Source organism: Citrobacter sp. RHBSTW-00881, from assembly GCF_013728515.1.
Lineage (GTDB): Bacteria > Pseudomonadota > Gammaproteobacteria > Enterobacterales > Enterobacteriaceae > Citrobacter > Citrobacter braakii.
On sequence record NZ_CP056270.1, the window covers coordinates 57,672 to 114,509 of the forward strand.

Below are 56,838 nucleotides of genomic sequence, written 5' to 3' on the forward strand. Positions count from 1 at the left end.
TGGCACGCTGACGCAGACAAAACTTGCAGAGCCGAGCAATGCGCTCGAGTGCGGCGGGAGCCAAGAGTTGCTCCAGATAGTAATTAGCGTTGATAATAGTCATAGGCTTCGCGCGTGTTGATTTTGTTTGGCGATAAAATCAGATCACAAACGAAGCCTTTTTTATATCTATTTCAATTGGTTGCCGCTAAAGATCCTGTACATGAGTGAGGGTTATGGTGGCTATATGCTGGATATTGCTATTCAGATGACAGCCATATGGGGAAGATTACAGGCGCCTGAAATAACAGCAGAGTATGGAGTGACTACCACGGCTGGAGGTTGGCACGGGCTGATCCCCTCTCCCTTTGGGAGAGGGTTAGGGTGAGGGGAGCTGGCTGACCGGGTGTAGCAACCAGGCGGCATTACACCGCTGAATCTTCAGTTATTGAAATTCCACGCGATCGGCAGTTCGACGTCGAAGATAAGTGCATCCCCGTCGAGGCGAAAGGCCAGGCTGGTCTGGTGCTGGTCGTATTCGTTGATAATCAGGCAGCTCTCGGCGAAGTTGGACTCGTAGTTGATATGGGCCACTCCTTCACGGCCGTCAGCGAGTTCGATGCTGAGCACCCGCAGCGGGTTCTCCTGACTGAGGTTGACCCGGGTGTCCCCCACGTCCACCAGCCGTTCCAGCAGAGGGAAGAAATCTTGTCTGTGGGTCGTTATGGCCTGGGTGATGGCCTGCTCCAGCTCAGCCTGGGTGGCGAAGGGGCCGCCGAGTGGGTAGCGGGTCTGGATCCTTTCCTGAGTCATTGCGTTTCCTCCTGAACTGAGATGTGGCAACAGTTTGGCCGCTGCAGTGACCTGTCATGTACAGGATCTTTAGCTACAACCAATTGAAATAGATAGAAAAAAGGCTTCGTTTGTGATCTGATTTAATCGCAAAAAAAAACCGACACGCCCGAAGCCATGATTATAATCAATGCAACCCAGTACCTCAAGCAACTTCTTAGCTCTTCTGAACTCAACCGGATCGGTAAATTTACCGGTTTTTGTCAGCGACTCCGGGATATCCAGCCTGCGAGACTACTCCCGGCTCTGCTCTCAGGGCTTGGTTGCGACAAGGTGGATGGTATTGCTGGTTTGCATCGCCATTTCAATGCGTTGCAGCTCCATGATACTGACCAAATAGCGTATAAACCCTTTCACAACCAGTTACGCAAGCAGGGTTTTCCCTTGTTCATGCGCGCACTGGTTGAACGAGCCATCGCCTTACGCCTCAAGGAGTGTCTACCGGACGCCCACGGACTGGCAGGCTTTGAGCAGGTACTGCTGCAGGACGGGTCGTCATTCGCGTTACATCCGCAATTGGCAGAACATTTCCCGGGCCGATTCAATAAGCACAGCCCCGCTGCGGTAGAGTGTCATATGACCATGTCCTTGCTGGACCAGTCGCCGATATCGATGAGTATCACGGCGGATACCGAATCGGAGCGCAAGCATCTTCCGGCCGAAAATTCGTTAAATAACAAACTGTTATTGGCGGATGCCGGTTACATCAGCCGCGAGTACTTTGCTGATGTGACCAAAGCCAAAGGAAGCTATCTGGTCAGAGGGAGTCAAAATCTCAATCCCAAAGTACAGGCAGCTTACCGACAGGACGGCAGGGAAATGCCCAAGTTACTCGGAAAAAAGCTCAAGGATATCGATCGGAGAAGCTGCAGAGCCGAGGTTCTGGATCTGGATGTGAGTTCGGGAAAGTATAAATATCGACTCATAAGACGTTGGTTTGCAGAGGAAAAACGGTTCTGTATATGGATGACCAATCTTCCGCGTGAGCGATGGCCAGCCGAGAAGGTGATGGCATTGTATCGTTGCCGTTGGCAGATCGAACTGTTGTTCAAAGAGCTGAAATCACATAACCGGTTGAAGGCGTTCGCGACACGACAAAAAGCGATAGCGGAAGGCTTGATCTGGGCTAGTTTGCTGGCCTTGCTGGTCAAACGTCGGCTGGCGCTGACGCTGATTGGCAGCGCGGAGTTATCGATGCTGAAGATTGCCAAAAACAGCGCGCTTTGGTTAATGCCGATATTGGCGAGCATCATCCATGGTGCGTGGCAGGAAATAACAGAGAAGTTGGAGTGGGCAATGGTGTATTTATCCAAAAACGGCAAAAAGAGTAGGCAGAGAAAATTCAAGCAAAACAACACGTTAGACGGTATTATTAATTCGCTTGCCGCTTAAGGTTCTGTACATGAGGCTTTCTAAGGCCATTCTGATAGCCCTGACTTCCTGAAAAGCCATGGCTAAAATTTGTGCGGCTAAAAGGGATAACCGATGGTAAAGTAAGTTATCCCTGTCGAGATACTGAAAAGCGTTATCCTCGTTTTTCCCAAAACTGTTTTGCCAGTTCGCTCAGAGCGCTAGTTAACTGAGCGACAGATTTCGCACTTTGCAAATTATTCTGCCCGGTCTGTACATTGGTATCAGCAGCATCGCGTATATTGATAATACTGCGGTTTATGTCTTCACTTACTGCTCCCTGCTGCTCGACCGCAGTCGCTATTTGCGCGTTCATGTCGGTAATTTCGTTAACGCGTTGGCCAATTCCATCAAGAGCTGTAGCTGCTTCCTCTGCGTGAGCTACACTCGTGTGCGCTTGCCGCTGTAACAGCGGATTGCGCTCGCTCTTGTAGAGCGCTGATCATGCTTTGAATATCCGTTGTCGATTGCTGTGTGCGAGCAGCAAGACTGCGAACCTCATCGGCGACAACAGCAAAACCACGCCCCTGCTCACCAGCACGCGCGGCCTCAATTGCTGCGTTGAGTGCCAACAAATTCGTTTGCTCGGCGATCCCTCGTATAACGTCAAGAACTTTTGATATCTCGTTACTTTGACCTTCAAGCTCATGAATAACCTGAGCGGCTTGCCTAATTTCACCTTCAAGGGCAGTGATTGACTGGCTTGTGTGGGCTACCAGACGCTGGCCAGATGCCGTCTCAGTGTCTGCTCTTCCGGCCGCATCTGCAGCATGCTGTGCATTGCTCGCAACCTCTTGAATGCTTGCCACCATTTGGTTTACTGCCGTTGCTATTTGATCTGTCTCTGCCTGCTGCTCAACTGTAAGTACATTGCTTGACTCAATATCCTTTAGTAGGCCTCGGGTGTGTTCGCTAAGCCGATTTGATGCATCACCTATGCGACCTACTATGGCGCCTGTTTCAGCTTGCATCATTCGTAAAGCAAACTCTATTTGGCCAAACTCATCGGTGCGCCCAGTGTAGAGGGATTGACTTAATGGGTTATTGGAAATATTCCTGGCTCTTTCAACCAGTCTTCCAAGAGGAGAGAGAATAGCCAAAACACTAACAGAGCTTAAGCTTCCTGACATTAAAGTGGCTAACAATAAGCTGCTTATTGATGTATCAGTAAGCATGCCGGCAGCCATTGCGCTTGATATAATACTACCCCATATGAGCAAGAGTATTTTCACGGAAAAGCTAGCAGCCAATTTCGGCCTCGCGGCCTTCCCGCTTCTCAATTGAGCATATAATTTTTCCGCAGCCAAAACCTGCTCAGGTTCAGGCTTGGTCCTTACAGACTGGTATTCAACAATCGAACCATTCTTAGCTATTGGCGTTACATAAGCACTTACCCAATAGTGGTCGCCATTTTTACAGCGATTTTTTACTAGCCCCATCCATGAGCGGCCAGATTTTAATGTACTCCACATATGCTCAAATGCAGCAGGCGGCATATCTGGGTGTCTTACGATGTTGTGAGGCTGGCCTAATAGTTCTTCCTCAGTGAAACCACTGATTTTAATGAAGTCAGGATTAACGTACGTGATATGGCTTTGAGGGGAGGTAGTCGAAAGAATATTGGCATCTTTTGGGAGTTCTAAGTTTCGACCCGTCACTGGTAAATTCTGGCGCATAAGAACCTCAAGGGTTGGCTGTTTTATTTTATTGTTTTCGGCATTAAGCCCAATTTCTTGAGCGTTACGATAAAGCTAAATAACTGTGCGAAATAGTAGATCACTCAGGTAAGGGAACTCAATGCAGTTTGCGCGATCAGATCAGTCGCCAAACAAACCAAACCCACAAACGCATTGAGTATGAACAAAATAGCATTTTTGTACGGCGCTGAAACGTGTTCGGCGACAATTAGGATGACCGGTTGACGACAATTATCTTGGCCGGTTGGGTGTCACAATAGGTACCTTGTTTTCTGTTCGGAGTTCAAGGTGCCTGGACAACATATCACCCACCGACAAGAGGAGCTGTATATGCAGCATCGCCAACAAGGCATGACTCAAGAAATCGCTGCTGCGAAGTCTGCCATTTCCCCCCGCACTGCCCGACGTATTGAGCAGTCCAACACCTTACCCCGCGCTAAAGCTGATAGAGATTGGCGCACCCGCTAAGATCCACTGGAAGCCGTATGGGAAACCGATCTAGTTGTTCTTTTAAACGCTAAACCAGAGCTTACGCCTATTACTTTGCTGGAGCATTTGCAGGCGCTCTATCCAAACCAATATGACCAGCGAATTCTGAGAACATTGCAGCGTCGGGTTAAGAAATGGAAAGCACTACATGGCCCGGAGAAAGATGTCATCTTCCGCCAGCAAGCTCAACCCGGTTTACAGGGCTTCTCTGATTTTACTCATCCTGATAGCCCGATCACCATTAAGCAGCAACCCTTTGCTCATTTGCTGTATCAGTTCCGCCTCGCTTATAGCGGCTGGCGTTCCATCACTGTGGTTCAGGGTGGTGAGAGCTATTCTGCCTTATCTACCGGTTTACAGCGTGCGCTGACGCAGGCTGGTGGCTGTCCGGTGGAGCATCGCACCGATAGCCTCAGTGCCGCCAGGAACAATACGCAAAATGTCTGGACAGATGCCTATCAGGACTTGTGCGAGCATTACAACATGACGCCAACGCGCAATAACCTGGGGCAATCGCATGAGAACGGCGTAGTGGAGTGCGCTAATGGCTCATTTAAACGCCGTCTGGCGCAGCACCTGCTACTTCGCGGCCACAGTGACTTTGACAGTATCGAAGCCTACCAGGCCTTTATTGATCAAATCGTCGGCAAGCTAAACCAGCGCTCACGCAGCCGCTTTTTAGAAGAACAGCAAACCCTGCAAGCCTTACCGGAATATGATGCTGTTGATTACACCTTGCTGAGCATTAAAGTCACCCGTAGTGCCACCATTGAAGTGCGCCGGGTGGTGTACAGCGTGCCATCACGACTGATTGGCGAACGCCTGCAAGTACGGCTGTATCATAACAAACTGGTGCTCTATGTGGGCCAGCAAGTGGCGCTGACCTTGCCACGAATTTACCCGGCCCTCGGCCAAAGCCGTGCACGTTGTATCAACTACCGGCATATTATCCGCTCACTGGCCGCTAAACCGCAGGCGTTTCGTTACTCGCAACTGCGGGATGATATCTTACCTGACGACAATTACCGGCAGTTGTGGCAGTTAGTGGATGATGCGTTACCAGCACAGGATGCCTGTAAATGGATAGTCACGGTGTTATGGCTGGCGAGCGAATACGATAGCGAACAAGAGCTGGGAGAGACCTTGTTGCAAGAGGCCAGAGCCGGTCTGTTTGAAAGTGCCAAAACCATTCAGGAGCGCTTTTACACCCCGCAAAGCGCACCAGACATTAAGACAAAGCAACATAACCTGCAAAGTTATGATGCACTGCTAACGTCATTAAAGGCACAGGCGAAACACGATGTGGAGGTGCCATTTTGACTTCCTCCGTTGCATTACTGCTCAAAGAATTAAGGCTGCCGGCGTTCGTCAGGCACTATGAAAAACTCTGGCAAACCGCGGTAGAAAAAGGCTGGTCGCACAGTGACTACCTTGCGGCATTATGCGAATACGAGCTCGCAGAGCGCTTTACACGGCGCACACAAAGCTGGGTACGCGAAGGGAGGCTGGCACCGGGAAAAACCTTAAGCACTCTGGATAACAGCGTGCTCAGCCGGACAAATCAAGCGCTCATCGCCAAGTTGCACCAAGACCTGTCCTGGGCACATCACGCCGATAATATCCTGCTGATTGGCCCCAGTGGCACCGGCAAAACACACATAGCCAATGCATTGGGTTACCGGCTGATTGAGCAAGGCATACGCTGCAAACTGTTTCCAGCCATTGGCTTGGTACAACAGTTACAACAAGCCAAGCGCGAACTGGATCTGATGAGCGAGATGAGCAAGCTGGATAAGTATCAGGTGATCATCATTGATGACATTGGTTATGTGAAAAAAACCGATGCAGAAACCCAGGTACTGTTTGAATTTATCGCGCATCGATATGAAAGCGGTAGCCTGATCATCACAGCCAATCACCCGTTTAGTGCATGGGATCAGATCTTCCCAGACAGCATGATGACGGTAGCGGCCATAGATCGGCTGATCCACCACGCGACAATTATAGAATTAGAAGGAGAAAGCTATCGAAAACAACATCAGTTAAAACAAGCTGGAAGTAGGAAAAATGAGAAAACCTAACCGGCCATCATAATTGACGCGAACCGGCCAAGATAGATAATTGGACTCCCCATACCTTAATAGATAAGTTAACTCGTATATAGTTAGTTAATGGAGTCAGTGATGAAAAATACTATTGTGGGCGTTGACCTTGCTAAGCATGTGATCCAGGTTTGTTCATTTTCGAACAAAAAGGTGCAATCTAACATTGATATGACACCTGCTAAATTCACTGAGTGGCTTACTGTAACAAATTCCGTAACCATAGTATTTGAAGCATGTGGCACATCTAATTACTGGAAGCAAAAAGCTATTTCACTTGGGCATGATGCTCGTTTGATTTCGCCGAAGTTAGTTTCTGCTGTTCGGCAGAATCAGAAAACAGATAAGAATGACGCTTTGGCTATAGTTCAAGCGGCCTTATTGCCTGATGTTACTTTTATTTCTGGTAAATCGACTGAACAGCAACAGTTGCAATCAATTGTCAGACTGCGCGAGCTCTGTATTAAGCAGAAAACAGCTGCTGGAAATCAGTTAATAGCTCTTTTATCGGAGTTTAATATCAAAACCTCAAGCCGTAATGGCAGTTTAAATGGGGTGATTACAGCCACACTGGAAGATGCTGAAAATGGATTATCTTTTGAGTTCAGGGAGGCGCTAAGCGCCGCCTGGCAACACTATCTATCAATAGCAAAATCTATTTCTGTTTATGATAGTTGCCTTGAAAAGGCAATTGAAAAACATGCTGATTGTAAAAAACTACTCAAGCTGGAAGGTGTAGGCGTGCTTAACGCAATTAATCTATACATAGCGTTAGGATGCGCAGATTTAGGAACTTTCAGTAAAGGTAAAGATGCAGCTGCATGTATAGGTTTAACGCCGATTCAGCACTCGTCAGGTGGAAAAGCAAAACTTGGTTCAATCGGTAAATATGTCAAAAATGGGATACTCAGGAGCCAGCTTATTACCGGCGCGATGTCAGCAGTTAACCACGCAGTAAATCGGAAAGCTAAAACTAAAAAAGATATTTGGATAGCATCATTGGTTTGCCGTCGAGGTAAAAAATGTGCTGCGGTTGCTTTGGCCAATAAAACCGTAAGAACAGCATTTGCAATGCTTACGCAGGGTACGGAATACAAAGCTGAGTTAGTTGAAGCTTAAAAAAGAGTTCAAACAATAAATTGCACAAACGAAGATAAAAATCAGCTAGCTAAGGCCGCCGTCAACACAGAGTGAAAAACTCGCAAGATAGATTAGCCAGCTAGTTCGCGTAAATATCATAGAGCCTGAGATAGCTTCTCAAATAGAGCTCGTACATAAGTACGCAATTATTTCTTCAAGAGAGTTATTTATTGTTGACACGTGGGGAGTCCACATAAGTTGACGCCGAACAATGATTGACGATCTAACGCTCCAGAACCAAATCAGGGATCTGGCTTTAGCGAGTCGGAGCGAACCGACCGATGGTTGGCGTACCGAAGAGCTTGACCCTAAGTTGTGGAACGGTTGGCGTAAAATGATTCAGGGGGACCGGCTAGAAATCGCTGAATACGATCTGACGGCTAAGGTTAGCCAAGGGGACTCTCCTAGTGACAAGCCCGGAGTGGTTGAAGGTCTAAAACAAAGAATAAGGGCTTACAACTTTAGTAAACAAAGGACGTCATCAATAGCAGTGATATAAAAAGTTATCTTTGCCGCCCCGATAAGGCTTTACGGGGCGACTAAGTCTCACCCAACCGACAATTCCGATAGTTTCAGAATAAGCTTTGAGTTTTCTAAGATTGGAATTACTACACCACAGCACGTACTCGAGATACTACAAATAGCTTTTTGGTAGGACCGATACCGAATAAATATCCATAATACATCAGGAGAAACTTTTTTTAATTTTCTGTAACCGGTCATAAATCAGTGGCGGATAATTTGCATGATATTCACCACACTCTGGGCAATGCTCTTGTTTTCGGTACGCTTGATTGTCGAGATCTTGATAAGGAAAAACGCTGAAGAGAAGTTCGTGCTGCATAAGCGTTTTATAAAAACTCTTATGATAAGGTGCAATCTCGCTGTCTTTGATTTTGTCGAAATATAGGTCAACGCTGTTCAAAATGCTCATAATTTCTTTAACCCCGTCGAACCTTAAAATGTCGTCATCTTTGTGAATATCAACATCTAAGCTCTCTAGATCCTCAATGAAACATTTAATCGCACGTCGAGAATACAGAAGGATCATTTGCGTCTTGCCATCAACGGTCTTTTCTTGATCGTAACTAAAATTTTTGATGTTTCTTTCGACGAACATATAAAGTTCGTGAAGTTGATCTAACTCGTGCCTTAGTTGCTCCTTCGTGTTTTCTTTTTCGATTTGCTGATGAAGGATTCTATTCGCATCAATCTGGGCTTTCAGCGCTAAAAACAGAACTACTGAACCTAGTATCTGTACGAATGGGTTCGAAATACCTCCAAAAGCATCTCCTATTTCGCCATAATCCTTCAAGTAGTGAAGAGGAAGAAGAGGTAAGAATAAAGGGAGAAGAAGACAGAATACACTGCCGACGACGATGACCCAGAAAGCTATTTTGGTAACAGGAGAGTTATAGATATTCATTTTTACACCTTTTCAGAATTTTCTTTTCTGTACGCGCTAGGAGTTTTGCCAATTTTTTTCTTAAACAACTTTTGAAAGTGTTCATGTGCCGGATACCCAATGGCTTCACTCACTTCGGGAACAGACTTACCGGATTCTTTAAGCAGCTGCTTTGCTTTTTCAAGCCGACAATAGGTTAAATAATCAAGAGGTGTCATGCCTGACAGCTCCTTAAATTTGACGCTGTAGTTCGTACGCGACATCCCCGCAATCCCGGCGAGATCGTCAAGACCCCATTTTTTATCGAGACTATGATGAATAGCTTCCAAGGTTTTGCTGAGTTGCGGATTTTCGATCAGTTTGAAGAATCCAGCATTTTTATTGGATTTGTACATGTGGATTCTTAACGCTTGCACGAAGATAATTTCGGTCAGCTTTCTGACTAACGTGTTGCTTCCAGGAAGCCCTGATTTTGCTTCCTGCTCTATAATACTTAAAAGCATGGCAAGCCAAGGCGAGTGGGAGTTATCAGCACTCTTGATATGCACGACATTTGGCAGCGAATTTAAGAATGGATGATCGGGTCCGCCATTAAAACAAAAATGTCCGCAAACGACGTTGGCTTTGAGCTTGCTCTGATCACCGTATTCCAAAACTTGAGCTTCGGTGAGGTTGGCTTTAGCTCTAAATTCGACCGCAGGCTCGGCCTTGATTTTTGGTGCACTGGCCATGGTGTGCTCCATCCCTTTGAAAAAGATCAAAATATCGCCCTGCTCCGCCAATGCTTTAAGTTTAAGTTTTGGCACCTCATACCAAAACTCGCCATGAGTCACGATGTGAAATCTCGCTAGATTCTCTTCCTGCGGGAGGCTGATGCCCCAGTCTCCCGCAAATGAGGTTCTATACCAGTAGCTGCTAGTAAGCTCTACCTTATCTAAAATTTCACTGAGAACATCCATATATAGCTCCTACGTAAACTGTCCAATAGGTCATGTTATACGAACTATTGAACATATTATATCTATTTTACATGCTGTAAAGTCAGTCTAATCAGTAAGTGGATGAAAACTAAGGAGGCTTTATGAAACTAGATTATGTGATCGTTGCCGGAGGGTGTTTTTGGGGTCTCGAAGACCTCCTTAGGAGTCTGGACGGTGTGACGTCAACGAAGGTGGGCTACTCTGGCGGAGATTTTGATGATCCTACCTACGCCGATATTATAACAGGGAAAACGGGGCACGCCGAAGCGGTTCGCGTGGAATACGACCAAGACGAAATATCTCTCGAAGAGATTCTACATTACTTTTTCAAAATCCATGATCCGACTACGAAGAATCGCCAAGGAAATGATGTTGGCACTTCGTATCGCTCGGCAGCGTTCTATCGTGACGATGCACAGAAAGCGATTATCGAAAACGTGATTGATGAGGTCAATGAGATCGGTCGCTTCGAGAATCCCGTGGTCACGACGGTAGCCTTGGAAAAAGAGTTTTATGACGCTGAGGAGTATCACCAAAACTATTTGAAGAAGAATCCCCACGGGTACACGTGCCATTTTGAGAGAGATTAAACCATGAATCAAACGAAAGAGGAAAAAATGAAAGAACTTAAGAACGTTGTCATCTACACAAAAGACCATTGTCCGTTTAGTAAACGCGTGAAGGAGTACTTAACTTCTGAAAAAGTTGATTTTAAACAAATTCGCGTGGATGACGATCCCAAGACTTATGATGAGTTGAAGAAAAAAACCAACCTTCAAACTGTTCCGCAAGTTTTTGTGGATGGAAAATTCATTGGTAGCGCGACTGACTTCTTCGCGTGGATTGATAGCTAAAGAACAAACCCAAAAATAAAGGAGCAAATTTATGTTCAACTGGGAAAGCATTAACAACTATCTCGATAACGGCACTCCCGCTCCTCCTAGAAAAGTAGAAAAGAGCGAGGAAGAGTGGAAAAAAATTCTGACGCCCGCTCAATTTAATGTCATGCGGAAGAAAGGCACCGAGCGCCCTCACACTGGGGAACTCTGTTCATTTTATGAGGCAGGACGGTATGCCTGCGCGGGCTGCGACACTGAACTGTTTGATTCGAACGTTAAGTTTGATTCGGGAACAGGTTGGCCGAGTTTTTCTGAGCCCGTCGCCGACAACGTAATTCAATATGAACTGGACACGACTTACGGACGAAGAATCGAAGTGCTATGCAATGTGTGCGAAGCCCACTTAGGGCACGTTTTTCCAGATGGTCCTGAGCCCTCTGGGGCTCGATTCTGCATCAACTCGGAGTCGTTGAAGTTTGTAGAGTAATTTTAGAAAATGGAGGGGGTCGTGGGGATTAAGCTGTTCGGTCATAAGGACTGCCACAAAACCAAGATTTACCAGTCGTACTTGAAAGAAAAAGGAATCGAGTTTGATTTTTTAGATGTTCACGAAGACGACGCGGCAGCTGATGAACTGCGATCCCTTTATACTACTGGAAAGTTAAATTTCCCGACAATACTGGTTGGGACAAAGAAGCTGAGAAACCCCAAGTTCAAGGATCTCGACAAGTGGTTGGAAGCTTCGATGAAATAACGAGATCTTTTTTTTGAGGATTGTAATTAGCTTAGTAAGGAGTCAGATCAATGATTATAGCAGTTTTCCGCAGTCGTGTTGCCAAGGAGCACGGTGGGGAGTTTGAAAGAAGATACGCCGAGATGTCCGCGCTTGTCGAAGCCATTCCTGGTTACGGAAGCCATGAGCGGTTTTCTTCTCCTAACGGTGAAGATGTTCTAATTGTCGAGTTCCTTACCAGAGAAGCTTTCGATGCTTGGGATAAGCATCCCGAACACAAAAAAGCCAAGATGCTTGGCAAAGACTACATTTTTGAATCGTACGACGTGAAGGTCGGAGAAGTTTTTGAACGGCACACAAAGCCGGAGGTGAAATTATGAAAACGAGAACTACTTATGTCGTAGGTGGCGTCCGTATTCCATTTATGAAATCAATGACTGCCTATCGAGATGTCACCACGCCAGAGCTTATGACCGCTAGCCTGAAAAGTTTAGTCGAAAGATATAACTTAAAGGGCAAAGTCGTGGGTGACGTGGCTCTGGGTGCACTCATGCAAAGTTCGGCCAACTGGAACTTTGCGCGTGAAGTTGTTCAGGCTTCTGGCTTACATCCGAATACGCCAGCATATAACGTGCAGCGGGCTTGCGGTACCAGTTTAGAAACTACGATTCAGATCGCACACAAAATATCCAGCTACCAAATCGAGAGCGGTATTGCGGGCGGCGTGGATAGCAATAGCGACTTGCCAATTATGGTGACTCGTTCGTTCTCGCAGAAGCTCGTTGCATTGAATTCGGCCAGAACACTCGGCGAGAAACTAAGAATCTTTTTGAGCTTTAGGCCGAGCGATTTAAAACCCGTGCCACCCGCCGTCGTTGAACCGCGAACAGGGAAGTCAATGGGTGAACATTGTGAGTTGATGGTCAAAGAATGGAAAATTTCCCGGCAAGAGCAAGACGAGCTGGCTCTGGCAAGCCATCTGAACGCCGCGAAAGCGTACAAAGACGGCTTTTATGCCGATCTCGTTTTTCCATTTTTAGGAAAAAGTACGGATGGAATCATGCGTGGCGATACGACTTTAGAGAAGTTGGCAAAGCTAAAGCCAGCATTTGATCGATCCGAAAAAGGAACTCTGACGGCAGGCAACTCGAGTTCACTCACGGATGGCTCGTCCACCGTTCTTTTGGCTTCCGAAGAAGAGGCTAAAAAGAATAATTGGCCGCTGTTGGCCAAGATTGTGGATTCTCATACTTCTGCCGTGGATTACGTCGCTGGCGAAGGTTTGCTCATGGCTCCAACTGTGGCGGTCAGTGAATTATTGAAGCGAAACGGCTTAAAGCTTCAGGATTTTGATTTTTACGAAATTCACGAGGCGTTCGCTGGACAAGTGCTCTGCACGATGAAGGCGTGGGAGTCTGCTGAATACTGCAAAACACGTTTGGGACGATCAGAGCCTCTCGGAAAAATTGACCGCTCGAAGCTAAATGTCCGTGGAAGTAGCATTGCCCTTGGGCATCCGTTTGCGGCTACTGGCGCTAAGATCGTCGGAGTTTTAGCAAAGATACTGCACTCAGCTGGTCCTGGAAAACGTGGCCTTATCGTCGTTTGCACGGCGGGAGGAATGGGAGTGGCTACAATTCTTGAAAGTTAGGAGAAAAATATGTCGGATCTAAAAATGAATAAAGAAGACGGTGTTGAAAGCTATGAATTTGCAACCCCTGAAGCAATCGAAGAAGCATTGAAAATCGGGAAGCTTAGTCAAACGGTTTTCGGCATGGGTTGCTTTTGGGGACCGGATTCTAATTTTGGAGGGACGCAGGGAGTAGTGCAAACACGTGTTGGCTACGCTGGAGCATCAACTCTGGATCCGAGTTACCGCAACATCAACGGACACGCCGAAGTCGTCAGAGTGATCTACGATAAAGACCAAATCAGCTACAGGGAACTTCTTGGAAGTTTTGAATCATGGTCTGTTCATGGTAGAAAGCAGGGCCAGTATCGCCAGATACTTTTTGTTTTTGATCTGGAGCAAAAACAAGTAGCTGAAGAACTGATTCAAGCGATTGGAAAGGAGAAATCTCCCGAGGTGATTGAGGCCGGAGAACAAAATGGTTATTTTTGGCCCGCCGAAGATTACCATCAAAAGCATCGTCTTCGCAGAAACAAACAGCTTGTAAGTCTTGCAGAAGTAGATTTCGGTCCTCGCTGGGATGAACATCTGTATTTTACTAAATTAAATAGTACCGATAGAAAAGGCTTCAGTCTCTCAAGCTGGCTAAAAAAGTTGTCTCCGGAAATGCAGAAAGCTTACCGAATCGGTTAATCTGAAATTGCAGCTGGCTAAAGAACTCTATTTTCTATATGTAAAGAATGTGACGATCTCCTTCACATGGAGTCCAAGAGAGCATAAAAAATCTGTGTAAGTCGCATTACCCATGTATTTGAAAGGAATAAATAATGCCAATATCAGACCAGCTTATCGACCGAAGCAAGACCTCAGTTTTTATGAGGTCTTGAGATCAGCGCAGCATGAACAGATCTCTTACAGTGTGGCGAACACACTGGTTTGATTGCGGCCTTGGGTTTTAGCTTTGTATAACATCTGATCGGCGACTTCGAGCAACTGCTTTTTGTCGTCAAATAAATCAGCGCTGGCCAAACCTATGCTGACCGTTAATTGTCGTAATAACCACTCATGGTTAGCCACTACCAGCCTTAACTTTTCCAGTGTTTTATTTGCGGACGCTGTGTCTGTGCCTGGCAGGATCAGCACAAACTCTTCACCACCATAACGGGCGAAAAAGTCATAGTTCCTGCTATGGCGCTGAAACAGGGGTCGTCTCAGAAAACGGAATCTATGGTCACTCCCGTTTTTGCAACACCGATTTTGACGATAAGTTGGCTTGCTTGAATCTATCCGGCGTCTGAATGGGATTTTATTCCCGCGCCTCGATGAGTTCCGCGCCTGATGAACCTCCAGAAAATATACGGCTTCAGCGAGCCTTTCCGTTTTACAGGTTCCTCAACAGGCCGGTGGGCCGTTTGTATCATCAATATCAGTATTCGCAAAACCAGATGAATGATTGTTTAAACTGGTGTATTTCTGCCTTTATGCTTCGTAAGTTTGCTGTCGCGCCGTCAGTGCCCAGGCTATTCTGGCCAGCTTGTTTGCCAGAGCACAGGTGACGACAAAGTTGCTTTTCCGACACAACAACTCCCTGACCCAGTCGGCCAACTTGCCAGACTGGTGTTCCAGTTTTTGTATGAATACCCTGGCACACTGAACCAACAAAGTTCGGATCTTTTTGTTGCCCCGCTTGCTAATCCCTAACAATGTCGTCCGACCTCCCGTGCTGTACTGTCGGGGTACCAGCCCTGTTGCCGCCGCAAAGTCACGGCTGCTGGCGTACTGCTTCCCGTCGCCAATCTCAGTTGAAATAGTACTGGCAGTCAGCGTTCCAACGCAGGGAATACTCAGCAAGCGCTGTCCAACCTCATCTTCGTCCAACTTTCGTTTCAACTGAGATTCCAGATCTTTAATCTGCTCAACAAGATAGTGATAATGCTGTTGTAATTTCAGCAGTAACTGGCTGAGATAAAGAGGCAAACTACTGTCCTCAAGAAGGGTACTCAGTCGACTAATAACGGCAGCACCTCGCGGAACGCTGATACCAAATTCCAGCAGAAAAGCATGCATCTGATTAGTTGTTTTCACCTTATCCTGAACCAGGGATTCACGGACACGATGCAGAGCTCGCATTGCCTGCTGAGATTCGGTTCTGGGCTGCACGAAACGCATAGATGGACGTGATGCTGCTTCACAGATAGCTTCAGCATCAACGAAGTCATTTTTGTTGCTTTTAACGAATGGGCGGACAAATTGCGGTGATATCAGCTTTGGAAAATGCCCTAACTCTGCCAGCTTGCGTGCCATAAAGTGAGAACCGCCACAGGCTTCCATCGCGATGGTTGTTGCTGGGCATGTCGCCAGAAATTCGATTAGCTTTGGTCGGGTGAATTTTTTACGGTAAACGGCCTTCCCACGATGATCCTGACAATGAATATGGAAAGAGTTCTTACCCAGATCGATACCAATAAGCGCAATGTTTTCCATGATGGTTCTCCGAATGAAAGCCTGTCCTCAGCATAGTACTGGGAAGGAGGGAGTGACCATCTCATTAAATAAAGCACGCTAAGCGTGCGTGGAGGCTGGCACCCAGCGGTACAGCGTCGGAATGGACACGCCGAGGTTCTTGGCCACGTCCTTGGGCGGCACCCCGCTGGCCAGCAGCTTCTTGGCCGACTCGATCTTGCTGTCGGTCATCTTCGGCTTGCGGCCGCCTTTGCGGCCGAGCTGCTTGGCGACTTCCAGCCCGGCGCGGGTGCGCTCGACGGTCAGCTCGCGCTCCATTTCGGCAAGGCTCGCCATGACGTGGAAGAAGAACCGCCCGGATGGTGTGCCGGTGTCGATGGAGTCGGTGAGGCTCCTGAACTGGACACCGTGCTTGTGCAGATCGCCGACCAGATCGACCAGTTGCTTGACCGACCGGCCCAGCCGGTCGAGCTTCCAGACGACCAAAGTATCGCCTTCGCGCAGCATTTCGAGCGTCTTGGCCAAGCCAGGCCGGTCTGCCCGCGTGCCACTCACCTTGTCCTCGAAGACCTTTTTACATCCGGCCTTGCTCAAGGCTTCGCGTTGCAGCTCCAGGTTCTGATCCTGCGTCGAGACGCGCGCATAGCCAATCAACATGGCTTGTCTCGCGCCCGGTCGATGCGTTCCTGCATCGCCTGCATCACTTCTTCGTGGGTGTACGATCTGGCGTTGGCGTCGGTGGCTTGCCGCAGGGCTTCCTCAACCTCGCGCGTCATCCGCTCGTAATCCTCCGGCCACAGCGCTTGCTCCATGCGCAGCGACGCCTGACCCAGCAGGTGCAGCAGGCTGAACAGCCGCATGTCGTTGGTGGCGACGATGCGCTCCCGAATCTGCTCCTGAATAGCTTCGCTAGCCCGATGCGCTTGTGGTGTGGCAGTCCCCTCGTAGTCAGCGGGGAATTCCGCTTCCTCGGCAATCCTTGCCCAGGCGCTGGCCAGCGCCTCGATGGTTGACGTGCTCATTTCCGCCGCTCCTGTGCTCTTTGGCGAATCAACCGGCCAAGGGGCCTCGACGCGAAAACCAGCAGCATCACGCCTATCGGATACCAGGTCGAGAAGACCACCAAGGCATCGAAGGCTGGCCGTCCGGTGTTGGTAGGCAGTACGGCGGTCACAGCCATCAACCCGCCGACCGTCCAGATGATGCGCCACACGTAGGGCATCACGCGGGGCACGTAGCCGTCATCGAAAGCGGTCTGGTAGTAGCGGCGCAGGCCGCGCTCGGCAAGCGCCTGGCGCTGCCGCTCCGACAGCGCATCCGTCCGGCCATACCAGCGCCGGAATGGTGGACAGCGCAGCAGCAAAGGGGTGAAGAGGATCATCACCGCCACGATCGCGACACCCCACGCCATGACGGCGCCGGCATCGGGCCGCTTGGCGTTCTCGATCACGGGCGCGAAGACGCCCGGAGCACCGATCATCCAGAACAGCGCAATGTGCTGATGGAAGGAGAGCTTCATTTGCTCATCCACTTGCGCAGCAGGCGCTTTTTCAGGGAGGCGCGTTCTTGCGGGTTGCGTCCCTTGTGATTGGCGATGCGATCCGCCGTGGCGGCCTGGCGCTTGACGGGCCAGTAGGAGCGGCCATCCTTGCCCATCGACCAGACGCTGCTGGCCTGGTTTTCCAGCAGGGGCAGATGGGCGCTCAGGGCTTCGGGCGACGCGCTGGTCAGCGCCGTGCGCTCACGGGTGCGCCAGCGCTGATGCCAGAGCTTCTTGTCCTCGCGCTCGCTGCCGCAGGTCGTGTGCCCGACGATGGGTGTTTTGCGGCGGCTGCGGCTCATAACGTAGTGGTCTCCAAGAACATTCAGGACTGATCCCAGGCGTCGATGGTCAAGACCTGATCGGCAGGACAGGCGGCTACGCGGTCGGGAACTGGATGGTGTTCAGTCTCATGCCGACCCCATTCGATTGATCGCGTCGCTTGCGGCACGCTGCGACGCAAGGAGGTTTGCGACCTGGTTTAGCAGCCGTGTCCGCTGCATGTCTGTTACCTATCTCCCCGACCGCTCATTGGACCAACTCCAGAGATTGGGCTCTATCGCTCAGCCAATACGAAACCGGCATTGGCTGATGCCACAACCGAGACGAACACAAATGGCTCGGTACCTGTATTTCGCGCCCCGTGCACTTGGCCCGGTCTTGCCACGGCTATCTCACCTTCCCTGAGGGCACGAACAATCCCATTGCCCTGAAAGTAATCAGCCATTCCCGACAAAACAGTCCACGTGTCTTGGCCGTGAGGATGAATGTGAGCCGCAATTTCCTGCCCGGGATGGACATGCCAAACCACGATAATTGAGTCTCGGGTTTCAAGCACAACGGAACGAATAGGCTCGCCTTCGGACGGCTGAACATACTCGGCTACAGAAAATATTCTCGATTCAACAGTCATCGGAGATCCCTCTTTCACAGTGCCCCCAGACAGGCTGGATATGAGTTCTAACTCGAATTTGAACGGGAGGCTGGTCGTGCGGTCGTGCAGTTGCCGATGAGCGTGTCGGCTGCTGCCTCTTGCCCACCAGCGAACTCACGTCCGTTGCGGCCATCCAGAAGGTCTTGCCCGAGCGCGGCTCATAGGTCGCGGGATCGAACACGCCAGAGGGGCCGAACATCGGCGGCTTGATTGGTCATGGCTCCATGCCTTTGTCGTTACGGTCTTCATCGTCGGCATCCTGACGCACGGCGGGCAATTGCTGGAGCAACGCCGGCAGCCATTCCTGTACCGTCTCCCACACCACATCGAGGTTGATGTCGAAATAGCCGTGAGCCATGCGATTACGCATATTGCGCATGCTGCGCCACGGCACGTCGGCATGCGCCTGGGTGAACTCGACGTAGCCATCCATCACCTTTGTGGCCGCCTCGCCGATGACGATCAGGCTCATGATGACGGCCTGCTGGGTGCGCTTGTCGGCCAAGAAGTCGTCCTTGGCCATCCCTTCCACGAAGCTGCGCGCATCGGTTGCGGCCTGCTGAATGTGGTCGAGGTAATCGGGCAGGCGGTTCTCGCTCATATCGGTTGCGCCTCCGCGAGCACCTTGGCCCGGAACTTCGGCGGCAGGTCGCCGGGAGTCAGCAGATCGACGTCAACGCCGAGCAGCGATTTCAGTTCTTCTTCCAAATCGCCCAAGTCCAACAACGTGGCACCGGGCAGCGCATCGACCAACAGGTCGAGGTCGCTGCCATCCCGGTCGGTGCCATGCAGCACCGAGCCGAAGACGCGCGGGTTCGCGGCGCGAAAGCGGCCTACCGCTTCACGCACTGCGCTTCGCTTCATGTCAAGCACAACAGACGGTCGCATGCGCATCCTTTCTTATCGAAACTCGTTGAGATGATATGCAATCAAGAATAGAATTTCAAGAACTATTTTCGAGAATCGCAATGCCTTGATTCCCGTGCCGCGCCGGTTGCCTTGGCGGGCTTGTCACAAACCTACGTTTTCAAGAAGAAGGAAACCGCATGCCCCGCCGTTCGATCCTCTCCGCCGCCGAGCGCGAAAGCCGGCACTGTTGCAAAGTTAGCGATGAGGCAGCCTTTTGTCTTATTCAAAGGCCTTACATTTCAAAAACTCTGCTTACCAGGCGCATTTCGCCCAGGGGATCACCATAATAAAATGCTGAGGCCTGGCCTTTGCGTAGTGCACGCATCACCTCAATACCTTTGATGGTGGCGTAAGCCGTCTTCATGGATTTAAATCCCAGCGTGGCGCCGATTATCCGTTTCAGTTTGCCATGATCGCATTCAATCACGTTGTTCCGGTACTTAATCTGTCGGTGTTCAACGTCAGACGGGCACCGGCCTTCGCGTTTGAGCAGAGCAAGCGCGCGACCATAGGCGGGCGCTTTATCCGTGTTGATGAATCGCGGGATCTGCCACTTCTTCACGTTGTTGAGGATTTTACCCAGAAACCGGTATGCAGCTTTGCTGTTACGACGGGAGGAGAGATAAAAATCGACAGTGCGGCCCCGGCTGTCGACGGCCCGGTACAGATACGCCCAGCGGCCATTGACCTTCACGTAGGTTTCATCCATGTGCCACGGGCAAAGATCGGAAGGGTTACGCCAGTACCAGCGCAGCCGTTTTTCCATTTCAGGCGCATAACGCTGAACCCAGCGGTAAATCGTGGAGTGATCGACATTCACTCCGCGTTCAGCCAGCATCTCCTGCAGCTCACGGTAACTGATGCCGTATTTGCAGTACCAGCGTACGGCCCACAGAATGATGTCACGCTGAAAATGCCGGCCTTTGAATGGGTTCATGTGCAGCTCCATCAGCAAAAGGGGATGATAAGTTTATCACCACCGACTATTTGCAACAGTGCCGTTTGGTTTACCCTGCCAGAGAGGAAAATACGGCAATTGGGCAAACAGCGTGCCACACCTCACTGATTAGGGTGTGGTTAACACTTCATTAATTAAACAGTCATTACTCTTACTTAACTGTGTGATATACCTATTTAGGGTTTGAAACATTAGAGTTTGAAATAGGTAAGGTCTGAGCAATGACTGAGCAAACGTCCCCCGCACAACTTGATCTCGATAGCGCGGCTCAGCCCCCCAGAGTTTATATCCGGGGGGACTGGGTGTTGGCGCATTACTGCGTTTTGGAGCCGCGCGTTGCGCAATTGCGCGCTAATATGCCCAGTGGGGGGGTATTTGATCTCAACCAACTGGGGGCGTTAGATACCGCCGGTGCAACGTTGTTAGCTCTGCTTCTGGGTGAGGACCGTGTAGCAAATTTACGCGAACTTGCGCCTAAATTGCCAGAAGAGCGGAGGATATTACTTGAAACGGTAAGCCATGTATTGCCTGACTTAACCCCTGAGTTGTCTGAAAAACCCACACGGTTTTGGCTTGAGATGCTGGCTAATACCGGCCGTTCGGTAGATAACTTATGGCAAGATATTAAGTCACTATTGGGCTTTATTGGTCTGGCGCTGGAAACCTTGCTGGGAACACTTTTTCGCCCCTCCCGCTGGCGCATTACCTCATTAATTGCCAATATTCAACAGATTGGCCTCAATGCTGTGCCGATCATTATGTTGCTCACCTTTTTGGTGGGGGCAGTTATCGCCTTTCTCGGTGCAACCGTACTCACTACTTTCGGCGCGGGCATTTTTACCGTCGATTTGGTGGTATTTTCTTTTCTACGTGAATTTGCGGTACTGCTTACCGCGATCCTGATGGCAGGGCGAACAGCCAGTGCTTTTACCGCTGAAATTGGCTTGATGAAAGCCAATGAAGAGATTGATGCTATCCAAACACTGGGCTTGAATCCGGTCGAACTGTTGGTGCTACCGCGCGTCTTGGCACTATTGATCTCTCTGCCGATGCTAACCTTTATTGGCATGGTTTGCGGTATTTTCGGTGGCATGGTGGTGTGTGCCTTAACACTGGATATCTCTCCCACTATGTTTTTGTCGATTATGCAAAACAGTAATGGGTTGCAGCATTTTCTGGTGGGAATAAGTAAAGCCCCTATTTTTGCTTTCCTGATTGCTATTATTGGCTGTCTGGAGGGGTTCAAAGTAACCGGTAGTGCTGAATCAGTCGGGGTTCATACCACCACCAGTGTGGTGCATTCGATCTTTGTGGTGATTTTGCTTGATGCCGTGGCAGCGCTATTTTTCATGGAAATGGGGTGGTGAGCCAAATGACGCAAGATGCAATCATTCAAATTCGCGATCTGGTTAACTGCTTTGGCGTACAGTGCGTGCATCAAGGGTTGAATCTTGATGTTAAGCGCGGCGAAGTTCTTGGCGTGGTTGGTGGCTCGGGTACCGGTAAATCTGTTCTGTTACGCAGTATTGTTGGGTTACGTCGTCCGACTGACGGGAAAATTCATGTTTTTGGCAAGGATTTAATGGCACTGTCAGGTCAATCCCGCGCCATGGTCGAGCGCCGATTCGGCGTATTATTTCAACGAGGCGCACTGTTCAGTTCTCTAACCGTGACCGAGAACGTGGCATTACCATTAATAGAAAACGCCGGATTACCCCGGTCTGAGGCTGAGCGATTGGCTCAGGTTAAACTGGCACTGGCTGGGCTACCGCCGGGCACTGGCAGTAAGTATCCAGCATCTCTGTCGGGTGGTATGGTCAAGCGTGTTGCGCTAGCCCGTGCCTTAGCACTGGACCCGGATATTCTGTTTCTTGATGAACCGACTGCGGGTCTTGATCCCATTGGTGCGGCGGCGTTTGACAGTTTGATCCGCACCCTGCGGGATGCCCTCAATCTAACGGTATTCTTGGTGACCCACGATCTGGATACGCTGTATACACTGTGTGATCGTGTGGCGGTGCTTTCGCAGAAAAAAGTGCTGGTGGTTGATACTCTGGATAAAGTTGCAGCGACTGATGATGGCTGGATTCAGGCGTATTTTCATGGCCCACGTGGCCGGGCTGCTTATCAGGCAGCGGCAATTAACAGTGGAGAGAGGTTGTAATATGGAAACCCGTGCTCATCATGTCGTTATTGGTTTGTTCACTCTTATTGTGGTGAGTGCCGCGCTGCTGTTTTGCCTATGGCTGACAAATTCCGGTTCTGATCGCCAGTTCAGATTGTACGATATCGTTTTCAATGAGCCTGTGAGTGGCCTGTCACAGGGTAGCACCGTTCAGTACAGCGGGATTCGAGTCGGTGAGGTGACGCAATTACGCCTGGACCGAGACAATCCGAATAAGGTTTGGGCACGTATTCGCGTTTCTGCATCTACTCCGATACGCGAAGATACCCAAGCTCGTCTCACCGTCGCGGGTATTACCGGCACCTCAAATATTCAATTCAGCAGTGGCAGCCAGACCAGCCCGTTGCTGGAGGGCAAAGATGACGAGGTTCCTATCATTATTGCTACCCCTTCGCCGATGAGCCAGTTACTGGCTAACGGTGAGAATTTCATGACCAATGCGAATGAAGTGTTGGTGCGTTTGAACCAGTTGCTGGCACCGGATAACCAGCAGCGCCTAGTAACGACACTGGATAATCTCGCGCTGGTCACCCAAACTGTGGCTGATCAACGTGGTGATCTCCGTACCCTGTTGCAGCAGTTGGCGCAGGCCAGTAAACAGGCTAATGAGACACTGACTCAAACCAATCGCCTGCTGCGTAATGCTAACGGCTTAATGGATGGGCAGGGGAAACAACTGGTCAGTGATGCCGCCAAAACCATGGCATCGTTGCAAAATACCAGTACCATCCTCAATAAATTGGTGAGTGAAAATAAAACCTCACTCAATAACGGGATGCAAGGGATGAATGAGCTGGGGCCGGCAGTAGATGAGCTGCGCAGAACATTAGCGACATTACGTGCCGCCGTTTCTCGTTTGGAAGAAAACCCAGCGGCCTTGTTGCGCGGCCGTGAAAGAACACAGGAGTTTACGCCTTAATGCTCTCTTTTAATGTGATGCGCTATGCAGGCCGCCGCGTGTGGCTATTGATGATATCCGGGGGGGCGATACTGCTCTCTGCCTGCACCATTTTACCTTCGGCCCCTGTATCACAAGTTTATCTTCTGCCGGTGCCACCTGCAGTCAGTGTGCCACACGCGCAGACAGTAAACTGGTCATTACGGGTTTCACAACCGGCGACGAACCAGTTTCTTAATAGCTCACGCATAGCGGTGCAGCCTCAGGGCCAGGAGATTGCGGTTTATAAAAACTCCCGTTGGAGTGATTCGGCGCCGATTTTGGTGCGCAATCGTCTTATTCAGGCGTTCCGTAGCGATGGGCGAATCCGTGCAGTCAGTAGCGACGATGATAGCTTGCAGGCTGATGTGGAGTTGAGTGGTGATCTGTCCGCGTTCCAAGGGGTATACCATGTTGGTAGCAGCGAAGTGCTGATCCGTTTTGATGCTCGGCTGGTAAGAATTTCAGATCGTAGGATTATTGCGACTCGCCAGTTTGACATTCGCCAACCGATAAAAGGTAACGAGATGAACGAGGTGGTTCAGGCCTTTGGCCTGGCCAGTGACCAGTTAGCCACTCAAGTGCTCAACTGGACGATGCAGCAATCCCCTGCGCAGGGTTGATATCTAAACCAGCACCGGTTGGTTTTATCTGAGGCGAGTTGGCAGTAGCTAACTCGCCTTTTTTATCGTCTAGTTTAATGATTCAAGGCGAATAATTGCGTCTAAGGGGAAAATATTCTCTTTATTGTTTTGTGATTAGTATCTCATTGAGTAAGGGATTAATGGTGTTTGAGTTATCTATTTCATTGTTTTTAATATGTTTTTATTTAAATTGTTCTGTGGTTATCTTTTTTGTTAAAGAGAACAATATTCTCCAAGCATTAAAAACAACAAGAAAATAGGAAAAGTATTTCTCCCCGTAAAACCCTAAGATAAAAATAATCCAAATCACTGATTAATTACTTCAAATGCAAAAAATAACACATCAACAATTACTCGATTGGTTGAAAAAGGAAGTGAAACTTTCATTAGGTTGTACTGAGCCTATTGCTATTGCGTATGCTGCCGCAGTGGCTGCTAAATATCTCAACGCACCGATATTAAAAATAACGGGGAATATATCGGAGAATCTGTATAAAAATGCGATGGGAGTCACTATTCCGGGAACAAGCTATTGCGGAGTCACTCTTGCGGCGGCAATAGGGGCTATTGGTGGTAACGCGGATGCCGATTTAGAAGTATTAAAAGATATTACTGCGACACAAATTACCGAAGCCTATATATTTAATGAATCAGGTAACGTGTGTCTAAACGCAGTAGATGCTACGGATTTTATTTTTATCGATATTACGCTATATAGTCTTAGTGATCAGTGCCGGGTAGTGATTCAAGGTAGCCATACTAATGTCACTGAAGTTTATATTAATAATATAAAGCAAATATTAGTCCGAGACCTAATTGCCGCCAATGATAGTGGGGTACTACCCGAATTTTCCCTTAACGACGCATTTAAATTTGTAACCGATGTCGCCGCTAAAGACATCATGTTTATGCTGAAAAGTGCTGAGATTAATACCGCGCTTTCTGACGAGGGGCAAAGGAAGAACTATGGTTTGAACGTGAGTGGCGCGTTGTCGCAAGCCAGAAAAAATGGCTTTATCAGCACTGACTTACTGAGTCAAATGTTGATCAACACCACTGCGGCATCAGATGCCCGTATGGGCGGCGCACCCTTACCCGCGATGTCAAATTATGGCTCTGGTAATCAGGGGATTACCGTGACAATGCCGGTAGTGACACTTGCCCGACATCTTAATACAGATGATGAAACACTGGCCCGGGCATTAGCGTTGGCCCATCTAGCCGCAATCTCAATTCATATGCGTTATACCCGATTGTCTGCATTGTGTGCGGCGTCAACGGCAGCAATGGGGGCGGCGGCAGGTATGAGTTGGTTATTGACCCAAGATTTTCAAACTATCTCCTACGCGGTCAGTAATATGATCAGTGATATTAGTGGCATTATTTGCGATGGTGCATCAAATAGTTGTGCCATGAAAGTGTCTACCGCTACCGCCTGTGCATTTAAGTCGGTGTTGATGGCGCAACAAAATAGTGTTGCAGGGGAGCGTGATGGCATTGTTTCCTGCGATGTTGAAGGTTCTATCAATAATTTATGTAAATTAGTGTTATCGCCAATGAGGCAAACAGATAAAGAAATTATCAGTATAATGACACGTAAATAAATATTACGGTTTAACCGCGTGGCCTAACGTCATTATTAATAATGATCGGCGGGCTATCGTTAAAATTTAAAGGGACAAATAATGAGCAAATCAAAATCGATCGCGACTCTGGTTATCCATGCCGGAGATCAAGTTGACCGGGGCAATAATGCTATTTTTCCACCGATTACTACCGCCAGTTCCTTCATTCAGCCAAATTTAGGCGAAGAAGGGGAGTTTTGTTATTCCCGTTGCAGTAACCCGACAAGATATGCATATGAAACCGCCTTGGCTGAGTTGGAAGGAGGTATCTATGCTACGGCAACCGCTTCCGGTATGGCAGCAACTGCACTTATATTGGAATTGCTACCTAAGGATTCCCATGTATTAGTAATGAAAGGGGTCTATGGCGGTACTTATCGGTTGTTTGAACGTCTGCGTAAACAAACTTCAGGTACGACATTCAGTTATGTCGATCTTAATGATCTGGCGTCAGTAGAGCGCCATATTCAAGAGAATACAGGTCTAATCTGGATCGAAACGCCCACTAACCCACTGTTGGAATTAGTTGATATTGAAGCAGTATGCCAGGTTGCCAAAAGCAGGGGCATAATGAGCTGCGGGTGATGCTGCCAACTTACTGATTTAGTGTATGATGGTGTTTTTGAGGTGCTCCAGTGGCTTCTGTTTCTATCAGCTGTCCCTCCTGTTCAGCTACTGACGGGGTGGTGCGTAACGGCAAAAGCACCGCCGGACATCAGCGCTATCTCTGCTCTCACTGCCGTAAAACATGGCAACTGCAGTTCACTTACACCGCTTCTCAACCCGGTACGCACCAGAAAATCATTGATATGGCCATGAATGGCGTTGGATGCCGGGCAACCGCCCGCATTATGGGCGTTGGCCTCAACACGATTTTCCGCCATTTAAAAAACTCAGGCCGCAGTCGGTAACCTCGCGCATACAGCCGGGCAGTGACGTCATCGTCTGCGCGGAAATGGACGAACAGTGGGGATACGTCGGGGCTAAATCGCGCCAGCGCTGGCTGTTTTACGCGTATGACAGGCTCCGGAAGACGGTTGTGGCGCACGTATTCGGTGAACGCACTCTGGCCACACTGGAGCGTCTTCTGAGCCTGCTGTCGGCCTTTGAGGTCGTGGTATGGATGACGGATGGCTGGCCGCTGTATGAATCCCGCCTGAAGGGAAAGCTGCACGTTATCAGCAAGCGTTACACTCAGCGCATTGAGCGACATAACCTGAATCTGAGACAACATCTGGCAAGGCTGGGACGGAAGTCACTGTCGTTCTCAAAATCGGTGGAGCTGCATGACAAGGTCATCGGGCATTATCTGAACATAAAACACTATCATTAAGTTGGAGTCATTACCCTACGATAGTTGCTTTGACTTTAACCGATGACAAGGTTCATTCCTTTATACACGTTAAACATACAATACACTATAATTCTAAAGAGTTTATTGTCAAATAAAAAGGCAGATTTCTCTGCCTTAATACACAATATACATAGTTCAAGGTACTATATATAACTTAAGGGCGTTTTATTTTTGTGTGCTTATTTACCATCCGTTTCATCATCTACTTTCTGAGTCATGATTGGAGGCGGCGCTTCATTATCAATTTTCCTACGGCCTTCATCGCTGAAGAAGATTTTCCAGATAAAGTGCCCGACAAAAAGGATTCCGCATCCTATAATCAGCGCCCAGTCGAAAGTGTCAAATGGTCTGTTAAAATAATCAAACATATAGTTCTCCAGGGTAGAGTTCGTGACTAAGCCCGTTAAACGTTGTGTGGATAATTGCTCCACCAGACCGGGCAATGCAATTCATTGTTTTTTTCAGACCATCCGGCATCTATGAGTAATCTCTTCACAAAAAATGGCTGGTTTCTGAAGATATCTGTAGAAATTGATGTAGCTTTAATGACACTTCCTTTTTCACCAGGTTTTGTTGGTTTCTCGTAACGCGTTATACCGATATGCTGTAGACGTGACCTAATCGCGCCATCTGTCCTATTCATTTTCTTGGCAATCACTTCTATTGAACGATGCTCAGATAGAAGTGTAATTAAAAACTTATAGTTTCCACATACCCATTTGGCTGGTTTTTGTGGTTCTCTTTGGTTCCGTTCAGGCACTGATCTTTCCTTAATTTGTTGTGGTTTTTCACTATCACAATCAATGTCAGTTCTGGCCGGGTAATTTGAAATGGTTTTATCTGGTACGGTTTCATAGATAATTTCATTAAGCACTATATGCTTGCTCCACCAATCTGGGGCGGTAAGGTCGAATCCATCAATGTGCCAGCCGAATTCGATTAGTGGCAGGACATCAAGAAAACGTTTTTTTGATAATTTCGCAGAACTTATTTTTTTATTTAACCATATAACCGTACTAGATGAATCGTCTTCAGCGCCCACGGTAATCATTCCAAGCTCTATAAGTTGCTGAAGAGTGGATTGATGGCTTCTTAAGGTAAGCTCGGCAAGTGCCGTTTTACTGATACCATGTTGTATCGCCTTAAGTAAGACCCGAGTATCGTCAGGAGTCCACGGTTTACCGGTAATGAGGTGTGAAGATGTTTTCTTATGTAGCTGATCAGTATCCTCATCTTCGGGTACTAACAGGCTTGTGTTTCTTGTTCGCCACCATTCTGGAGAGTACAGAACATTTTCACCATTTATGCAGTGTGCTACCCATCCATTATCTAGCAGGGTTTTAAGAGTTATACCTGAAGCTGGTTCAGCCGGTGGCACTCTGATTGAAGAGTTAGGCTTGAGGGTAATTTCGTTAGGCTCGGAGAGATTTTCTCTTATGAGAAGGTATAAATCCAACTCGATACATCTTAACTGGATTATCCTTTCATTGTATCCAAGAATGGACGTAAGCGCTGCAAATGAGTAACCATCCTTAAGCCCTTTTATAAGCTTCAGATCTTCAGCTGGTGACCATGACGGTAATTTCTTCTTCATTCACTTGCCTTAGAGTGAACTAAATATTTCTGATATTACTTGTAAATCAATAATTCTTGAATCGAGAATGGGGGCGTTTTGAGGTGTATAAATCGCACTTAGACTCGACCATTTAGTATCCGTGGTTGAAGAGCTCCTCAACTCCAGCATTTACGACATCCTGGTTTCCAGGGATGTAACGTGGCCAGCCTTCTACCTCTTTGATGTTCTTAACGATAACTCCTTCGAAGCCAAATTGATCTGCCGATATATCAACAATATGGAATTCATCGTTGTTGGAGATCTCACACCAGTAATGACCGAACCCGCCATACATAGTGAATAACCCGCCGTCAGATTTCCCATCGCCACCTCTAATCACAGCTGATAACCCTTTGCTATGTGCCAGACGAGCTAATAGCAGACTGGCAAATAGGCATGTGCCCGTTGTGTCATCGGTATCACAGTCAGCGAGGATACCGTTCAGTAATGCCCGTGCTTCAGTCGCAACATCATTAATGAGGTTTTTCATCAGGGTTACTTATCGCAAATCGGTTTCAGGGGATTCTGCCAGACAGGCCGTAGCGTGACAATTTTTTATGACCCCAATAGGGGGCGAAATTAACGGGTCTTAGAATTTCGTCACCGATGAATGTTGCGTTAATCTTTTTTTATATAAAGAGGAGCTAACCATGAATAAAATGAAGTACAGTGCAGTATTGAATGAATGGAATTTTAAGTATGATTCTGCTGAAAGATTCGGTGACTCACACTTTCTTTATATCCATAATTTCATGAACGATCAGAGCCAGTTACTTGGTATTATCATAGCTGATTTTTTGAAGGTTCCTCAGATAGAACTTCTTCCTATTCAGACCGCCATAGATAACCTTGTAAGGTTATTAAAGGTTCAGACATCCAGGTCGTTAACGTCTGATGAGGGTGTTGATCTTGCTCAATTCCTCACTCAGTACCTCAGACAGACACAATCTTATGCTGCGGTTTCAAGTATGTGTCCGGTTGGTCAAAAGTTGAATTTTTTCCTGAACATCTACCCAAGAAAAGGTAATAAAGAGTTTTCTTTTCGATTATTCGCAATCACCACACTCAATGAAATTACAAGCGTGTCTGAATTTGTTGAAATGGCACATAGTACTCAACAAAGTGATCTGATTAATAATCCTGGTTATTTTGTTTGATTACTAAATAATTCCATATTGAAATCATTAACCATCACTTAACAGTGATGGTTTTTTGTTTTATTTCAATTATCTTTTTGTTCGATATGACTATCTGCTTTTTATAATCTGATTTCACTTACTATCATGCTGATACTACTAGGTAAAATGGTCGTGATGACTTTAATTCATGCTATTCCATTGAGATTTGTGTTTACAATCAATAAAAATATTGTTAATAAAATGTAATCCTTAACATAAATCAACATGGATATGGAACCTACACTACAATGGCAAAGAAAAACATACATCAGGAAGAGATTGTATTCGCGAAGAAACAGCTTGTTCTCCTTGCAACATTAAAAGGGAAGGTAAGTGAATTGATTCTAAAGTGGGAAGGGAACATTGGAGCTGAGACTCCTGACTTGAATCGCCACGGGTTTAACAGACACCTCAGAGTCATTTAAGATGGCTTAAAGAGAGGTGCCCATGAGCAGTAAGCGTTATCCCGAAGAGTTTAAAATTGAAGCAGTCAAACAGGTTGTTGATCGCGGTTATTCTGTTGCCAGCGTTGCAACACGTCTCGATATCACCACCCACAGCCTTTACGCCTGGATAAAGAAGTACGGTCCGGATTCTTCCACTAATAAAGAACAGTCAGATGTTCAGGCCGAGATCCGCCGTCTCCAGAAAGAGCTGAAACGGGTTACCGACGAACGGGACATATTAAAAAAAGCCGCTGTAGATTCAATTGGTCAACGCAACAGTTATGTGAAAACATGGGGTTGCGGAGGTTTTTTGAATGAGACGAACATTTACAGCAGAGGAAAAAGCCTCTGTTTTTGAACTATGGAAGAACGGAACAGGCTTCAGTGAAATAGCGAATATCCTGGGTTCAAAACCCGGAACGATCTTCACTATGTTAAGGGATACTGGCGGCATAAAACCCCATGAGCGTAAGCGGGCTGTAGCTCACCTGACACTGTCTGAGCGCGAGGAGATACGAGCTGGTTTGTCAGCCAAAATGAGCATTCGTGCGATAGCTACTGCGCTGAATCGCAGTCCTTCGACGATCTCACGTGAAGTTCAGCGTAATCGGGGCAGACGCTATTACAAAGCTGTTGATGCTAATAACCGAGCCAACAGAATGGCGAAAAGGCCAAAACCGTGCTTACTGGATCAAAATTTACCATTGCGAAAGCTTGTTCTGGAAAAGCTGGAGATGAAATGGTCTCCAGAGCAAATATCAGGATGGTTAAGGCGAACAAAACCACGTCAAAAAACGCTGCGAATATCACCTGAGACAATTTATAAAACGCTGTACTTTCGTAGCCGTGAAGCGCTACACCACCTGAATATACAGCATCTGCGACGGTCGCATAGCCTTCGCCATGGCAGGCGTCATACCCGCAAAGGCGAAAGAGGTACGATTAACATAGTGAACGGAACACCAATTCACGAACGTTCCCGAAATATCGATAACAGACGCTCTCTGGGGCATTGGGAGGGCGATTTAGTCTCAGGTACAAAAAACTCTCATATAGCCACACTTGTAGACCGAAAATCACGTTATACGATCATCCTTAGACTCAGGGGCAAAGATTCTGTCTCAGTAAATCAGGCTCTTACCGACAAATTCCTGAGTTTACCGTCAGAACTCAGAAAATCACTGACATGGGACAGAGGAATGGAACTGGCCAGACATCTAGAATTTACTGTCAGCACCGGCGTTAAAGTTTACTTCTGCGATCCTCAGAGTCCTTGGCAGCGGGGAACAAATGAGAACACAAATGGGCTAATTCGGCAGTACTTTCCTAAAAAGACATGTCTTGCCCAATATACTCAACATGAACTAGATCTGGTTGCTGCTCAGCTAAACAACAGACCGAGAAAGACACTGAAGTTCAAAACACCGAAAGAGATAATTGAAAGGGGTGTTGCATTGACAGATTGAATCTACAGCGGCGTACTTCGCAAAGCTGTCCGACTGAGGTACGCCTTTATCCGTGACAACACCTGTTGCTGGCCTGTTCGCCTGCTCTGTCGGGTGCTGGATGTTCATCCCAGTGGTTTTTACGCCTGGCTTCAGCAGCCGCATTCACAACGCCATCAGGCAGACCTGAGACTGACAGGACAGATTAAACAGTTCTGGCTGGAATCGGGATGCGTCTATGGTTATCGTAAAATCCATCTGGATCTGCGGGACAGCGGGCAACAGTGCGGAGTGAACAGAGTCTGGCGACTGATGAAACGTGTCGGGATAAAGGCTCAGGTCGGATACCGGAGCCCGCGGGCACGTAAAGGCGAGGCCAGTATCGTGTCGCCCAACAGGCTCCAGCGACAGTTCAATCCGGATGCTCCGAATGAGCGTTGGGTAACGGATATAACCTACAGTGTGCCCGGAGTTCAGGGCGGGCATGGATGCTTAAATGAACCGCGAGTCTGTCTGGAATATTGAACCGGTAACTCACGATGAGAAACCCAACAATCCCACCGGGTGTGACGGTGGAGAACCTGAGCGGCAGTGACCTGCGGCATGCCCGCAGGGTGATGTAACCCGCTGACAACGGGGATTGAGGCGAGATCACTAAGCCGAGATGATCCTCAAGGTTAAGTACTGAAAGGCTGAAGAACATGAACCCGTTAATCCGCCTCTGTGGGTTGAAAACGTCACCACGGCCTACGTGATCTGACAGGCCGTGCAGGAGGAACTGGCAGTGATACGTAAGCACTGCCGGTCGAAGGTGTTTTGACATGTATGCGAAACACCGGGGCAGCAGCGTCTATCACGCTTGCGTTGCTGACTTCTGCCAACTTGCGGCAAGCAAGGATAAAGAGTGCGACGGGCAGCCTCCTCAGTATGCCTGAGTCCAGGCAGGTAAACCGGGGAAGGTCAGCGACGGATGTTAAGGGGGCATGGCTCCGATGACGCGCTGGCTGGCGGAGCTTCCGTAGTAGTCCGCGATGGGGAAAGCCCATTACATGGCGAAGGGAAGCAGTTTGAATGTGTTTGCGACGTGAATTAACTGACCTAACGAGGTGAAGACCTTTGATAATCAGCGAAATGCAACGCAAGCTTGCCACATGGGCAGCCACCGATCCGTCCCTACGGATTCAACGGCTGCTGCGTCTGATAACACAACCAGAATGGCTGGCTGAAGCGGCGCGGATCACGCTTTCATCAAAGGGGGCCCATACCCCCGGCGTTGATGGCGTGAACAAAACAATGCTACAGGCCAGACTGGCTGTTGAGCTGCAAATCCTCAGGGATGAATTACTCTCAGGCCACTACCAGCCCTTGCCCGCCAGACGGGTTTACATCCCTAAAAGCAACGGCAAACTGCGACCACTGGGTATCCCCGCGTTGCGGGATCGTATTGTTCAGCGGGCCATGCTGATGGCGATGGAGCCGATATGGGAGAGTGATTTTCATACGCTCTCATATGGCTTCCGGCCTGAGCGCAGTGTCCACCACGCGATCCGCACGGTGAAATTACAGCTCACAGACTGTGGTGAAACCCGGGGACGCTGGGTGATTGAAGGCGACCTGTCCAGTTACTTCGACACCGTACATCATCGACTGCTGATGAAGGCTGTACGCCGCAGGATCAGTGACGCACGTTTCATGACTCTGCTGTGGAAAACCATCAAGGCGGGACATATCGATGTCGGTCTCTTTCGGGCGGCCAGTGAAGGTGTACCACAGGGCGGTGTTATATCGCCGCTATTATCGAACATCATGCTGAATGAGTTCGATCAATACCTGCATGAGCGCTACCTGAGCGGGAAAGCCAGAAAAGATCGGTGGTACTGGAATAACAGTATCCAACGGGGCCGAAGTACGGCGGTCAGAGAAAACTGGCAGTGGAAACCCGCGGTGGCGTACTGCCGCTATGCCGATGATTTTGTCCTCATCGTCAAAGGCACCAAAGCACAGGCGGAAGCCATCAGGGAGGAGTGTCGGGGTGTGCTCGAAGGCAGTCTGAAACTCAGGCTGAACATGGATAAGACTAAAATCACCCATGTTAATGACGGCTTTATCTTTCTGGGGCACAGGATCATTCGCAAACGCAGTCGTTATGGCGAGATGCGAGTGGTCTCAACGATCCCGCAGGAGAAAGCCAGAAACTTCGCCGCATCGCTGACAGCACTGTTATCAGGCAACTACAGTGAAAGCAAAGTCGATATGGCTGAACAACTCAACCGAAAACTGAAAGGCTGGGCCATGTTCTATCAGTTCGTTGATTTTAAGGCCAAAGTCTTCAGTTATATCGACCGTGTCGTGTTCTGGAAGCTGGCTCACTGGCTGGCCCGCAAATACCGTACAGGTATCGCTTCCCTGATGAGGTGGTGGTGTAAATCACCGAAACCGGGTCAGAGCAAAACGTGGGTTTTATTTGGTAAAACCAATCACGGCAAGCTCAGCGGCGAAATACTGTACCGGTTGGTGGGGCAAGGCAAGAAGCTGTTCCGCTGGCGGCTACCCGAAGGTAATCCCTATCTGAGGACGGAGACCAGAAACACGTATACATCGCGCTTTACAGAAGTGGCAATGGCGTTCGCCAGCATTTAAATGGAGAGCCGGATGCGCTGAAAGGTGCACGTCCGGTTCGGGGAGGAGAGGCAGGGAAATAGTCCGACTACGCCCTGCCTCTTACTCTACTCAGAACCCACGAAGGCTGGCTGTATCTTGCCGTGGTTGTTGATCTGTTCTCACGCAAAATTATCGGCTGGTCCATGCAATCCCGGATGGCAAAGGACATTGTCCTGAACGCACTGCTGATGGCTGTATGGCGGCGTAATCCCCAAAAACAGGTGCTGGTTCATTCGGATCAGGGCAGTCAGTACACAAGCCATGAGTGGCAGTCGTTCCTGAAATCACACGGCCTGGAGGGCAGCATGAGCCGTCGCGGTAACTGCCATGATAATGCGGTTGCAGAAAGCTTTTTCCAATTGTTGAAACGCGAACGGATAAAGAAAAAGATCTACGGAACGCGGGAAGAAGCCCGCAGCGATATTTTTGATTACATCGAAATGTTTTATAACAGTAAGCGTCGGCATGGTTCTAGCGATCAGATTTCACCGACAGAATATGAAAACCAGTATTATCAACGGCTCGGAAGTGTCTAGATTATCCGTGGCGATTCAACTATCATCTTTTAATGAACCAACTTGAGTCAGTAGAAAAGCAAATATTTTCTAAGATTGGTGCTTGGAAAAAGACATCTTTGCTTTGAGTGTCAGTGAAGAAAAACTTTATGAACAAACTTAATCCTCCTGCTTTATGTAATTCTTTTTTTACCAGGGATTTCTAGGAGAATCTTAGTCCATAACCCATCTGTCATAAAATCAATTATCGAGTCTGATATCATGGCTTTATTTGCAATTCTTTGAGCAGTGTAAATTGCCTGACTTTTATCTTCGATAAAGATGCCATGAGGCACTAGACTAACATTATCTTCGGTTTTCCTTGCCCACATGCGGAGGCGGTAATCTATTATGTATTCGTCATACTCTATCCACAGATGAGGTCGAATTATCTGGCCAGTTCCAGCCAACGTTACTTCTCCAACGATGCGCTGGTGCGGTATACAGAATCTATCTAGCAGGCAACTTACAACCATAGTATGACCATCACATTCGAGTGGAAGTACATCATATTTATGTAACAGCTCGCAGACATAAGCAACTTCAGGGGTTATGAACATTTACGGCCTCATATTAGACGGGGAGGGTGCTTAATTGGTCATTAAGCCTAAGTGATGATGGAGCCCAGTAGCCGGAACCGCACATCCACCGTTCACCAGGAAATGAAAAACCCTCTCTGATAAGAAACTCCCTAAGTTCGGTGCTGATGACATTCTCAACCTTTAAGATGTAGTTATTTGTCTCAGCTGCTTCTTTTAATTTCGAGAGTAACTGTCTGAAAAATCCTTTGCCTGGGTCTTCACTGAAATGGTTGCGACTACCAGTACCGACGAACCGAGGTATGACATTTTTCCCGTCCGGGCACGGATGTATAACTCATCTACTAACTGAAGACCTTGAACCTTCATTGATTTTGAATGAAAGATGCTTTTTTTTGCTTCAACCATTAAGTGAGTGAATGATTGAAGGATCTTATTGATGTCTCTGTCATGACAACTCATATAATCACCAAATTAAATCAGCATAATAAATTGCACAGTGTATAGCGTAACTTTTCAATAAAGTTGATGCTTTGAAATAAAAGCAACAATACATAATCTTTGTGTCTTATTGACTAAGGTTGTTATGTAATTATCAGAGGTTTTTAATCCTTTCTAAAGATGCTAGATATGCTTCATAGTTATCTCCAAATTTTTTCTTTGCCCGTCTTACTCTCATCTTTTCTGCCAGTTCACTCTTATGCTCGGTCTGGTATTTTTTATTGTTTTGGAGTTTTACACCTGCACCGGAACCGGCAGCATAATTTCTGTTTTTATCGCTAATGCACAACTTGCATTTACTTTTAAGGCCAAACTTACCCTTAAGTTCCTTACCGAATTCTTCGAAGGGTTTAACCTGATTGCATCCTTTACAGCGTTTGCACCCAGAGGGGAGATCTTCATTAGCCATGTCTAGTTCCAGTGGTTAAAGGTAATGAACTGCATTTTACTGCAAACAGGCACTTCCAACCATAAAATCGACTACTTAACCATAATTCAACATAAGGTTCATTATGCGCACTTAGATTGTAATGGCTCAATAGTAATGTCCGCCTGTGGCTCAATTCAGATGTCCGCGCTATGGTAAGCTTCACTGGTCCGTTTAAACTACCGGGAGGCATATCATGAGCGCAGAAAGCTCAGGAGTGTTTACTTTGAAAGAGATCAACCGGATCAAGATTATACAGGACGTCATTGAACGTCGCATCACAACGCGCCGTGCGGCCGAGCACCTCGGTATCAGCGACAGGCAATGCCGCAGACTTCTTGCCCGTTACCGTGAAGGCGGACCGCTTGGTATGGCCAGCAGACGATGTGGCATGCGTGGTAACCGCCAGTTGCCACCCGGGCTCGCAGATCAGGCTCTGGAACTGATCAAGACGCGTTATGCTGATTTCGGTCCGACTCTGGCGCGTGAAAAGCTCGAAGAACTCCACGGACTGTTTCTTGGCAAAGAAACTGTCCGGCGCATCATGGTGCGGGCTGGCTTATGGGTTCCCCGTAAACAACGTGCCGCAAGGATCCCTCAACCACGGTACCGGCGTCCGTGTACTGGTGAGCTGATACAAATAGATGGCTGTGATCACGACTGGTTTGAAGGCCGTGGCCCGGCCTGCACCGCGCTGGTCTATGTTGATGATGCAACCAGCAAACTGATGGAACTGTTGTTTGTTAAATCGGAGTCCACGTTTTCTTACTTCGAAGCCACGCGGCGCTATATCGATAAGCATGGTAAACCGCTGGCACTGTACAGCGATAAAGCCGGTGTTTTTCGTGTTAACAATAAACACGCCACAGGCGGAGACGGGCATACTCAGTTTGGGCGAGCCATGCATGAACTGAACATCCAGACTATCTGTGCAGAAACCAGTCCCGCCAAAGGGCGTGTAGAACGAGCTCACCTCACTTTACAGGATCGTCTGGTCAAAGAGCTGCGGTTACAGGGCATTTGTTCAATGGAGGCTGCAAATGACTTCGCTGAGGCCTATATGGCTGACTATAACCGCCGTTTTGGCAAAGTACCGCGACATGATTTTGACGTACACCGTGCTGTAGAACATGATGAGGACCTGGGGCTTATTTTCACTGTTCGTGAAAAACGTAAAGTCTCAAAATCGTTGACGATACAATATGATAAAATGTTGTACCTGATTGAAGACAGCGAACTGAGTCGCCGTGCAATAGGTAAATATATCGATGTGTATCACTATCCTGATGGCAGAAAAGAGCTGCGCCTGAACGGTACGCTACTTCCCTACTCTACCTACGACCGACTGTCAGAAATCGACCAGGGCGCGATTGTCGATAACAAGCGTCTTGGCCGAACCCTGGAGTTTATCAGTCTGGTGCAGAGCAAGCGGGATAACACGCGCTCTCAGTCAATTCCCGCTGGAGATGGCCCTTCCCGACGACGGCCAAAGCAGGAAGGGAAGAAATCCCAGCGCTCACTGGATAATGATGACATGCTCGAAGCACTCAAACAGCTTCAGTCACGTTCAGAGGACATTTTTGGTAAAAGAGCCCGCTGATGGTACTCACTGGCCGGACAGTGGTTGCTCACCAGTTGATATTGTCCGGCCAGACCCATGATGTATTATTCATTTCGTTCAGCATCTTTATGTCCTGCTTTTCACGGGCATACTTACCCCATAATGAATGAAAAGAACGAACAATACTGATTAACTGCTTTTTTCTTTGCTCCGGAGATAGGCTGATAAAATAGCAGCACCTGCTGTCAATATTATCCTCAATGAAATTAAAATCAGAGTCTGATGCATATTTTACTGTTAGCATAATATCATTCGACGTTGTTCTCTCAGACTCTGTTAATGCTGATTCTATCAGGTATTCAAAGGCATACATGACAGACAGCTGGTTTTTGTCTGTCTGAATATAACCCATTGAGTTTCTGAGTATTGAGGACTGTACCAGGACCAGAGGCCATAAAAGCTCAACACCATAAAGCTTATATGTATCATGTTGATCATACTGATGTTGCTCAACACGACGATTACCTTCCCGTGCTTTACGAATATCATAGGCAAGGGATAACATAAATCCGTCTTTAACTTTAATCAGTGGGCTTTCATCCACGATGTAATGAATGAGTTCATGTAATTCATTCAGGGCTTCTGAATCTCCCCACAGTATAAAACCTGCATTGTTCGGCGTTAACTCGTATCGAAGCATGGGCTCAATCATCCTGTTGTTTCAGTCGGAGGAAAGTCTATCAGTAAAGAGAATGAGAGATCAAAGTGGTCATTTTAATTGAGCTGGATAACGGACATTTCAATTGAGCCTTGACATAGATTGTAATGGCTCAATAGTAATGTCCGCCTGTGGCTCAATTCAGATGTCCGCGCTATGGTAAGCTTCACTGGTCCGTTTAAACTACCGGGAGGCATATCATGAGCGCAGAAAGCTCAGGAGTGTTTACTTTGAAAGAGATCAACCGGATCAAGATTATACAGGACGTCATTGAACGTCGCATCACAACGCGCCGTGCGGCCGAGCACCTCGGTATCAGCGACAGGCAATGCCGCAGACTTCTTGCCCGTTACCGTGAAGGCGGACCGCTTGGTATGGCCAGCAGACGATGTGGCATGCGTGGTAACCGCCAGTTGCCACCCGGGCTCGCAGATCAGGCTCTGGAACTGATCAAGACGCGTTATGCTGATTTCGGTCCGACTCTGGCGCGTGAAAAGCTCGAAGAACTCCACGGACTGTTTCTTGGCAAAGAAACTGTCCGGCGCATCATGGTGCGGGCTGGCTTATGGGTTCCCCGTAAACAACGTGCCGCAAGGATCCCTCAACCACGGTACCGGCGTCCGTGTACTGGTGAGCTGATACAAATAGATGGCTGTGATCACGACTGGTTTGAAGGCCGTGGCCCGGCCTGCACCGCGCTGGTCTATGTTGATGATGCAACCAGCAAACTGATGGAACTGTTGTTTGTTAAATCGGAGTCCACGTTTTCTTACTTCGAAGCCACGCGGCGCTATATCGATAAGCATGGTAAACCGCTGGCACTGTACAGCGATAAAGCCGGTGTTTTTCGTGTTAACAATAAACACGCCACAGGCGGAGACGGGCATACTCAGTTTGGGCGAGCCATGCATGAACTGAACATCCAGACTATCTGTGCAGAAACCAGTCCCGCCAAAGGGCGTGTAGAACGAGCTCACCTCACTTTACAGGATCGTCTGGTCAAAGAGCTGCGGTTACAGGGCATTTGTTCAATGGAGGCTGCAAATGACTTCGCTGAGGCCTATATGGCTGACTATAACCGCCGTTTTGGCAAAGTACCGCGACATGATTTTGACGTACACCGTGCTGTAGAACATGATGAGGACCTGGGGCTTATTTTCACTGTTCGTGAAAAACGTAAAGTCTCAAAATCGTTGACGATACAATATGATAAAATGTTGTACCTGATTGAAGACAGCGAACTGAGTCGCCGTGCAATAGGTAAATATATCGATGTGTATCACTATCCTGATGGCAGAAAAGAGCTGCGCCTGAACGGTACGCTACTTCCCTACTCTACCTACGACCGACTGTCAGAAATCGACCAGGGCGCGATTGTCGATAACAAGCGTCTTGGCCGAACCCTGGAGTTTATCAGTCTGGTGCAGAGCAAGCGGGATAACACGCGCTCTCAGTCAATTCCCGCTGGAGATGGCCCTTCCCGACGACGGCCAAAGCAGGAAGGGAAGAAATCCCAGCGCTCACTGGATAATGATGACATGCTCGAAGCACTCAAACAGCTTCAGTCACGTTCAGAGGACATTTTTGGTAAAAGAGCCCGCTGATGGTACTCACTGGCCGGACAGTGGTTGCTCACCAGTTGATATTGTCCGGCCAGACCCATGATGTATTATTCATTTCGTTCAGCATCTTTATGTCCTGCTTTTCACGGGCATACTTACCCCATAATGAATGAAAAGAACGAACAATACTGATTAACTGCTTTTTTCTTTGCTCCGGAGATAGGCTGATAAAATAGCAGCACCTGCTGTCAATATTATCCTCAATGAAATTAAAATCAGAGTCTGATGCATATTTTACTGTTAGCATAATATCATTCGACGTTGTTCTCTCAGACTCTGTTAATGCTGATTCTATCAGGTATTCAAAGGCATACATGACAGACAGCTGGTTTTTGTCTGTCTGAATATAACCCATTGAGTTTCTGAGTATTGAGGACTGTACCAGGACCAGAGGCCATAAAAGCTCAACACCATAAAGCTTATATGTATCATGTTGATCATACTGATGTTGCTCAACACGACGATTACCTTCCCGTGCTTTACGAATATCATAGGCAAGGGATAACATAAATCCGTCTTTAACTTTAATCAGTGGGCTTTCATCCACGATGTAATGAATGAGTTCATGTAATTCATTCAGGGCTTCTGAATCTCCCCACAGTATAAAACCTGCATTGTTCGGCGTTAACTCGTATCGAAGCATGGGCTCAATCATCCTGTTGTTTCAGTCGGAGGAAAGTCTATCAGTAAAGAGAATGAGAGATCAAAGTGGTCATTTTAATTGAGCTGGATAACGGACATTTCAATTGAGCCTTGACATAGATTGTAATGGCTCAATAGTAATGTCCGCCTGTGGCTCAATTCAGATGTCCGCGCTATGGTAAGCTTCACTGGTCCGTTTAAACTACCGGGAGGCATATCATGAGCGCAGAAAGCTCAGGAGTGTTTACTTTGAAAGAGATCAACCGGATCAAGATTATACAGGACGTCATTGAACGTCGCATCACAACGCGCCGTGCGGCCGAGCACCTCGGTATCAGCGACAGGCAATGCCGCAGACTTCTTGCCCGTTACCGTGAAGGCGGACCGCTTGGTATGGCCAGCAGACGATGTGGCATGCGTGGTAACCGCCAGTTGCCACCCGGGCTCGCAGATCAGGCTCTGGAACTGATCAAGACGCGTTATGCTGATTTCGGTCCGACTCTGGCGCGTGAAAAGCTCGAAGAACTCCACGGACTGTTTCTTGGCAAAGAAACTGTCCGGCGCATCATGGTGCGGGCTGGCTTATGGGTTCCCCGTAAACAACGTGCCGCAAGGATCCCTCAACCACGGTACCGGCGTCCGTGTACTGGTGAGCTGATACAAATAGATGGCTGTGATCACGACTGGTTTGAAGGCCGTGGCCCGGCCTGCACCGCGCTGGTCTATGTTGATGATGCAACCAGCAAACTGATGGAACTGTTGTTTGTTAAATCGGAGTCCACGTTTTCTTACTTCGAAGCCACGCGGCGCTATATCGATAAGCATGGTAAACCGCTGGCACTGTACAGCGATAAAGCCGGTGTTTTTCGTGTTAACAATAAACACGCCACAGGCGGAGACGGGCATACTCAGTTTGGGCGAGCCATGCATGAACTGAACATCCAGACTATCTGTGCAGAAACCAGTCCCGCCAAAGGGCGTGTAGAACGAGCTCACCTCACTTTACAGGATCGTCTGGTCAAAGAGCTGCGGTTACAGGGCATTTGTTCAATGGAGGCTGCAAATGACTTCGCTGAGGCCTATATGGCTGACTATAACCGCCGTTTTGGCAAAGTACCGCGACATGATTTTGACGTACACCGTGCTGTAGAACATGATGAGGACCTGGGGCTTATTTTCACTGTTCGTGAAAAACGTAAAGTCTCAAAATCGTTGACGATACAATATGATAAAATGTTGTACCTGATTGAAGACAGCGAACTGAGTCGCCGTGCAATAGGTAAATATATCGATGTGTATCACTATCCTGATGGCAGAAAAGAGCTGCGCCTGAACGGTACGCTACTTCCCTACTCTACCTACGACCGACTGTCAGAAATCGACCAGGGCGCGATTGTCGATAACAAGCGTCTTGGCCGAACCCTGGAGTTTATCAGTCTGGTGCAGAGCAAGCGGGATAACACGCGCTCTCAGTCAATTCCCGCTGGAGATGGCCCTTCCCGACGACGGCCAAAGCAGGAAGGGAAGAAATCCCAGCGCTCACTGGATAATGATGACATGCTCGAAGCACTCAAACAGCTTCAGTCACGTTCAGAGGACATTTTTGGTAAAAGAGCCCGCTGATGGTACTCACTGGCCGGACAGTGGTTGCTCACCAGTTGATATTGTCCGGCCAGACCCATGATGTATTATTCATTTCGTTCAGCATCTTTATGTCCTGCTTTTCACGGGCATACTTACCCCATAATGAATGAAAAGAACGAACAATACTGATTAACTGCTTTTTTCTTTGCTCCGGAGATAGGCTGATAAAATAGCAGCACCTGCTGTCAATATTATCCTCAATGAAATTAAAATCAGAGTCTGATGCATATTTTACTGTTAGCATAATATCATTCGACGTTGTTCTCTCAGACTCTGTTAATGCTGATTCTATCAGGTATTCAAAGGCATACATGACAGACAGCTGGTTTTTGTCTGTCTGAATATAACCCATTGAGTTTCTGAGTATTGAGGACTGTACCAGGACCAGAGGCCATAAAAGCTCAACACCATAAAGCTTATATGTATCATGTTGATCATACTGATGTTGCTCAACACGACGATTACCTTCCCGTGCTTTACGAATATCATAGGCAAGGGATAACATAAATCCGTCTTTAACTTTAATCAGTGGGCTTTCATCCACGATGTAATGAATGAGTTCATGTAATTCATTCAGGGCTTCTGAATCTCCCCACAGTATAAAACCTGCATTGTTCGGCGTTAACTCGTATCGAAGCATGGGCTCAATCATCCTGTTGTTTCAGTCGGAGGAAAGTCTATCAGTAAAGAGAATGAGAGATCAAAGTGGTCATTTTAATTGAGCTGGATAACGGACATTTCAATTGAGCCTTGACATAGATTGTTAGAACCATTTAGTAATGTCACTTTTTATCCAGATAGAAACGTCACCTTAGAGTAAGCTAAACTGAATGCAATTCTAAGGGGCTCAACGCATGTTGGTGACCATGTCAGATAAAGAGATCCACCGCCTACCGGTGATACAGGCAGTTTGTGAAAAGCGTCTACGCCGTCGTGATGCAGCATCACAGCTTGGCATTTCAGAACGTCAGGCGCAACGACTTATCAATCGTTACCGAGTTTCTGGTGCTGAAGGACTTGTCAGCCGCAAACGCGGCCAGCCCAGCAACCGCCGGTTGACCGAATCTCTCAAACTACGAGTACTCACGCTGATACGTGAAAACTACAGTGACTTTGGGCCCACACTGGCCGCAGAAAAACTCAGAGAGCGCCATAATATCCGGCTTTCAATCGAGACCGTCCGCAACTGGATGACGTCTGACGGACTCTGGGTCCCGCATGCTCGCCGTAAGTCACGGGTTTATCAACCCCGACATCGGCGTGATTGTCTGGGTGAACTTATCCAGATCGACGGCTCCCACCATGACTGGTTTGAAGGCCGTGCGCCAAAATGCTGCCTGCTGGTCTTTATCGATGATGCCACCGGGCGTCTGATGCATTTGCGGTTCAGCGAGTCAGAAACAGCCTTTGACTACATGCTGGCAACCCGGGAATACATCGAGCAGCATGGGAAGCCGGTATCGCTGTACAGTGACAAACACGCAATATTTCGCGTCAGTGGTCCGGAGAAACGCAATACCACCGTTACCCAGTTCGGACGTGTGCTTTATGACCTGGCAATCGAGCTTATTTGTGCCAACAGCTCTGAAGCTAAAGGCCGCGTGGAACGTGCGAATCAGACACTTCAGGATCGGCTGATCAAAGAAATGCGTCTGGAAGGTATAACCGGCATTGAGGCCGCAAATGCCTGGCTTGCCACTTTCATCGCTGACTTTAACAGCCGGTTTTCACGACCGGCTAAGTTCCCCAAAGATTTGCATCGTCCGGTGCAGGAAAGCCCCGATGAATTAAGAGACATCTTTGCCTGGCATGATGTTCGTACCGTGTCGAAATCACTGACCTTCCAGTACGATAAGATCCTTTATCTCATGGACACCACAGAAGAAAATAGCCGTCTTGCCGGTGAAAAAATTAAAGTACTGGATTATCCCGATGGCACCCTCGCCTTCCTCTATGGGCACCGGAGCCTTAAGTGCCAGGCATTTGATAAGCTGGCCTGTGTCGACCAGGGGCAGATTGTTGATAACAAACGTCTCGGGACTGTACTCCGACTGGCTCAGGTAAAACAGGATGAGCGGGAAAGCGAAGGCAAACGGGAACGAAGCAAAAAATCGCCCAGCCGTAAGGCTCAGGTGCGCATCCAGGAACAGCTCCGGGCTATCAATCCCGTTCTGGCAGACCCGAGCTTGTTTGTGGCAAGTTCAAAGCGATAGAATCGACCATCAGTGCTGCAAAGTACCGGAACAGTGAGTCCCCAAAAGGATACTTGAGATGATTAAATTCCCGACTACAAAGCGCGTTGATTTGTATAAAACTGCTGTCAGCTCTGAGCAATTACATCTAGATCTGGTTGCGGCTCAGGAGTTCATGTTCGATGCCTGGGAAAATGATGACCTGGAAGTTGTGCTGAAACTCATCAGAAAAGCTATCAAGAAATCCCCGCTCTGTGCTGACGCATACTCATTCTACTGCGAGATATCTCAAGAACCTCCTGAGTCAAAAATCGGGAAGCTGGAGACTGCTTTGTACGCAGCCAGCATTGCACTTGGCGAGGATTTTCAGGAGTTCGCAGGACGTTTCTGGGGATTTGTCGAAACACGTCCATATATGAGAGCAAAAGCAGCTTTGGCTGAGGCCTTATGGGAGTCTGGTAATTTTTATCCGGCTATGGCTCATAGCCGCGAAATGCTGAAGCTCAACCCGAACGATAACCAGGGGATTCGTCATTTATTAGCGAACTATTACCTTGAGCTTGAAATGGTGGATGATCTGGCCTTGCTACTGGACGATTATCCTGGGGATATGCGTTCGTTTTTTCAGTATACACGCGCCCTACTCGCCTACCGACAGTCATCCCCGGATGCCGATGATATCGCTAAAGCTGCGATTGATTCTAATAGACACATCCCCGGCTTGTTATCGAAGTGCAGATTACAGATCAAGTCTAACAGTGGATATATCACGTTAGGTGGAATGGATGAAGCCATTTATTATGTGAATCATAATATAAAGCCTTGGATTCGCACCTCTGGCGCAATTGATTGGATTGTAAATAATTCATTAAGTAAAATATAAGGATTTAGTTTTAATGTTTAATCTAATTATGGGCGGAGAACCTGACTATTTTGAACATTGGCCCATGTATGAACGGGTTAGTGGGAGTTGTGATTTTCCTATATCACGTATGTTAGAAGGCACCTCTGATGACATCCGGTTGAAGTTAACGCCTTTGAATGATAAAGCATTATCTTATATTGAGAAATTACCTACGCTTTTTATGTCAGAACTTTATTCCCGAGACAATGTTGAATACATTACTTTGCGACTTGGTGTAATTTCAAATCTACGAACAGTTAACAAAAATGTTGAGTTTGATTTCAGAATCACTCACTCACAAGATGATGTCGTAGTGATAAACAAAGAGTTATATCAAACAGCTTTAGAATTAGGTGCATATGGGCTGAAACGGACTCACTGGGGAATAAAAGCACGTGATTTAAATCAAACATTAGCACTTCTAAATATAACGACAAGAAGTACACCACTTCCTCCTACTGAAGCACTTCCTGATGAAGTTGATAACTACCCAATAATAGATAATGTTCAAAGTTTCATGGCGCGTGTTTTAGAACAAGATCATGAAGAAGATGCAGAAATATTTTATCGTGGACATTCTGATGTATCTTACGAGTTGGCTCCATCAGTTTTCAGGAAAAACAAAAAAGGTAACTTCAAGCATTTGCACAGTGAATCAAATTTAGTCCGTGAAGCCCTAACAGCAAGGCCAACTGAGTTTGTTGATGATAAAACAATGCTAGACAAGTTAGTAAGGATGCAACACTACGGACTACCAACTCGTTTGTTGGATATAACATCAAATCCACTAATCGCTCTGTATTTCGCTTGTTGCGACATTAGTAATAATGAAAATACAAATGAGGTTGATGGACATGTTATTATTTTCAAAACAAAAAGGGATCGTATAAAATTCTTTGACTCTGATACAGTAAGTTGCATATCAAATATATCAATGCTAAGTCAAACACTGAAAGATCAGCTGGATTGTAAAATGGACAAGGAGGCTTTCAATAAAACTGAAGCTTGTCAAAAACTCATACATTACATTAAAGATGAAAAACCTTATTTTAAAGATGTAATTATACCATCAGATTTGGAAAGGTTAATTTTCGTTAAAGGAAGAAATAATAATGAAAGGATGTCATCACAGTCAGGTGCATTCTTATTATTTGGGAATAATGCTGTTTATCCCGATTTAGTTTCAAACCCTGATGATGCTATGCAAGAGTTTAAAGTAGAAAAAATAGTGATCAGAAACAAAGCTAGAATACTTAAGGAACTCGCAAGGTTAAACATTACAGATGCGACAGTTTATCAAGGCATGGAAAGGACAATGAAACTAATTGCGGCCAAATTTTCCGCAGGAGATTGATCTTCATGTGGTTTTTTGACACACTAGCCTGTCGCTACTGGCATTGGTCCCTTGTATGCTAAGCATATGAACTCTGGTGTGTGTTGGACAGGAGCAATTAACCAGTCGTATAGTAAAATTTGAATGTAAAAATATAAAACAAGGAGTTGAGAATGAACCCCATTACTTTGAGTGAAATGAGTGATGAAGATGAAGAGGTAAAAATCATTTCTTCATATGAACCTCAAGATGATGAGATTGCGATCGTTTTTGATAGTTCAAAAATTACTGGAGGTAATGCACTGGATTTTTTCCAGTTCACCAAGCAATCACATTCTAATGTTAAAGTGTACGGAGATTCTAATGGTGTTTCGTACCTGCAATTAAACAGTATAACGTTAGCGTTAGGCACTTTCTTTGCCACATCAGTAATGATACCTTTTTTAGTAAATCTTGTTTCAAATTATATTCAGAAAAAAATTGATAACTTTGGAACTAGAGATATAGACGTTAAAGTCTCTATAATTAAAAAAAATAAATCAGGAAAACATGTGAAATACACTGTTTCTGGAAAAGTAGACGATGTTTTAAAAGTAATTAACAAAATCAAATAAAAATCTATATAGATATTATGAATATTCACGAAAAGTTAAAGCGTTGGATGTGTATTACTCAAGAAGATAGTGCTATTCTTGATTATCTTAATGCTGAGTTAAAAAAAGCTCAATCCTTGAGCTTGAATAATGAATCAAACAGATTGTTTTTATACAAAACAATTTTACTAGCCCATTTAAAATATATTCAAGTCATTAATTTACTTACAAGAGGTGATTTTTATGAAGCATGGGTAGAACTTGAAAGGATAGAAATAGATTTAATACATATTAAAGAAAATAATGAGTTTCTGCCTGAGGTTAATTTCTATGGTGTTAACTTCTTAGCGAGAATGGTATGTAATTGGCAGGCGTTATTCCCATATAAAATCTTCGGTAGTTCTCGTGAAATAATAAAAGAAGTGAAATGTTCAGTATGTAATACAACCCGTAGTTTTATTAATGATTGTGGTCATGTTAAAAATAAACTTTATAATGGAGTTCTTTGCTTTGATGAAGTGATCGATTTTGAATTAATTACTTATGACATAGTTAGTAATCCCGTTAACAAATGTAGTGTTTTTTTCTCCAATGATGGTGATCATTATAACTATTCAACTTTAATTAGTGTTGTCAAATACATACAATCCCCACATCAAATTTTCAATATTACGACCTGGAGATTTAAGGCGAAAGAACATGATGGAGTATTATCGCCAGAAAATATTTGTCCATGTGGAGATTCTTTAAAAAAATATGCAGATTGTTGTTTGCCACGTAATGGTATTTATAAAAAACATATAGATATTTGGTTTCCCTTCCCGTTGAATGTAGAACCTATTTAGAACCAGATATTCAATAACTAAAGATCCCGTTGACACAGATATTTCCATATTAAGATGTTTTCGTTATATTTTTATTCCAGTCTTTCATATTTAACTTTTGCTTTATTAATTGGTTGAGTGGGATAACGCAGCAGTCACATTAATATGATTACATAGGCTGAAAGTGCCCTTTCTATCTTGCACAAAGAGGTGACATTTTAAACTTGCTTTGACAAACGTAGATAAAGGCTGAATCTGATGTTTTATGGTCATCCTTGTGCTGGCTGTGTTGCCCGTACTCTCTGTTGCGCATAACGATTGAAATGTCTTGCGGCCTTCACTGAGATTACCGGGCGTCCTGATAATTTTCTTAGGACCTGATTCGAATGAAACGATTGATACCAATCCTTACCTTTGCCGCCAGTATGACCATTCCGGTTACTGCAATGGCAGACAATATTGTTTGTCATGATGGCTGGAGCATTGAGCGACACGTTACCGGTAGTGCCAGTAGTGGATTCATGAGCTACATGAAAGACGCTGGCGTCATAAAGTTACTGCATCACGGCAAGCTCATCTCACAAAAACGTATTCAGGATATTCAGCAATCGGTGTATCAGACCAGTGGCGCTCCACTTGTTAACTACGAGTTTGATGTTGATGAAAACAGTTTCTATATCCTTGCTCTGGATATGAGCACTCAGGGTGCATCAGGTGGTGAACCGGATATCAAGCTTTGGGGTACTGATGCAATGGGAATTGATTGTATTTTACAGGGAGGTGCTGAATGAAAAATTCAACCACCCTTCCCTTATTGATATCAATCGCCGGTTTGTTATTTGCAAATCAGTCACTGGCGATTACGCAATCACAGATGCAGATGAGAGTGACTGCTACATGTGATTCTTACGCAAATTTTTCCAGAATTGCCAACCCGGATGTTATTTATGGCGCATGTATAACCGGAGCCAGGGACGCAATACAGCATCGCAATTCCGTCTGTGAGAAGAAAATAAAGAAATTTAATAAACAGACGGAAAACTTACGAGGAATGGAACGAGCCGAGCATATTGAAGTTACTCAGGCATATCGCGCCGGATGCAACACTGGAAAACAAAACTAAAAAGGAATACAAAAAAATGAACAGTTCATTTTTGACAAAACATCTTTCAAAATTAACGCTCGCTATCAATCTTACAATAACCATACTGATTTGGCTCTATTTTATTGGAACTGACAACCCGTCATGGTATTCGATACTTCAGGGGTATGCTTTCATCAGCTTTGATACGGCAAAAATCATTATCACCGTTGTCTGTGCTGCATGGATAATCAAAAGCATTACATCCTATGAGCTAAAAACAGTTCTGTTTACTCAGGCGGACATTCAGAAGGAAATACTCAAAGAGCTTCAGTTATTAAGAAATGGAAAGCAAATGAATAATGCCGATGCCATGAAAGATGATTTCAGGATAGACTTTGATAAAGTAGATTGCTGATATTTCTCTGATGCTGACATGTAAGGGTCTTCATTTTGGTGGAGATTCTTATTTTTTTATTCTGATTCTTTGTTAACTCAAGCCGTATGGCTCTCCTGCGGAGGGCTTAATATTGGGATAATATTGAGAGGTTCAGAGTAAGTACAGAAAACCGATTAAGAATAAATATATCATAATAAGGGTTTAACCCCGGTTGGCGATTTGGCGATGGTAGCATGGATATTTGAATCTGTAAATTGATTATATTTATTTTTATTTTACCACCCTATCGGGTGATTCCGGCACAGCACATCAGCATAACCAGAAGCATATAACGCGCTACAGGCCATCAGGGGAATGCAGTCGGTGCAAAGCCATACTTCAGCCCTGAAACAGCCCACAATCACGCCAGTGCAACCTCCGGTCACAATCTGCACTAATTTCATTTAACTGTATAAATGAACAGTGGTGCATATGCCGGAATCCTGCCATCAGACAGACTCTGCACACCCTGCCCTGACCCGTATTTACAGTGCCTGTAGCGCATTCTGAGCGCACCAGTGCATGATAAGGCAGGGTGCTGAGCCTGCTTTGTGACAACCTCAGATTACTGCTGACAGAACGACACGATACCTGTCACATTGCATTGTCTGTATTATTTTAAATTTTATTTTTTTGAATGGATTCTTAAATTTAATTCCTGACCTCCACCCGGAGTGCTGGCCTGACAGAAGTTAAAGGGGAAAAACAGGACCCGACCCGATTCTTTTTCTCCCTCCAATTCTTTACTCAGGAAATATTAAATGACGCTTTTTCGAAACAAGAGATACCACCAGAACTACAACCATAACACGTTATTTCCCGGTGCTGTATTTACCACGAAGCATAATGGTGAATGCTCTGTTCTTGGTCGCTCCGAAGATAAATCAAGACGCGGATATTATGTTGTGCAATTTAAAGACAGCGGCATAATCAAAGAGGCCTACGGTACGCATATTAAATCAGGTGCAGTCTCAGGTGACGCGTTCCCGTCCTCAGAAGATGAACGAATAACACTGTTGATGAAGCCCCGTTATTATGATGTGGGATATATTGGAAATGGAAAGCATTCCACAATTGAAAACACCCGAAGCCATCAGAGAACAAGAGCGTTCATTCTCTGGCATAATATGTTGGCAAGGTGCTACATGACAGTTAAAGGGAAACAATATTTTAAAGGATATAAGGGAGTGACGGTTTGCGAAAGATGGCATAACTTCCAGCATTTCTGCGATGACCTTCCAAAACTTAATGGCTATGCCCGCTGGAAAAATAACCCCGGAGAATATGAGTTGGATAAAGATTTTTCACATCGTCGTTTCTATTCCCCGGACACAGTTTCTTTCATCAGTACAATGGAGAATGCAAAGGAAGCAGCATTACGACGCTCAGCAATGAAGATACTGAGCCAGCATTATCACGAAGTGAATAAAATACGAAATGAAATAGTTATGGATACGGAGGGTGAACTTAAGAAAAACAATATTGTTTATGAAATTGCATATAACGGGAATACTAAAATCATTATCTCAGAAACACCCTATGGTACGGTGGCATTCTATCCCCTGACCAGAAAGATTCAGCGAAACAGTTACATGACGGAGGGTGATACACAGATTTATGTATCCTACCTGAACTGGCTCAGGCTTCAGTGGGAAATCAGGAATCCCTTCATTAACTGCATTGCTGTAAAATGATGATAATGCTATAAATAGCTGCACTATATACTTAACAAATAAACATCAGGGCAATCTGTAAAATCTGAGTTTCAGTGATGTTGCTGCATCAGAGACGATATTAACTGTCTGAAAGTTCATCGCTGAAGGCTAAATGTCTGCACTTCATGCAGCCATTTAACATGTTCAATACATTAAGCGCACCAAGGTAAGGTGTTGATTGTTAAGGGTTTATCAGGGGGTTCTCTTGACTTGTTGGTATCCTCGGACTCAGGCTGTTACGTATCCTGTGACTAACTGAGCCCCGTCCGTGGTGACCAGTTAACAGATTCTCCAAGGAACCTTGTTAACGCTGCTTTAGCATACTGAGGCTTTGAGTAGTATCTGGGAAACCAGCCATCATAAGTTTGTGTGCCATTGCGCCGGTATTCTGGCCTGACTGACAGCTTACATCCATTACCATCAGTAGAAATACAAAAAGTGTACCCATCAACAGAATCAGAAGTAAGCAGAATGGATGTCATTGGGGATACCTCATTATTGAACTAACCAGAAACTACAATGGTGATCCGACATGGTTTCCTCGATTTTACCGACTGAGCTGTCATATAGCGATACCTTTTATTCTTAGGTTCTCTTGCAGTATTGGCTATCGATTGTCACAATTTAGTCTGGTGGCACTGGTTCATTTTTCGGGTGGTTTGTTACTTTTTCCGTTGGTGTTCCAGGGCTACCGACCTCTGCATGTACGTATACATCCCTCTTTCTCGTTTACCCCGCCAGATTTCAATCCGATAGAATCGTTCCTGTTTTACTCACTCGTAATTCACTTTTCATAGTCATTTTGTGGACATTAAACGTGCGCTACAGGTGCGCATTCCTTGCTTCAGGATGGCTTACTATCTAAAATGGCAGAGATTTTTGATACTTTTGAACATTTTAATGAGGTATATACCATGATGAACATCGCTTGTGATGACGGCTCAACGAACGTAAAACTTGCCTGGATTGAGAATGGTGAAATCAAAACTCATGTTTCGCAGAACGCCTTCCGCGAAGGCTGGGCTACTCCACTCGCATTTGGTGGTAAAACTATCTACAACTATCTCATTGATGGGCGGAAATTTACTCACGACATTGGTTCAACATCTGCAATTACAACAACGCATACCTCTTTCCAGTTCGACGCTGTAAGTCGCGTAGCAATTCATCATGCCCTTTTGACTTCCGGTCTTGAGCCACAGGATGTTGAACTTACAGTGACACTGCCGGTGGCCATGTTCTTCACGAGCGATGCGCAGTTGAACGAAGCTAATATTGAAAAGAAAAAGGCCAACGTTATGGGCCCAATAACCCTGAATAATGGCGAAACTTTTCATGTTGTAAAAGTTAACGTAATGCCTGAATCAGTACCTGCGGCTGAATATCTGATTGATCCTAAAACAACCACGCAGCTTACACGAACCCTGGTTGTCGATCTGGGGGGAACAACCCTAGACCTGGCCATCATTCAGGGGGCAATGGAGGGCATATCTGATATCTTTGGCAACAGCGATGTTGGCGTTTCACGAGTGACAAAAGCTGTTATGGCTGCGCTCCAGGATGCCCAGTCTCCAAGTAGTTATGCCATTGCGGATATCATCATTAAAAACCGTCATGATAGAGCGTTGATTGCTTCTGCGGTCAATGATCACTCTAAAATTGATGCCATCATTGACGTTATCGATTCTGAGTCGAAAAATCTGGCCGAAGCTGTTGCAGCTGATATACGTCGTCAGAACAGCGTCCACAAAATCATACTGGCCGGGGGCGGTGCTGAGCTCATCCATTCTCATATTGTCGAACTATTCCCTAAGCTGGATGTCATCAAAGCGCCTGACGCGCAGCTCGCGCTCGTCAAAGCAATGGCAAGCGTCTAAACGAGGTTATGTGATGGAAGAAGATAAACGTTTACTCGTCTGGCTCCGCCCCGGCAATAATCCAGAAGACGGTAAAGCTCTTGATATTATGGAGCGCTTACCCCGCCGATCCCGGGGGGAATTTTACCGTAAGGCACTGGTAATTGCGTCTGCCTTGCATGAGCTCGACCCTCGGTTAATAAATTTGCTGGCCGCACAAACCACGACATCGTTTAATGCCGAAACGCTGAGCAACATTCTGTCGCAAACGCTGGGCATTGCCGTTGAACGGAATTCTTCACCAGTGGAAACCCAGGCCACAGGTATCCGAGCAACAACCATCATTGATTCGGATAAGCCTGCTGAGCAGAAAGAACCAATTCCTAAACCCTCCCTGATGATGCAAACCCTCAAACGTTGAATCCGAACCGGCTACTAGTAGCCGGTTTACTCACCTTGCTCGGTTAACAAGCTGAGATAGATCCGCAACCCCTTATCCAGTGACTCTCTAATGGCATCTGCTGCTGCCCCTGCATCCCTGTTTGAAAGAGCGAGTTCAAGCGACGAGAAAAATATTGGCCATTTATCCTCCGAGTCAGATTCGAACGTGTAACTCAGAGTTGGCCACAGGTTAATCCACAGTTGGGTTACAATTTTGAAAAACTCAGGCAGACCGGCGTATATGTAAAGCTTCAGCCGCAGAGTGAGGTTTAGCTGGTGCGCCAGATAAACATCCCTACGTTCATATGCGGAACGCAGCTTTTGGCACAAAGACAGGCATTCTTCAAAGCCATTGGCATCCATTTTCAGTACGGCCTTTTCTGCCAGTTCTGGCTCAATCAATCGCCTCATTCTCATGTACTCGTTGAACTGCTCACTGGTGATGATGGGAACAAAAAAGGCATGTGATGGAGTCAAAGCAAGAGCACTACTGGCAGACAGACGTATCAGGCTTTCACGGACGGGCGTGACGCTCATTTTCATAGCATCGGCGATGTTTTTTGTTACCAACTTATCACCGGGCTTGAGGTAGCCGAGGATAAGGGCGCATTTAAGGCGATCTTCAACTCGTCTCGTTAAGCTAGGTCTGCCTGACGGAGAGTAACTAATTAGTTTCGGTAAATTCCCGGGGTTTTTGAGGAAGCTTTTGTAATCATCAATCATATATCACTCATACTGAACTTTTTGACCACATAGAAAACAGAATATTTTTAATCACACTACATAGTAAGTAGATCCCTCTACCTACATATTTCAAATAGTTCCAGTATGCACATCCATAAACTGGCATCCGCCAGAACAGAGAAGGTAAACGGTTATCATTCGTTTTACTCTACCAGCATGTCTTACATTTTCAATAACGGATCTATTACTACCCATATTTTATGCTTAACAGAATCCATTATAGATGCATGGTTAATTCTTTCTAATGTGTTTGTTTGCTATTTGTGCAAGGTCGAAATATATTCAGCTTGTGCGTCAATGACATTAATCTTTGTGGATGTATAGGTCAGGTTGTCCGGTGTGTGTATACGAAATGTCTGAAATCAACCTTCCCTCAAAATCGTGCCAATCCCATTCCTTTTGAATTTTTTCTCCCATTAAAACACGATCCATCCTTTGAAGTTGCCAATCCATATAAATCAGTAAAAGAGCCATTTCTTCTTTTTCATTATTAGTCATGCCCTGCCCTAATTTATAAGCTTCTTTTGTGAGCTGATAGATCTGAACAGAGTTTTCAACAATGTATTTAAATATTTTTTCTACGCAGCCGGAAATGGCAATTGAATTTTGGCAATTAATGTCATTAACGAGTTCGCGTGTATCTATTTCCCAGTTCCTATATAAATCAATCTCTGCGGTATAATGTTGATTTGTGTTTAAAGGAATACCACCAAAGATTCGACAATAGAGTTCTACTGCATCGGCCTGTTCCAGGCAATTAGCCATGTAGGGAAAATCAGGCAACGTGGAATGAATCAATTGGAGATAAGCTAACCTCTGAACAACCTTTTCATATGGCTGGTTAGTTTCTACGCCATAGAACATGTCTTTATTGATGTCATAACGATGAGTGATCCTGATCTTCGCCATTGCTAGCCTCTTAATTCAGATAATTGATATCAGCATCGTCCGCACGTGCGGCATTACCAGCTACTAGCTGAGCGCATTTTGCAACGCGGACTGAGTGGTCAAGGTTGACCTTGTCGAATTCAGCCTTCAGTTGCTCATCTGGCTTAGCTTCGTTAACAGTTACCAGAATCCGACTAGCATACTCGCTACCCTTGGCTTGATTGCCTACCATCTTACCCAGTACACGGCCAGCTTTTGATTTCGCTTCAGTCAAACGTTCCTCGCCATTTTCGAGGTAGTCTTTACATGCGATAACAGCAGCAATCTCGGAAGCATGAACTTTCATCACGTCATTCAGTTCGTCACGAGATGGAGAGCTTTCCGCTGATATTGCGAAACTTGATGCATTAATTGCAAATAAACAAACAACCGCATTTAATATTATTTTTCTCATCACAGGTTTCCTTTTTATTGGTTACGAGGCAATGCTGCTTCAGACAGCTGGTAATTCAATATTGATAAGTAGGCCAGAGGTATAGTTGCTGCCGGGATTAACCATTCATACCTGAGCGAAAAGTATGACCACGAAAGTAAAACAACACCAGAGATAGCTGAAAATGCGAACAACGGCCCAATATTCATAAAAGTACTTTTACAAATGACTGGTATACTTTTCAGCAGAGAACCTTTACACCGCGTAACTGTTGGTATGAATAAAACGAGCATTGGCGTAGCGATAAATACGCTCAAAGTGGCAAGGGCGTACATATTGAAATACACTATTAGGTTGGAGTAAGCCAGACTAATGCTTGTTAATGTTGGTTGTTTATATTCAACATGGTTGGTTTCACCCGCAACCGCTGAAGCAATCATAAATTTGACCAACCACAATATTACGATCATTAGTACGGTCAGGAATAATGCATAAACTAACACAACGATAAAGTTGCGTAGTTCTTCCCAGATATTCAATCTTAGCTCTGAGCTTTGATATCGGCATAAGATAGCCGTAAGGTAGAGGGTGAGTACAACTGGCTGTAAGATAAAAAATGCAAGCCCCTCCATTGTCACATTTTTCATGATGAGTGTCAGGAGTCCACCACCAGCAATTATCGGCAAGAATATTGCCAAAATACCATGAAGAGATGCCATTGTTTTCATGGAGGACAACATTATTTGTTTGGTATCTTCGAAAGATAATTTATTGATGAGAAATGCTGACATTGTGTTTCCTCTTCATGTAGTTGGCTCAATTGTCGCATGTTGAAAAATTTGAATAGCATTTAACATCGACAAACTGACGGCTTTTTCTCTATCTCATTTTTTCTGTTCAGTTACGGGTGACGAAATTAACTCGACCAGCTCTTCCTTTCCCCACTATTCATGGGCATCAACGGAGAAAAGTTTTATGGATTCTGCGGTTCCTTCAAAGGCGTTGTCATAGCAACCCAGAATATTGATGTCGTAACC

General features: G+C 46.4%; 59 protein-coding genes and 7 pseudogenes (2 of these 66 running past the window's edge). 38 read left to right on the forward strand and 28 right to left on the reverse strand.

The genetic code is table 11. The features are described 5' to 3' along the window. Both HV311_RS25340 and HV311_RS25345 read right to left on the reverse strand, forming a co-directional pair. Nucleotides 1-103: pseudogene (locus HV311_RS25340) on the reverse strand (IS4 family transposase); its annotated part reaches 173 nt to the left of the window's first position; the annotation flags it as partial. A 317-nt stretch (nt 104-420) separates the two neighbouring features. Next, entirely contained in the window at nt 421-792 is a 372-nt protein-coding gene (locus HV311_RS25345; protein WP_004099020.1) for a hypothetical protein, read from the reverse strand. Nucleotides 793-948: 156 nt separating this feature from the next. On the opposite strand from HV311_RS25345, the gene HV311_RS25350 reads away from it, so the two are divergent. Next, nucleotides 949-2,223, forward strand: a complete 1,275-nt coding sequence (locus HV311_RS25350) for an IS4-like element ISApu2 family transposase (RefSeq protein WP_181562182.1) — start codon at nt 949-951, stop codon at nt 2,221-2,223. Between the two features lie 133 nt (nt 2,224-2,356). On the opposite strand, the pseudogene HV311_RS25355 reads toward HV311_RS25350, so the two are convergent. Further along, a pseudogene (locus HV311_RS25355) lies at nt 2,357-3,917 on the reverse strand (methyl-accepting chemotaxis protein). A gap of 309 nt (nt 3,918-4,226) precedes the next feature. Here HV311_RS25355 and istA point away from each other — a divergent pair. The 3 genes and pseudogenes from istA to HV311_RS25370 all read left to right on the forward strand — a co-directional run bounded on the left by istA (nt 4,227) and on the right by HV311_RS25370 (nt 7,648). After that, a pseudogene (gene istA / locus HV311_RS25360) lies at nt 4,227-5,747 on the forward strand (IS21 family transposase). After that, nucleotides 5,744-6,508, forward strand: coding sequence for an IS21-like element helper ATPase IstB (gene istB / locus HV311_RS25365; protein WP_016167552.1), 765 nt, complete (start codon nt 5,744-5,746; stop codon nt 6,506-6,508). Before istA ends, istB begins: the two are co-directional and overlap by 4 nt. A 102-nt stretch (nt 6,509-6,610) precedes the next feature. Then, nucleotides 6,611-7,648 (forward strand): IS110 family transposase, encoded by a 1,038-nt coding sequence (locus HV311_RS25370; protein ID WP_181553836.1) that lies wholly within the window; start codon nt 6,611-6,613, stop codon nt 7,646-7,648. Between the two features lie 706 nt (nt 7,649-8,354). On the opposite strand, the gene HV311_RS25375 is transcribed toward HV311_RS25370, so the two are convergent. Together HV311_RS25375 and HV311_RS25380 are read right to left on the reverse strand one after the other, a co-directional pair. Beyond that, nucleotides 8,355-9,095 carry a hypothetical protein gene (locus HV311_RS25375; protein WP_181553835.1) on the reverse strand — a complete coding sequence of 247 codons (741 nt, stop codon included), beginning with the start codon at nt 9,093-9,095 and terminating at the stop codon, nt 8,355-8,357. A 2-nt stretch (nt 9,096-9,097) separates the two neighbouring features. Beyond that, on the reverse strand, nt 9,098-10,033 hold the full coding sequence (locus HV311_RS25380; protein WP_002123001.1) for an AraC family transcriptional regulator: 936 nt from the start codon (nt 10,031-10,033) through the stop codon (nt 9,098-9,100). A gap of 122 nt (nt 10,034-10,155) precedes the next feature. Here HV311_RS25380 and msrA point away from each other — a divergent pair, with 122 nt between their 5' ends. Genes msrA through HV311_RS25415 form a run of 7 tightly spaced genes read left to right on the forward strand, consistent with a single transcriptional unit; the run spans nt 10,156 to nt 13,949 of the window. Next, the gene (gene msrA, locus HV311_RS25385) at nt 10,156-10,644 is read left to right on the forward strand and encodes a peptide-methionine (S)-S-oxide reductase MsrA (RefSeq protein ID WP_000762837.1); all 489 of its coding nucleotides are present in this window, start codon (nt 10,156-10,158) and stop codon (nt 10,642-10,644) included. A gap of 3 nt (nt 10,645-10,647) precedes the next feature. Continuing rightward, a complete protein-coding gene (locus HV311_RS25390) occupies nt 10,648-10,908 on the forward strand; it encodes a glutaredoxin (RefSeq protein WP_001076938.1) in 261 nt (86 codons plus the stop codon). A gap of 31 nt (nt 10,909-10,939) precedes the next feature. Next, nucleotides 10,940-11,380 (forward strand): peptide-methionine (R)-S-oxide reductase MsrB, encoded by a 441-nt coding sequence (msrB, locus tag HV311_RS25395; RefSeq protein WP_000483554.1) that lies wholly within the window; start codon nt 10,940-10,942, stop codon nt 11,378-11,380. A 21-nt stretch (nt 11,381-11,401) separates the two neighbouring features. Further along, the gene (locus HV311_RS25400) at nt 11,402-11,647 is read left to right on the forward strand and encodes a glutaredoxin family protein (protein WP_025467194.1); all 246 of its coding nucleotides are present in this window, start codon (nt 11,402-11,404) and stop codon (nt 11,645-11,647) included. A 50-nt stretch (nt 11,648-11,697) separates the two neighbouring features. Further along, nucleotides 11,698-12,006, forward strand: a complete 309-nt coding sequence (locus HV311_RS25405) for an antibiotic biosynthesis monooxygenase family protein (RefSeq protein ID WP_002122973.1) — start codon at nt 11,698-11,700, stop codon at nt 12,004-12,006. Continuing rightward, complete coding sequence (locus HV311_RS25410) at nt 12,003-13,277, forward strand: acetyl-CoA C-acetyltransferase (protein ID WP_069453486.1); 1,275 nt, start codon at nt 12,003-12,005, stop codon at nt 13,275-13,277. Before HV311_RS25405 ends, HV311_RS25410 begins: the two co-directional genes overlap by 4 nt. Before the next feature lie 9 nt (nt 13,278-13,286). Next, on the forward strand, nt 13,287-13,949 hold the full coding sequence (locus HV311_RS25415) for a peptide-methionine (S)-S-oxide reductase MsrA (RefSeq protein WP_001281573.1): 663 nt from the start codon (nt 13,287-13,289) through the stop codon (nt 13,947-13,949). Nucleotides 13,950-14,168: 219 nt separating this feature from the next. Here HV311_RS25415 and HV311_RS25420 read toward each other — a convergent pair whose 3' ends face one another. The 10 genes from HV311_RS25420 to HV311_RS25465 form a co-directional block, all read right to left on the reverse strand. Next, nucleotides 14,169-14,399, reverse strand: a complete 231-nt coding sequence (locus HV311_RS25420; protein WP_239605185.1) for a diguanylate cyclase — start codon at nt 14,397-14,399, stop codon at nt 14,169-14,171. A 336-nt stretch (nt 14,400-14,735) separates the two neighbouring features. Next, nucleotides 14,736-15,740 (reverse strand): IS110-like element IS5075 family transposase, encoded by a 1,005-nt coding sequence (locus tag HV311_RS25425; protein ID WP_000427614.1) that lies wholly within the window; start codon nt 15,738-15,740, stop codon nt 14,736-14,738. 78 nt (nt 15,741-15,818) lie between these two features. Further along, complete coding sequence (locus tag HV311_RS25430) at nt 15,819-16,376, reverse strand: recombinase family protein (RefSeq protein WP_003100847.1); 558 nt, start codon at nt 16,374-16,376, stop codon at nt 15,819-15,821. Further along, on the reverse strand, nt 16,370-16,741 hold the full coding sequence (locus tag HV311_RS25435; protein WP_003100853.1) for a hypothetical protein: 372 nt from the start codon (nt 16,739-16,741) through the stop codon (nt 16,370-16,372). The genes HV311_RS25430 and HV311_RS25435 overlap by 7 nt, the downstream gene beginning before the upstream one ends. Next, complete coding sequence (locus HV311_RS25440; protein ID WP_003100856.1) at nt 16,738-17,238, reverse strand: hypothetical protein; 501 nt, start codon at nt 17,236-17,238, stop codon at nt 16,738-16,740. Before HV311_RS25440 ends, HV311_RS25435 begins: the two co-directional genes overlap by 4 nt. Continuing rightward, on the reverse strand, nt 17,235-17,561 hold the full coding sequence (locus HV311_RS25445) for a hypothetical protein (protein WP_003100858.1): 327 nt from the start codon (nt 17,559-17,561) through the stop codon (nt 17,235-17,237). Before HV311_RS25445 ends, HV311_RS25440 begins: the two co-directional genes overlap by 4 nt. A gap of 254 nt (nt 17,562-17,815) precedes the next feature. Then, the gene (locus HV311_RS25450; protein ID WP_003465043.1) at nt 17,816-18,172 is read right to left on the reverse strand and encodes a cupin domain-containing protein; all 357 of its coding nucleotides are present in this window, start codon (nt 18,170-18,172) and stop codon (nt 17,816-17,818) included. A 235-nt stretch (nt 18,173-18,407) separates the two neighbouring features. Then, nucleotides 18,408-18,794 (reverse strand): HepT-like ribonuclease domain-containing protein, encoded by a 387-nt coding sequence (locus HV311_RS25455; protein ID WP_003100872.1) that lies wholly within the window; start codon nt 18,792-18,794, stop codon nt 18,408-18,410. After that, nucleotides 18,791-19,081 carry a nucleotidyltransferase family protein gene (locus HV311_RS25460; protein WP_001247892.1) on the reverse strand — a complete coding sequence of 97 codons (291 nt, stop codon included), beginning with the start codon at nt 19,079-19,081 and terminating at the stop codon, nt 18,791-18,793. Before HV311_RS25460 ends, HV311_RS25455 begins: the two co-directional genes overlap by 4 nt. 253 nt (nt 19,082-19,334) lie before the next feature. Further along, nucleotides 19,335-20,039: an IS6-like element IS26 family transposase gene (locus HV311_RS25465; RefSeq protein ID WP_001067855.1), complete on the reverse strand. Its 705-nt coding sequence runs from the start codon at nt 20,037-20,039 to the stop codon at nt 19,335-19,337. Between the two features lie 242 nt (nt 20,040-20,281). On the opposite strand from HV311_RS25465, the gene HV311_RS25470 reads away from it, so the two are divergent. From HV311_RS25470 to HV311_RS25500, 7 genes and pseudogenes are all read left to right on the forward strand, one after another. Beyond that, nucleotides 20,282-21,427: an MlaE family ABC transporter permease gene (locus HV311_RS25470; RefSeq protein ID WP_001325018.1), complete on the forward strand. Its 1,146-nt coding sequence runs from the start codon at nt 20,282-20,284 to the stop codon at nt 21,425-21,427. A 5-nt stretch (nt 21,428-21,432) separates the two neighbouring features. Continuing rightward, nucleotides 21,433-22,224 (forward strand): ABC transporter ATP-binding protein, encoded by a 792-nt coding sequence (locus HV311_RS25475; protein WP_001325019.1) that lies wholly within the window; start codon nt 21,433-21,435, stop codon nt 22,222-22,224. A gap of 1 nt (nt 22,225) precedes the next feature. Then, nucleotides 22,226-23,164, forward strand: coding sequence for an MlaD family protein (locus HV311_RS25480; RefSeq protein ID WP_000449980.1), 939 nt, complete (start codon nt 22,226-22,228; stop codon nt 23,162-23,164). Then, on the forward strand, nt 23,164-23,805 hold the full coding sequence (locus tag HV311_RS25485) for an ABC-type transport auxiliary lipoprotein family protein (RefSeq protein ID WP_000948259.1): 642 nt from the start codon (nt 23,164-23,166) through the stop codon (nt 23,803-23,805). Before HV311_RS25480 ends, HV311_RS25485 begins: the two co-directional genes overlap by 1 nt. Nucleotides 23,806-24,152: 347 nt before the next feature. Next, on the forward strand, nt 24,153-25,430 hold the full coding sequence (locus tag HV311_RS25490; protein ID WP_001515737.1) for an L-cysteine desulfidase family protein: 1,278 nt from the start codon (nt 24,153-24,155) through the stop codon (nt 25,428-25,430). Nucleotides 25,431-25,511: 81 nt separating this feature from the next. Next, nucleotides 25,512-26,030 (forward strand): annotated as a pseudogene (locus tag HV311_RS25495) (PLP-dependent transferase); the annotation flags it as partial. 56 nt (nt 26,031-26,086) lie between these two features. Continuing rightward, a protein-coding gene (locus tag HV311_RS25500; RefSeq protein WP_223335778.1) for an IS1 family transposase occupies nt 26,087-26,784 on the forward strand; the annotation gives its coding sequence in 2 pieces (ribosomal slippage) (nt 26,087-26,336 and nt 26,336-26,784; 699 coding nt in all). Nucleotides 26,785-26,984: 200 nt separating this feature from the next. Here HV311_RS25500 and HV311_RS25505 read toward each other — a convergent pair. The 3 genes from HV311_RS25505 to HV311_RS25515 all read right to left on the reverse strand — a co-directional run bounded on the left by HV311_RS25505 (nt 26,985) and on the right by HV311_RS25515 (nt 28,910). Further along, nucleotides 26,985-27,173 (reverse strand): hypothetical protein, encoded by a 189-nt coding sequence (locus HV311_RS25505; protein ID WP_007372207.1) that lies wholly within the window; start codon nt 27,171-27,173, stop codon nt 26,985-26,987. A gap of 35 nt (nt 27,174-27,208) precedes the next feature. Beyond that, nucleotides 27,209-28,399, reverse strand: coding sequence for a hypothetical protein (locus tag HV311_RS25510; RefSeq protein WP_009652915.1), 1,191 nt, complete (start codon nt 28,397-28,399; stop codon nt 27,209-27,211). A 112-nt stretch (nt 28,400-28,511) separates the two neighbouring features. Next, nucleotides 28,512-28,910: a hypothetical protein gene (locus HV311_RS25515; RefSeq protein ID WP_016241897.1), complete on the reverse strand. Its 399-nt coding sequence runs from the start codon at nt 28,908-28,910 to the stop codon at nt 28,512-28,514. A gap of 160 nt (nt 28,911-29,070) precedes the next feature. Here HV311_RS25515 and HV311_RS25520 point away from each other — a divergent pair, with 160 nt between their 5' ends. The 6 genes and pseudogenes from HV311_RS25520 to HV311_RS25545 all read left to right on the forward strand — a co-directional run. After that, entirely contained in the window at nt 29,071-29,577 is a 507-nt protein-coding gene (locus tag HV311_RS25520; RefSeq protein WP_007372203.1) for a hypothetical protein, read from the forward strand. A gap of 468 nt (nt 29,578-30,045) precedes the next feature. Next, nucleotides 30,046-30,294: pseudogene (locus HV311_RS25525) on the forward strand (transposase); the annotation flags it as partial. A gap of 64 nt (nt 30,295-30,358) precedes the next feature. Next, nucleotides 30,359-31,510, forward strand: a complete 1,152-nt coding sequence (locus tag HV311_RS25530; protein ID WP_001254932.1) for an IS30-like element IS30 family transposase — start codon at nt 30,359-30,361, stop codon at nt 31,508-31,510. 9 nt (nt 31,511-31,519) lie between these two features. Further along, a pseudogene (locus tag HV311_RS25535) lies at nt 31,520-31,948 on the forward strand (IS3 family transposase); the annotation flags it as partial. Nucleotides 31,949-32,620: 672 nt separating this feature from the next. Further along, complete coding sequence (gene ltrA / locus HV311_RS25540; RefSeq protein ID WP_001189111.1) at nt 32,621-34,129, forward strand: group II intron reverse transcriptase/maturase; 1,509 nt, start codon at nt 32,621-32,623, stop codon at nt 34,127-34,129. Nucleotides 34,130-34,209: 80 nt separating this feature from the next. Further along, a pseudogene (locus tag HV311_RS25545) lies at nt 34,210-34,686 on the forward strand (IS3 family transposase); the annotation flags it as partial. Between the two features lie 152 nt (nt 34,687-34,838). Here HV311_RS25545 and HV311_RS25550 read toward each other — a convergent pair. Both HV311_RS25550 and HV311_RS25555 read right to left on the reverse strand, forming a co-directional pair. Further along, entirely contained in the window at nt 34,839-35,264 is a 426-nt protein-coding gene (locus HV311_RS25550) for a hypothetical protein (RefSeq protein ID WP_016241518.1), read from the reverse strand. Between the two features lie 574 nt (nt 35,265-35,838). Beyond that, nucleotides 35,839-36,153 carry a hypothetical protein gene (locus HV311_RS25555; protein WP_009652923.1) on the reverse strand — a complete coding sequence of 105 codons (315 nt, stop codon included), beginning with the start codon at nt 36,151-36,153 and terminating at the stop codon, nt 35,839-35,841. A 214-nt stretch (nt 36,154-36,367) separates the two neighbouring features. On the opposite strand from HV311_RS25555, the gene HV311_RS25560 reads away from it, so the two are divergent. Further along, nucleotides 36,368-37,771 carry an ISNCY-like element ISKpn21 family transposase gene (locus HV311_RS25560; protein WP_001567368.1) on the forward strand — a complete coding sequence of 468 codons (1,404 nt, stop codon included), beginning with the start codon at nt 36,368-36,370 and terminating at the stop codon, nt 37,769-37,771. Nucleotides 37,772-37,799: 28 nt separating this feature from the next. On the opposite strand, the gene HV311_RS25565 is transcribed toward HV311_RS25560, so the two are convergent. Beyond that, a complete protein-coding gene (locus HV311_RS25565; RefSeq protein WP_001567369.1) occupies nt 37,800-38,432 on the reverse strand; it encodes a DUF6904 family protein in 633 nt (210 codons plus the stop codon). A 218-nt stretch (nt 38,433-38,650) separates the two neighbouring features. Here HV311_RS25565 and HV311_RS25570 point away from each other — a divergent pair, with 218 nt between their 5' ends. Then, nucleotides 38,651-40,054, forward strand: coding sequence for an ISNCY-like element ISKpn21 family transposase (locus HV311_RS25570; RefSeq protein WP_001567368.1), 1,404 nt, complete (start codon nt 38,651-38,653; stop codon nt 40,052-40,054). A gap of 28 nt (nt 40,055-40,082) precedes the next feature. Here HV311_RS25570 and HV311_RS25575 read toward each other — a convergent pair whose 3' ends face one another. Continuing rightward, complete coding sequence (locus HV311_RS25575; protein WP_001567369.1) at nt 40,083-40,715, reverse strand: DUF6904 family protein; 633 nt, start codon at nt 40,713-40,715, stop codon at nt 40,083-40,085. Nucleotides 40,716-40,933: 218 nt separating this feature from the next. On the opposite strand from HV311_RS25575, the gene HV311_RS25580 reads away from it, so the two are divergent. Then, nucleotides 40,934-42,337, forward strand: coding sequence for an ISNCY-like element ISKpn21 family transposase (locus HV311_RS25580; RefSeq protein WP_001567368.1), 1,404 nt, complete (start codon nt 40,934-40,936; stop codon nt 42,335-42,337). Between the two features lie 28 nt (nt 42,338-42,365). On the opposite strand, the gene HV311_RS25585 is transcribed toward HV311_RS25580, so the two are convergent. Continuing rightward, nucleotides 42,366-42,998, reverse strand: a complete 633-nt coding sequence (locus HV311_RS25585; RefSeq protein ID WP_001567369.1) for a DUF6904 family protein — start codon at nt 42,996-42,998, stop codon at nt 42,366-42,368. A gap of 226 nt (nt 42,999-43,224) precedes the next feature. Here HV311_RS25585 and HV311_RS25590 point away from each other — a divergent pair, with 226 nt between their 5' ends. The 11 genes from HV311_RS25590 to HV311_RS25640 all read left to right on the forward strand — a co-directional run bounded on the left by HV311_RS25590 (nt 43,225) and on the right by HV311_RS25640 (nt 53,716). Beyond that, a complete protein-coding gene (locus HV311_RS25590; protein WP_076611902.1) occupies nt 43,225-44,571 on the forward strand; it encodes an ISNCY-like element ISLad2 family transposase in 1,347 nt (448 codons plus the stop codon). A 58-nt stretch (nt 44,572-44,629) separates the two neighbouring features. Next, nucleotides 44,630-45,433, forward strand: a complete 804-nt coding sequence (locus HV311_RS25595) for a hypothetical protein (protein WP_000589340.1) — start codon at nt 44,630-44,632, stop codon at nt 45,431-45,433. Between the two features lie 13 nt (nt 45,434-45,446). After that, a complete protein-coding gene (locus tag HV311_RS25600) occupies nt 45,447-46,808 on the forward strand; it encodes an FRG domain-containing protein (protein ID WP_000482601.1) in 1,362 nt (453 codons plus the stop codon). Between the two features lie 152 nt (nt 46,809-46,960). After that, nucleotides 46,961-47,401, forward strand: coding sequence for a hypothetical protein (locus HV311_RS25605; protein ID WP_016239970.1), 441 nt, complete (start codon nt 46,961-46,963; stop codon nt 47,399-47,401). Between the two features lie 17 nt (nt 47,402-47,418). Next, complete coding sequence (locus HV311_RS25610) at nt 47,419-48,225, forward strand: hypothetical protein (protein ID WP_016239971.1); 807 nt, start codon at nt 47,419-47,421, stop codon at nt 48,223-48,225. Between the two features lie 365 nt (nt 48,226-48,590). Then, nucleotides 48,591-48,995, forward strand: a complete 405-nt coding sequence (locus HV311_RS25615) for a hypothetical protein (RefSeq protein WP_045269655.1) — start codon at nt 48,591-48,593, stop codon at nt 48,993-48,995. Beyond that, on the forward strand, nt 48,992-49,327 hold the full coding sequence (locus HV311_RS25620) for a hypothetical protein (RefSeq protein ID WP_045269657.1): 336 nt from the start codon (nt 48,992-48,994) through the stop codon (nt 49,325-49,327). Before HV311_RS25615 ends, HV311_RS25620 begins: the two co-directional genes overlap by 4 nt. A gap of 16 nt (nt 49,328-49,343) precedes the next feature. Then, nucleotides 49,344-49,703: a hypothetical protein gene (locus HV311_RS25625; RefSeq protein ID WP_045269654.1), complete on the forward strand. Its 360-nt coding sequence runs from the start codon at nt 49,344-49,346 to the stop codon at nt 49,701-49,703. 782 nt (nt 49,704-50,485) lie between these two features. Next, nucleotides 50,486-51,418 carry a hypothetical protein gene (locus HV311_RS25630; RefSeq protein ID WP_191221239.1) on the forward strand — a complete coding sequence of 311 codons (933 nt, stop codon included), beginning with the start codon at nt 50,486-50,488 and terminating at the stop codon, nt 51,416-51,418. An 887-nt stretch (nt 51,419-52,305) separates the two neighbouring features. Beyond that, a complete protein-coding gene (gene parM / locus HV311_RS25635) occupies nt 52,306-53,316 on the forward strand; it encodes a plasmid segregation protein ParM domain-containing protein (protein ID WP_223883253.1) in 1,011 nt (336 codons plus the stop codon). 13 nt (nt 53,317-53,329) lie between these two features. Further along, nucleotides 53,330-53,716 carry a plasmid partitioning/stability family protein gene (locus HV311_RS25640; RefSeq protein ID WP_009652914.1) on the forward strand — a complete coding sequence of 129 codons (387 nt, stop codon included), beginning with the start codon at nt 53,330-53,332 and terminating at the stop codon, nt 53,714-53,716. Nucleotides 53,717-53,742: 26 nt separating this feature from the next. Here the strand turns inward: HV311_RS25640 and HV311_RS25645 are convergent, their stop codons facing one another. The 5 genes from HV311_RS25645 to HV311_RS25665 all read right to left on the reverse strand — a co-directional run. Continuing rightward, the gene (locus HV311_RS25645; RefSeq protein ID WP_191221240.1) at nt 53,743-54,459 is read right to left on the reverse strand and encodes a GntR family transcriptional regulator; all 717 of its coding nucleotides are present in this window, start codon (nt 54,457-54,459) and stop codon (nt 53,743-53,745) included. A 324-nt stretch (nt 54,460-54,783) separates the two neighbouring features. Beyond that, nucleotides 54,784-55,389 (reverse strand): hypothetical protein, encoded by a 606-nt coding sequence (locus HV311_RS25650; RefSeq protein ID WP_043016718.1) that lies wholly within the window; start codon nt 55,387-55,389, stop codon nt 54,784-54,786. Between the two features lie 10 nt (nt 55,390-55,399). Next, entirely contained in the window at nt 55,400-55,822 is a 423-nt protein-coding gene (locus tag HV311_RS25655; protein WP_043016719.1) for a hypothetical protein, read from the reverse strand. A gap of 14 nt (nt 55,823-55,836) precedes the next feature. Next, the gene (locus tag HV311_RS25660) at nt 55,837-56,592 is read right to left on the reverse strand and encodes a hypothetical protein (RefSeq protein WP_009654999.1); all 756 of its coding nucleotides are present in this window, start codon (nt 56,590-56,592) and stop codon (nt 55,837-55,839) included. A gap of 153 nt (nt 56,593-56,745) precedes the next feature. Continuing rightward, on the reverse strand, nt 56,746-56,838 hold the final stretch of the coding sequence (locus HV311_RS25665) for a DUF4942 domain-containing protein (protein WP_007372173.1). Its footprint extends 1,617 nt past the window's final position; 93 of the gene's 1,710 nt are visible here — the last part of the coding sequence; its start codon lies beyond the right edge, outside the window; its stop codon occupies nt 56,746-56,748.

Coding starts and splice junctions, on each gene's coding strand:
- HV311_RS25345 (WP_004099020.1), bottom strand. CDS start 792: ATGACTCAGGAAAGGATCCAGACCCGCTACCCACTCGGCGGCCCCTTC.
- HV311_RS25350 (WP_181562182.1), top strand. CDS start 949: ATGATTATAATCAATGCAACCCAGTACCTCAAGCAACTTCTTAGCTCT.
- HV311_RS25370 (WP_181553836.1), top strand. CDS start 6,611: ATGAAAAATACTATTGTGGGCGTTGACCTTGCTAAGCATGTGATCCAG.
- HV311_RS25375 (WP_181553835.1), bottom strand. CDS start 9,095: ATGAATATCTATAACTCTCCTGTTACCAAAATAGCTTTCTGGGTCATC.
- HV311_RS25380 (WP_002123001.1), bottom strand. CDS start 10,033: ATGGATGTTCTCAGTGAAATTTTAGATAAGGTAGAGCTTACTAGCAGC.
- msrA (WP_000762837.1), top strand. CDS start 10,156: ATGAAACTAGATTATGTGATCGTTGCCGGAGGGTGTTTTTGGGGTCTC.
- HV311_RS25390 (WP_001076938.1), top strand. CDS start 10,648: ATGAATCAAACGAAAGAGGAAAAAATGAAAGAACTTAAGAACGTTGTC.
- msrB (WP_000483554.1), top strand. CDS start 10,940: ATGTTCAACTGGGAAAGCATTAACAACTATCTCGATAACGGCACTCCC.
- HV311_RS25405 (WP_002122973.1), top strand. CDS start 11,698: ATGATTATAGCAGTTTTCCGCAGTCGTGTTGCCAAGGAGCACGGTGGG.
- HV311_RS25410 (WP_069453486.1), top strand. CDS start 12,003: ATGAAAACGAGAACTACTTATGTCGTAGGTGGCGTCCGTATTCCATTT.
- HV311_RS25415 (WP_001281573.1), top strand. CDS start 13,287: ATGTCGGATCTAAAAATGAATAAAGAAGACGGTGTTGAAAGCTATGAA.
- HV311_RS25425 (WP_000427614.1), bottom strand. CDS start 15,740: ATGGAAAACATTGCGCTTATTGGTATCGATCTGGGTAAGAACTCTTTC.
- HV311_RS25430 (WP_003100847.1), bottom strand. CDS start 16,376: ATGTTGATTGGCTATGCGCGCGTCTCGACGCAGGATCAGAACCTGGAG.
- HV311_RS25435 (WP_003100853.1), bottom strand. CDS start 16,741: ATGAGCACGTCAACCATCGAGGCGCTGGCCAGCGCCTGGGCAAGGATT.
- HV311_RS25440 (WP_003100856.1), bottom strand. CDS start 17,238: ATGAAGCTCTCCTTCCATCAGCACATTGCGCTGTTCTGGATGATCGGT.
- HV311_RS25445 (WP_003100858.1), bottom strand. CDS start 17,561: ATGAGCCGCAGCCGCCGCAAAACACCCATCGTCGGGCACACGACCTGC.
- HV311_RS25450 (WP_003465043.1), bottom strand. CDS start 18,172: ATGACTGTTGAATCGAGAATATTTTCTGTAGCCGAGTATGTTCAGCCG.
- HV311_RS25455 (WP_003100872.1), bottom strand. CDS start 18,794: ATGAGCGAGAACCGCCTGCCCGATTACCTCGACCACATTCAGCAGGCC.
- HV311_RS25460 (WP_001247892.1), bottom strand. CDS start 19,081: ATGCGACCGTCTGTTGTGCTTGACATGAAGCGAAGCGCAGTGCGTGAA.
- HV311_RS25465 (WP_001067855.1), bottom strand. CDS start 20,039: ATGAACCCATTCAAAGGCCGGCATTTTCAGCGTGACATCATTCTGTGG.
- HV311_RS25470 (WP_001325018.1), top strand. CDS start 20,282: ATGACTGAGCAAACGTCCCCCGCACAACTTGATCTCGATAGCGCGGCT.
- HV311_RS25475 (WP_001325019.1), top strand. CDS start 21,433: ATGACGCAAGATGCAATCATTCAAATTCGCGATCTGGTTAACTGCTTT.
- HV311_RS25480 (WP_000449980.1), top strand. CDS start 22,226: ATGGAAACCCGTGCTCATCATGTCGTTATTGGTTTGTTCACTCTTATT.
- HV311_RS25485 (WP_000948259.1), top strand. CDS start 23,164: ATGCTCTCTTTTAATGTGATGCGCTATGCAGGCCGCCGCGTGTGGCTA.
- HV311_RS25490 (WP_001515737.1), top strand. CDS start 24,153: ATGCAAAAAATAACACATCAACAATTACTCGATTGGTTGAAAAAGGAA.
- HV311_RS25505 (WP_007372207.1), bottom strand. CDS start 27,173: ATGTTTGATTATTTTAACAGACCATTTGACACTTTCGACTGGGCGCTG.
- HV311_RS25510 (WP_009652915.1), bottom strand. CDS start 28,399: ATGAAGAAGAAATTACCGTCATGGTCACCAGCTGAAGATCTGAAGCTT.
- HV311_RS25515 (WP_016241897.1), bottom strand. CDS start 28,910: ATGAAAAACCTCATTAATGATGTTGCGACTGAAGCACGGGCATTACTG.
- HV311_RS25520 (WP_007372203.1), top strand. CDS start 29,071: ATGAATAAAATGAAGTACAGTGCAGTATTGAATGAATGGAATTTTAAG.
- HV311_RS25530 (WP_001254932.1), top strand. CDS start 30,359: ATGAGACGAACATTTACAGCAGAGGAAAAAGCCTCTGTTTTTGAACTA.
- ltrA (WP_001189111.1), top strand. CDS start 32,621: ATGCAACGCAAGCTTGCCACATGGGCAGCCACCGATCCGTCCCTACGG.
- HV311_RS25550 (WP_016241518.1), bottom strand. CDS start 35,264: ATGTTCATAACCCCTGAAGTTGCTTATGTCTGCGAGCTGTTACATAAA.
- HV311_RS25555 (WP_009652923.1), bottom strand. CDS start 36,153: ATGGCTAATGAAGATCTCCCCTCTGGGTGCAAACGCTGTAAAGGATGC.
- HV311_RS25560 (WP_001567368.1), top strand. CDS start 36,368: ATGAGCGCAGAAAGCTCAGGAGTGTTTACTTTGAAAGAGATCAACCGG.
- HV311_RS25565 (WP_001567369.1), bottom strand. CDS start 38,432: ATGCTTCGATACGAGTTAACGCCGAACAATGCAGGTTTTATACTGTGG.
- HV311_RS25570 (WP_001567368.1), top strand. CDS start 38,651: ATGAGCGCAGAAAGCTCAGGAGTGTTTACTTTGAAAGAGATCAACCGG.
- HV311_RS25575 (WP_001567369.1), bottom strand. CDS start 40,715: ATGCTTCGATACGAGTTAACGCCGAACAATGCAGGTTTTATACTGTGG.
- HV311_RS25580 (WP_001567368.1), top strand. CDS start 40,934: ATGAGCGCAGAAAGCTCAGGAGTGTTTACTTTGAAAGAGATCAACCGG.
- HV311_RS25585 (WP_001567369.1), bottom strand. CDS start 42,998: ATGCTTCGATACGAGTTAACGCCGAACAATGCAGGTTTTATACTGTGG.
- HV311_RS25590 (WP_076611902.1), top strand. CDS start 43,225: ATGTCAGATAAAGAGATCCACCGCCTACCGGTGATACAGGCAGTTTGT.
- HV311_RS25595 (WP_000589340.1), top strand. CDS start 44,630: ATGATTAAATTCCCGACTACAAAGCGCGTTGATTTGTATAAAACTGCT.
- HV311_RS25600 (WP_000482601.1), top strand. CDS start 45,447: ATGTTTAATCTAATTATGGGCGGAGAACCTGACTATTTTGAACATTGG.
- HV311_RS25605 (WP_016239970.1), top strand. CDS start 46,961: ATGAACCCCATTACTTTGAGTGAAATGAGTGATGAAGATGAAGAGGTA.
- HV311_RS25610 (WP_016239971.1), top strand. CDS start 47,419: ATGAATATTCACGAAAAGTTAAAGCGTTGGATGTGTATTACTCAAGAA.
- HV311_RS25615 (WP_045269655.1), top strand. CDS start 48,591: ATGAAACGATTGATACCAATCCTTACCTTTGCCGCCAGTATGACCATT.
- HV311_RS25620 (WP_045269657.1), top strand. CDS start 48,992: ATGAAAAATTCAACCACCCTTCCCTTATTGATATCAATCGCCGGTTTG.
- HV311_RS25625 (WP_045269654.1), top strand. CDS start 49,344: ATGAACAGTTCATTTTTGACAAAACATCTTTCAAAATTAACGCTCGCT.
- HV311_RS25630 (WP_191221239.1), top strand. CDS start 50,486: ATGACGCTTTTTCGAAACAAGAGATACCACCAGAACTACAACCATAAC.
- parM (WP_223883253.1), top strand. CDS start 52,306: ATGGCAGAGATTTTTGATACTTTTGAACATTTTAATGAGGTATATACC.
- HV311_RS25640 (WP_009652914.1), top strand. CDS start 53,330: ATGGAAGAAGATAAACGTTTACTCGTCTGGCTCCGCCCCGGCAATAAT.
- HV311_RS25645 (WP_191221240.1), bottom strand. CDS start 54,459: ATGATTGATGATTACAAAAGCTTCCTCAAAAACCCCGGGAATTTACCG.
- HV311_RS25650 (WP_043016718.1), bottom strand. CDS start 55,389: ATGGCGAAGATCAGGATCACTCATCGTTATGACATCAATAAAGACATG.
- HV311_RS25655 (WP_043016719.1), bottom strand. CDS start 55,822: ATGAGAAAAATAATATTAAATGCGGTTGTTTGTTTATTTGCAATTAAT.
- HV311_RS25660 (WP_009654999.1), bottom strand. CDS start 56,592: ATGTCAGCATTTCTCATCAATAAATTATCTTTCGAAGATACCAAACAA.